Raw genomic sequence first — 56,923 nt, forward strand, 5'->3', positions numbered from 1 at the left:
GGGGGGGGGCCGGACGGGGGCGGCCCGTCCGGCACCCGGGGGTCAGACCGTGCGGACGATCTCGCTGTACTCGAGGCGCGGCAGCCGGTCGTACCACGCGCCCTCGCCGGCCTTGCCGACGTTGATGACCGCGATGGCCCGGTGGTTGCCCTCGCCGAAGAACTCCTTGGTGATCGGGTCCACGTTGAAGCCGGTCATCGGGCCGGCGGCGAGGCCGATGGCCCGGACGCCGAGGATGAAGTAGGCGACCTGGAGGCTGCCGTTGAGGACCGCCGACTCCTCGCGGACCGCCGGGTCCGAGAAGAAGACGTCCTTGGCCTGCGGGAAGAACGGGAACTGGCTGGGCAGGTTCTCGTGGAAGTCCAGGTCGATCGCGAGCACCACGGACAGCGGCGCGTTGCGGGTCTTGTCCTGGTTGGCGTCCCACATGTTCTCGACCAGCGTGTCCTTCGCGCCGGCGCTGCGCACGACGGCCACCCGGAGCGGCTGCTGGTTGAAGGAGGTCGGGGCCCACTTCACGAGGTCGTAGATGGCGGCGATCTGCGCGTCGGTCACCGGCTCGTCGGTGAAGGTGTTGGCCGTGCGGGCCTGCCGGAACAGCAGGTCCTGAGCCTGGTCGTCGAGTACGTAACTCACTGGGGCACTTTCCTTTCCTTGGTGGGAACTCTGAGGTGCGGCCGCGTCAGCGGCGGGGGCCGCGGGGGCGTGGTCGTCGCCGTGGCCGTGCCCGTGCGGAGCCGGCCGCCAGGTGGCGCGCAGCCACAACATGACCGGCACGGCGAGCAGCGCGAGACCCATCGCGACCCACAGCGCGGCCGCGTGCCCGGCCGTGAGCGCCTCACCGGGGGTGGCGCCGACCGCCTGCCGCGAGGCGACGACGCTGAGCACCGCGACGCCGAGCGCGCCGCCGATCTGGAGGGTGGTGCTGACCAGCCCGGACGCGGCACCCATCACGGGACCGTGCAGGCCGCTGGTGCACACGACGAAGGCGGACACGATCACGATGCCGCCGCCGAGGCCCCAGACGATGCCGGGCAGCACGGAGGCGGTCAGCACGTTGCCGGTCGGGCTGAGGGCGAGCGCCCACCAGGCCAGTCCGACCGCCTGGATCACCAGGCCGCCGGCCAGCGCGTTCACCGGTCCGCCGACCTTGGCGAAGAGCCGGAAGGCGAGCTGGGAGCCGAGGAAGAAGAACACGCTGATGGGTACGATGCCGAGCGCGGCCTGCACCGGCGAGTACCCCCGGACGAGCTGTAGGTACAGCGTGACGGTGAAGAACACGCCGAACAGCAGCGCGCCGGCCGCCGCGTTGGCTACGTTGCCGAGCACCACGTTGCGCAGCCGGAACAGCGCGCGCGGGATCAGCGGGGACTGCGCGGTCAGCTGCCGGGCCACGAACCCGGCGAGCAGGACGGCACCGGCGACCGCGGCACCGACGGTGGTGGTGTTCCAGCCCTGGCTGCCGACGTGCAGCACGACGTACAGCAGGAGGCACAGGCTGGAGGTGCTGGTCAGGGCGCCGATCAGGTCCATCCGGCCGTTCGGGTACCGGGTGCCCTCGGGGAGCATCCGGGCCCCGATCACCAGGAGCACGATGACGAGCGGGACGTTGACCAGGAAGGCCCACTGCCAGGAGATGGCCGTGAGCGCCCCGCCGATGATGGTGCCCGCGGCGCCGGCGACCCCGCCGATGCCGCCGAAGATGCCGAGCGCCTTGTACCGGTCCGGCCCGTCCTTGAACGTGTCGGTGACCAGCGCGAGCGCGGCCGGGGCCACGACGGCCGCGCCGAGGCCCTGGGCCGCGCGGGCCGCGATGATCTCCCACGGCGCGGTGGCCAGGCCGCAGGCCAGGGACGCGAGGCCGAAGAACACCATGGCCCCGTAGAGGACCTGGCGGCGGCCGAGGCGGTCGGCCGCCATGCCGCCGAGCAGCATGAAGCCGCCGAAGGTGAGGATGTAGGCGTCCATGACCCACGCCAGGCCGACCGGGGACATCCCCAGGTCGCGCTGGATCGAGGGCAGGGCGACGTACACGATGCCGGTGTCCAGGACGACCATGAACTGGGTTACCGCGAGCAGTGCGAACACCGCCCACGGATTGCGCTCCCGCCGGGCCTCGACGGCCGGGCTGAGTAATGTGCTCTGCATGCGATGACTCCCGAAGTCGTACGGGCGATGGCCGCTCGCGCGGGCCGCTTAATCCGACTTCCAGGGTGTCCGAATAGGGGTGTCCGAACATCACGTGCTCACGTGATCCGGTACGACTTCTCCGCTGCCACGATGGGCTGGAGTACCAGCTTCATGAGGAGGTGACAGTGAGTAGTAACAAACCGGAGGTGACCCATATCCCGGCCGGCGGGGGGATCGCACTGTGGGTTCCCGAGGAGCCGCCCGCCGTTCTGGTGGACGGTGAGGGCCCGGTCATGTCGTCGTACACTTTCGCGGCGACGGCCGACCTGACGGGCGGTTCACTATCCCTTGTCGACACTGTGGTGCCGCCCGGGAACGGGCCGCCGAGGCACGCGCACGCCGACGAGGATGAGTCCTTTTTCGTACTCGAGGGTAGTTTCGAGGTGCGGGCAGGTGGAAAAACCTTTGTCATCGACAAGGGTGATTACGCCTTTATTCCGCGCGGTACCGAACACGTCTGGAAGAACATCGGTTCGGAAACGGCGCGGATGATCCGGATCTACACGCCGGGCGGTATGGAGAAGTTCTTCTCCGCGATCGGCCGGGAGGCCGTTCCGGGTGAGCCGGCACCTCGGCTCACCAACAAGGATGTGCAGCGCGCCGTGGATGGTGCGGAGGCGCATTACGCGGCCAAGCACTGAGTACGCTGAACGTCAATGGGGGCCGGCGGGATTCCGCTGGCCCCCATTGGCGTTCAGTGCTGTTCGGCGTGGCCGGTGGCGTGGTTGTAGGAGAGCTGGAGAATGGCGCGCGCGACGTCGAGTTCCGTTTCGTCGCGGGGGCCGTAGAGCAGGAGTGCGCCGGATACCGGATGCGAAACTCCCCAGCCGGCGTCGACGGCCGCCTGGAGAATGTCCTTCGGCAGGGTCAGGTGCATGCTGCCGTCGTACGCGGGGTGGAAGTGCGCGAACTCCGTCCCGGCGAGAAAGGCCTCCAATGGACCGCGGGCCAGGGCGGGGGACAGGTGCAGCGCGCGGGTGCCAGAGATCGCCACGTAGGACGGGCCGACGACGACCCCGGGTAACAGGATGGCCCAGGCGAACAGGCGTTCCTGGATCTCCACCGGGGCGGTCTGCGTCACCTGCTCGTGCGGGTGCGGCCCTGACACCAGCGGCGGTTCACCGCGTCGTTGCGGGAACTCGTGCCGGTTCATCCGTGATCTCCTGTCCTGTTGACGGTCTCCGCCAGCCGGAAACCCATCGCGTAGATCGGACCGTCATACCACCCGTGACGCCGCCGACAACGGGCCAAGTCACCGTATCGCGCAAAGCTCCCGCCGCGCGCCACCCGATACGCCAACCATGTTCCGGCCAGATCGTCCGACACCGCCCTGCCTCCCGGATAAGGACGGTATTCGTCGGCAACGTATTCCTCAACATTGCCGCCCATGTCGTCGAGACCGAAAGGGCTGCGCCCCGCGGGAAATAGGCCCACCGGTGTGGTCATTAACGGTCCGCCCTCGACTGTGTTCGCTGCGTTGACGTAGAACTGGTCGCCCCACGGATACTCCCGTCCGTCGCCTCCGGATGCGGCGAACTCCCACTCACTCTCGGTGGGTAGTCGGAACTGGCGGCCGGTTCTCGCGGACAGCCAGGTCGCGTATTTGTCGGCGTCCTCGGGTTGCACCGTCCATACCGGGTGATTCGCCCTGGGATGCGGATATCGCCCGAAGTTCCAGGAGCTGGGCAGGGACAGCGCGCCGGTGTCCAGCAGGTAGAGCCGGTACTCGAGGTTCGTGACGGGAAACCGCGCGATCCGGTACGCCGCCAGCTCCACCGTGTGCTCCGGCACCTCCTTCTCGATCCACTCGGGCAGCACGCCCACCTGGCGCCACTCCCGGACGACCCGGTCCACCTCGTGTCCGGGCAGCCCGATCCGGACCCGGCCCCCGGGCACGTCGAGCATCCGGGGCGCGAACGGTTCGATCCGCGGGTCGCCGGTGAGCGCGAGGACGTGGCCGGCGGCGAACCTCCGCTCGAACTCGACGGTCGGGTCCTCCGCGAGCAGGACCAGCTTGTCCGGGTCCAGCCGGAACAGGTCGCTGTTGCGTTCGTAGAGGTCGCCGTGCGGGCGGTCGAGGAAGACGGCGGGCAGGCCCATGGCGACCCGGGGGTCGACCTGGTTGGGTTGGATGGGGGCCGCGGTCGGCCGGGCGCTCACCGCGGCACCTCGTAGACCTGCCCGTCGTACGCGCTGGCCAGGAAGATCCCCCGCCCCGCGTCGTAGGCGAGCGAGGAGATGCCCGAGGTGGTGGGTCGGTGGGTGTCCGCCCAGGTCTCGGTGATGGTGTCGTAGACCGCGATCCGGCCGTCGTAGGCGCCGGTGGCCACGTGCACGCCGTCCGGGCTGGCCGCGACGCACTTGATCGAGTGCTCGTGCGGGGTGTGCAGGGTCGCCACGTGGAAGTCGGCCGACCACAGCCGCAGCGTCCGGTCCCGGCTGACGCTCGCGAACCGGCCGGCGCTGAGCGCGGCGCACCCGTTCACGATCTTGTCGTGCGCGGCGGGTACCCGGCGGATCAGCTGGTACGTCTCCGCGTCGTGCCACGCGACCCCGCCGTCCGCGCACACCGAGAAGATCATGCCCCCGGAGACGGCCACGCCCTTGATCGCGTTGGCGTGCAGCTGGACGTCCACGACCCGCTCCGGTGCGCCGTCGAGCCGGAGCACGATGCCCTCGCCGGTGTACGCGCCGACCACCGCGTGCCAGCCCGCCGCGGTGTGGAACACGGCCGCGCAGTTCAGGGGGGAGCGGTGCCGGTGCAGTACCCGTCCGGTCCGGGCGTCGAAGATCTCCCCCAACTGCCCGCCGGCGAGCACCGGCCCGGACGGGGACGGGGTGAGGAAGTTGGCGAGGCTGCCGAGGACCGCCTGTTCCGTGCGCCGGCCCTCCGCGACCCGCCACACGATGCCCGCGTCCCCGGCCGCCCACACCCCGTCGGGGGTGCCGCACACCGCGTTCAGGCCCTGGGTCGGCGGCACCTCCTCGTCCAGCCACCGGTCGGCGGCGTAGTCGTAGGTCCGGTACAGGGCGCCGAACGTGCCGAAGAGCAGGGTCGAGTCCGCCGCGAACGCGCACGACCGGGGCCAGACGTCCGGCGGCAGGTCCGCGCGGCCCGCCGGGGTCAGGGTGCCGCCGGCCACGTGCCACAGCCGCAGGGTCCGGTCGTAGCTCAGGCTGACCAGCAGGCCCTGTTCCGCGCCGAGCACCAGGCGCTTGACGCCGGCGGCGTGCGCGGGGAGCACCTTGCGGTTCCCGTCGGTGATCACCAGGATCTCGCCCTCGTCGTTGCCGGCGTAGATCGTGCCGTCCGCGCCGATCGCCACCGTGTCCGTCTCCACCCCGCCGAGGTCCATGTCCTCCACCAACGCTCCGGTCTTGAGGGACCAGCGCTTGATCGTGCCGTCGTCGCTGGAGCTGATCAGTTCCGTGCCGTCGTGCGACCACACCACCGAGATGACGTCCGCTGTGTGCCCGACGAACCGGTGCGTCAAACGGCCGGTGAGGTCGTACAGCCGGATCCGGTGGTCCCGGGAGGCCGTGGCGACCAGGGCCCGGTCCGGGTGGAACGCGGCCATCTCCACGTCGTCCTCGTGGTCGGCGAGGACGGCCAGCAGCCGCAGGTCGGGTACCGACCACAGCCGGGCCGTGTAGTCGCTGGACGCGGTGACGAGTACCCGGCCGTCGGGGCTGAACGCGCACTGGTTGGCCAGGTGGTCGTGGCTGACCCGGGTGAGCGCCCGGCGGCCGCGCTGGTCGAAGAGGATGACCTGGTTGTCGTAGCCGGCGGTGGCCACGTACTCGTCGCGGTACGTGGCGATCCCGCTGATCGGCGCGCGGTGCCCGATCATGCCGCGCTCACCGGGGCCGGACTGTCCATGGTGGTGCCTCCAGGGTCGACGGCGCGCGACGGGTGCCAGGCGCGCCAGGTTCGGGCCAGCCACAGCAGGCCGGTCAGTTCGAGGACGCCGAGGACCGCGAAGGTGGCCGAGGGGCCGACGGCGGCGGAGATCGGCGGGATGAGCAGCGGGCCGGCGAGTACGGCGGCGCCCTGGATCAGGCCGAGGATGCCGCCGGCCCGGCCGAGCGCGTCGGCGGGCAGGTACCGGATGAGCATCATGTCGTCGGCCACCGACAGCGCGCTCTGGAACGCGAACGCCGCCACGAGCCCGACCACGAACACCGGCAGCGCGCCGGAGGCCATCACGAGCATGCTGAGCCCCATGCCGAGGGTGCCGACGAGGACCAGGCCCCGGTAGCCGAACCCGCGTCGTTCGGAGACCGCCAGGGTGCCGACCACCATGGCGATCCGGACCGCGACGAGGATGCCGCTGACCGCCTGGGCGGAGATCCGCCACTCGTCGGACAGCCGGAAGATCGCCAGGGTCATGGTGCCGGCGGTGCCGACGAGCAGCATCGGGAGCATGACGAGGGTGGCGTTGAGCATCAGGGGCCGCTCGCGGAGTACCCGCCAGCCGTCGGCCAGGTCCCGGGTGAAGCCGGTCCGTTCCCGGGGCGCGACCCGCGGCGGGTGCACCCCGGCCAGCCAGACCCCGATCGGCGCCAGGAACGTGGCCACGTTGACCCACAGCAGGCCGGCGTAGCTGATCCGGGTCAGGGCGAGCGCCACCAGGAGCGGGCCGACGACGTTGGTGACGACGTACAGGCTGCCGAGGGAGCCGCGGGCGCGGACCGCGTTGGCCGGGAACATGCTGGCCACGCCGGTCATCCAGCCCATCCGGTACATGGCGCCGCCGACCTGGACGAGCGCGCCGAACACGAACAGCGGCCAGAGCGGCGCGTGCTCGCCGAGCCCGAGCAGGTTGAGGGCGACGGCGGCGACCAGCTGGACGAGGAGCCCGGGGACCACGAGCGCGCGCGGCCCCCACCGGTCGACGACCGTGCCGAGGACCGGGCCGAGCAGCAGGGTGGCCGGGGTGAGCGCGACGAGCAGCGACATCACGACGAGGGAGCCGGTGAGCTGGAAGACGAGCAGGGGCAGGGCGACCGTGTAGACCGCCTCGCCGAGGTTGTTGACCGTGTTGCCCGCCGCGAAGACGCGGAACCTGCCGTCCCGCCACGGGGAGACGACGGGCGGGGCCGCCAGGACCGCCATGGCGGTTACCGGACCGTCGTGGTGACGGACGGCAGCCCCGGGCGGGGCAGGGACAGGTCGCGCAGCCGGGTGAACACCGGCTCGGCGCCGCCGGTGTAGCGGTACAGGCTCAGGTAGCCGCCGCGCCCGCCGACCGCGATCACGTGGCCGGCGCCAAAGGGCAGCACCGCGAGACCCTTGGGGAAGTCGGGCAGGTCCTCCACCAGGGCGAGGATCTCGGCGGTGGCCCGGTCGTAGGCGGCGAGCTGCACGCCGTAGGACACCGCGTAGACGACGTCGTCGAGCAGGACCCCGTTCTCGACCGTGTTGTCGAGGAGCTCGTTCCACCTGCTGACGACCTCGCGGGTGCCGAGGTCGAGTTCCTTGACCCCGTTCTCGCCGCTGATCACCAGGGTGGTCGGAGAAGACCACATCCTTTTCGGGTACTCGTCGGTGTCGACCTCCCACAGCACCTCCGCCGAGTCGGCGCGCAGGACCGTCACCACCCCGTTGCCGGCCACCACCGCCCGCTCGCCGGTCGCCAGGTAACAGCCGGCCCACAGCGAGGCGTCGCCCAGCCGCACGTGGTCGAGCCGGGCCCCGGTCCGGGCGTCGAGCTCGACGGCCCCGTCGTTCGTGCAGGCCAGCAGGCGGCTGTGGTCGGGGGAGGCCGCCACGGTGTGCGCGAGCGCGCCGAGCCGGTGCCGCCAGCGGACCTCGCCGTCCACGTCGGCCCGGAACACCCAGCGGTCCCGGGTCAGGCCGATCCAGCCGTCCGGCACGGCGAGTACCCGTCGGGTGAAGCCCAGACCGGTCACGTGGTGCTCCAGGAGCTGGAGCTGGGGCTCCCCGCGCGGGTCGGCGACGAGGGCCACCACGGCCACCCCGTCGTCGGTGGCCACGTACAGCGTGTCGGGGTCCTCGCACGACGGCTGGATGTCCCACACGCACTGCCGGCGGAAGGGCGCCCGGGCCACGACCTCGAACGTGGCGGCGTCGAGCTGGCAGACCTCCCCGTCCTGGGTGAGGACGTACAGCCGGCCGTCGGCGGCCACCCCGAAGTCGACGAGCTGGTGCGGGAAGCCGTGCACGGTGGAGACGAGGCGCGGGGTGGGCTCGGTGTTGTCGAGCACGTGCAGCACCCCGTCGAAGCCGCCGACGTACACGGTGCGGCAGTCGGGGGACAGGTCGCAGAACTCGATGTCGTCCCGGGCCAGCATCACCTGGTGCAGCACGGTGCCCTTGGCGTCGAGGACGAGTACCCCGTTGACGACGCAGTCGTTCTCGTCCACCCCGTCGTCCTGGGTGGCCCAGAACCGGCCGTGCCGGTGGTCGTACAGGATGCGGTGGATGTTGCCGCCGTCGAGCTTGACCATGTGCGGGAAGTCCAGCTCCGCAAGGGAACCGAAGAACACCCGGCCGGCCTTGTCGGACGCCGCGTCGACCTCGGGATGGTCGGTGCAGAACCACTCCAGCGCCACGTCCTCGGCGAACGACGGCGCGATCCGTTCGACGGTGAACGTCTCGACGTCGAGAACGACGAGTTGCCGGAAGCCGTTGTTGAGGTAGACCCTGCCGTCCTGGATGATCGCGCCCCGGCTGATCTGCGGCGACGGCTCCTCGCCCTCCAGCAGGTGCGCGTGGTCGGCCACCGCCGCCGCGTCGAGCACGTCGACCAGGTCGAGGGTGTCGAGCCGCCAGCGGAGCAGGGTGCCGCGCTTGTCCTTGCCGATCACCCAGGTGCCGTCGCTGACCAGCGTGTACACGGGGGCGTGCCCGGCGGGGACGGTGCCGCCCCGGGCCGGGCTCGACCGGACGGGTCGGAGGTTCTCGTCGAGGAGGTGGATGCGTCCCGTGACATCGGAAGCCAGCAGGCCGGCGCCCGGGACAGGCAGGATCCGCACGATGCGGTCGGTCAGTTCCATGGCTGGTTTCCCTTCGCGGGAGAGGTGGTGGAAAAGGGTCGTGCCGCGGAGGTCGCCCCCCGCGGCACGTACTCGGCCTGCGGCGGCGGTCCCCGGTGCCGCAGGGGCACCGGCAGTCTCGGACCGCCCGCGCCGCCTAGAGGGCGACGGCCTTGCGGGCGGCGACGCCCCGACGGATCGGCTTGCGGGTCATGGAAACACCTCCTCTCGGGGCTGGGGGACGGGTGGCCGGACCGGGGGAGCTGGGGGAAACCCGGTCCGGAGCTGGGGAGGGGCAGGCTTTCGATGCACTAAGAGTCCCGTTTGTGGATCCCTTTTCGTTCCCGCCGCGTTCCTGACCGGTCACGCAGCGGCAGCACTTGTTCCTGTCAGGCCGCGACCGCCCCGGCCAGCGCGACTCCCACGGCGCCCAGCGCCCGGGCGGCGGTGGCCTGCGCCTGCGCGGTCTTGCGGCGCAGCAGCGGATCGTCGCTCATCACGGTCGGGTTGATCGCCATCCGGGACGTCGCCCAGAACACGCCGCCGTGCCGACGGTCCGTCAGGTCCTCGAGCACCCGGACCGCCTCGTTCCGGGCAGCCCAGGCGTCGATCCCGCTGCGCCCCAGCTCGTGGCTGGCCCGCAGGATGTGCCCGGCGTCCACGGCCCGGCGGGGCGGCCGGACCGTCGCGTCGCCCAGCGCGCGGCTCGCGGCCGTGACCAGGGACTCGTCGCCGAGCAGCCGGCCGGCCTGGGCGAGCGCGAGGGCCAGCCGGGCCAGGGTGCCGCACCGGGCCAGGTCCGCCACCGGGTGCGGTTCGACCAGGAGCCGGGCGAGCCGGGCGGCGATCTCCGGCAGCCGGTCGGTGTCCACGCCGTCCTCGCCGACCGCGTGCGCCACGGCCATCGCCTCCACGGCCGCCACGGCCGTCATCGGCGACGCGACCAGCCGGTCCAACGGCCGCCAGGACTCGGTGAGCCGGGCCGGGAACTCGCCGTCGCGCACCGTGCTCAGGCAGCGGTTGAGCACGTCGGCGGCCCGGGTGCGCAGGTAGTCGTCGTCGTGCCGGTCCGCGCCGACGAGCAGGGCGGTGGCCGCGTACAGCTGGTGGCGCAGGGTGCGGATCCGCCAGTCGGGATGGTGCCGCCACCACCGGTCGGACAGCTCGGCGAACCCGGGGTGCCCGTTGCGGTCCTGGAGGTTCCGCAGCCCCTCCAGGGCCACGGCCAGCTCCTCGTCCAGGTTGTGCTCGGCGAACGCGAACACCGCCGCCGCCTGGTCGGTGAGGCCCTTGTCGGTGGACAGCGGCCGGGTGCCCGCCGCGTCGGTCGCGCCGTAGACCCCGCCGGCCTGGTGGTCGAGCAGCCGCGTTCCGAGGAAGGTGAGGGATGAGATGGGCATCGTGTCTCCTTAGGAAGCCAGCGCCAGGTCGGCGGACGCGCCGCCCCACACGTGGCTGAGCAGGTGGCCGACGATCGCGGGGCCGTTGCGGGTGAGCACGGACTCCGGGTGGAACTGCACGGAGGCGAACTCGGCGGCCCGCAGCGCGTACACGTCGCCGGTGTCCGGGTCCCGGCTGATCTCGATCTGCCCGGGCAGGCCGACCCGGCGGACCGCGTCCCAGGCGCTGCGCGCGGTGAAGGAGTTGTAGAAGCCGACGAGTTCCTTGTCCCCGAACAGGTCGATCTCCTTCTGGAGCCCCTGGTTCGGGGTGTCGCGGCGGACCACGTCGAAGCCGAGTACCGAGGAGAGGATCTGGTGTCCGAGGCACACGGACAGGAACGGGATCTTCTCGGCGAGCGCGCGTTGGGTGAGCCGGCGCAGGGTGGCGATCTTCGGGTGGGCGTGCTCGTTCGGGTCGCCCGGGCCGGGGCCGAAGACGACGAGGTCGAAGCCGTCGAAGCCGGTGACGGTGTCGTAGCGGCGGATGTCGGGGCGGACGCCGAGCGCGCCGAGCTGGTGGCCGAGCATCGCGGTGAAGCGGTCCTCGTTGTCGATCACCAGGGCGCGGATGCCGGCGAGGGCTTCGAGCGTCTCGTCGGGGGGCGGGCCCTGGCGGAGCCAGAACTGGGCGAGGTTGACGTTGCGGGACTCGAGGGCGCGGAGGACGCGGGGGTGGGCGCCCAACCGGCGGGAGCCTGGGACGTACGCCGAGCGGGACGTGCCGGCCGTCGGGCTGAACGCCGACAGCACGCCGGCCACCTTCGCCCGGGTCTCCGCCACCTCCGAGTCCGGGTCGGACAGTCGGACGAGCGTGGCCCCCACCCCGATCCGCAGCGCACCGGTCGCGTCGATGTCGGCGGTGCGGATCACGATCGCGGAGTCCATGGTCTGGCGGCCGGCGTCGTCCACGCCGATCAGGGCGAGTACCCCGCTGTAGTAGCCGCGTCCGGTGGGCTCGTGCCGGGCGATCACCCGGAACGCGCTCTCCAACGGGCTGCCGGTCACGGTCGGGGCGAACATGGTCTCGCGGAGGATGGCGCGCGCGTCGAGTCCGGTGCTGCCCTCGATGAAGTACTCCGTGTGCGCCAGCCGCGCCATCTCCCGCAGCTCCGGCCCTCGGATGGTCAGCCCGGGCGCGCAGATCCGGGCGAGCATCTTCAGTTCCTCGTCGAGGACCATGAACAGCTCCTCGGCCTCCTTGCGGTCGGCGAGGAACCCGAGGACGCCGCCCAGCTCGGGGCCCTGGTCCGGGTAGCGGTACGTGCCGCTGATCGGGTTCATGACGACCGTGCCGTCGGTCAGGCTGACGTGCCGTTCGGGGGTGGCGCCGATGAAGGTGCGGTCGCCGGTGTGCACGAGGAAGGTCCAGTACGAGCCGACCTCGGCGAGCAGCAGCCGCCGGTACAGCGCGAGCGCGGTGTGCCGGGAGAAGTTCGGAACGCTCGCGGCGAACGACCGCTTGATCACGAAGTTCGCGCCCTCGCCGTGCCCGATCTCGTCGGCGAGGATGGTGCGCACGATGGCCGCGTACTCCTCGTCGGAGACCTCGAAGTCCGCCCCTTCGAGCGTGACCGGGGCGTCGGGGATCCGGGCGACGGCCTCGGTGAGCGCGACGACCCCCCGGTCCCGGACGGTCAGCGCCAGGATCGGCTCCGCGTCGTCCCGGCAGGCGTGGCCGTGCTCGGTGATCTGCCGGTAGGGCACGATCGCCAGCACCTCGCCGCCCAGGGTCACGGGCACGTCCTCCAGCCGGTCGAGGCTGGCGAAGTCCCCGGTGAGCAGTTCCAACTCGTCCGGGCGGGTACCCGGCCGGTGCAGCACGACGAACGGATCGTCGCCGGTCAACACATCGTCGAAAATCATCGTGCGCCTCCTACAACTCGGTCGAGCACGGCGTTCCAGTCGGCGGGGGCCTCGTCGGCGCGCCAGCAGACGTGCTGGTCGGGGCGGACGAGCACCAGGGCGCGCTCCCAGACCTTGGCGACGGTGTCGTCGTCGATCCGCAGGTACCTCAGCGGGATGCCCCGTTCGGCCGCCCGCTGGACGAGCGCCTCCCCGGCCCCCGTGGTGTCGACCAGGGTCAGCTCCGGGCCGAGGTGGTCGAAGACGTTGCTGCCGTCGGCGAGCCGCAGGGACGGGGCCCGGCCGCCCGGCCAGGTGGTGGGCACGAGTTCCCGCCACCGCCAGATCGGGGCGGGGCCGTCCTCGGCGCAGATGACGGGGGAGTCGACGTAGCGGTACCCGAAGTGGATGCCGCCGTTGTCGCCCTGGTGGGTCTCCTCGGCCAGGAAGCCGGCGATGTGCTCGCTGGACGCGCCGTCCCGGGCCAGCTGGGCGAACCGCCGCCACACCTCCAGCAGGTTCGCGCACATCTCCCGGTTGAACAGGGCGACGGGGCGCCGCTCGGCCTCGTAGCTGTCGAGGAGTTTCGGGCCGGCCCAGCCGTTGACGACCGCGCCGAGCTTCCAGCCCAGGTCCACGGCGTCGCCGAGTCCGGTGTTCGCGCCGTGCCCGCCGGTCGGGTAGAACTGGTGCGCGGAGTCCCCGGCGAGAAAGACGGAGCCTCTGCGGTACGTGGCCGCGACGGCCAGCGCGCCCTCCCACTGCGCGATGCTGAGCACCTCGTCGATGGCGATCCGCACCCCGAGCCGCCGCTGGACGAGCTCGACGGGGTCCTCGGTCAGGGTCTCCCCCTCGAAGAGCCGCAGGCTGGCCGTCCAGGTGTCCTGTTCGTCGCGGGACACCAGGGTCACCCCGGACGCCTCGACCGTGACGAAGCCGCGCCCGTGGCTGCGCAGCACGGGGTCGGAGCTCTTGAAGTACACGGAGACGAACTGGGTCCTGGGTCCGTTGTTGTCCGCCCCGATGCCGAGGAACTGCCGGACCGTGGAGCTCCCGCCGTCGCACGCGACCAGGTAGCGGGCCCGGATCGTGTGCCACGTGTTGGTGGTCGAGTCGACCACGGTGGCCACCACGCCGGTGTCGTCCTGGTACAGCTCGGTGAACGTCCACCCGTCGCGCACGTCGACCAGCGGGTGCCCGGTGGCCCGCTCCCGCAGGATGCCCTCCAGCAACGAACCCTGCACCCGCTGGTACGGCTGGGTCGGCGCCGACCCGTCGTTGACCTGCGCGTACCGCTCGACCCACTCGTCGACGGACGCGTGTTCCCAGGTGGCGACGGTCGGCTGGTCGAAGCCGCGGGTCCAGACGAAGTTGGCGTTGTGCGCGGGCCCGATGCCGCCGGCCCGGACCTCGTCGGCGACGCCGAGCCGGTGCAGGAGTTCCATGCTCCGGCCGTTGATGTAGTCCATCTTCGGGTGCTTGGACGGCCCGACGGCCCGGTCGATGACCATGCTGGGGACGCCGTGGTGGGCGAGCTCCAGGGCCAGCACGGAACCGACCGGACCGGCGCCGACGATCAGCACCGGTACGGTGAATGCCAGGGATTCGTTGGTGCTCACGGTCGCTACCCCTCACGGTCGGATCTGCGTGATCAGCCTGGTAAGAATGATCGGCAGTTACCGTGAGGGGAGCATCACGCGCTCACGCGATCTGAGCGGCTCCGTGGTGGATGGGGCCAGGCGGGCGCCTGGTGCGGCTCAGGCGATCTGCGCCTCCCGGTGGTGGAAGAACTGCCTGGTCAGCTCGACCCGGCTCTTGATCCCGAGCTTGCTGAACGCGTGCCGCAGATGACTGTCCACAGTGTGTGGTGACAGGAACAGCCGGGTGGCGGTCTCCCGGTTCGTCAGCCCCTCGGTCACCAGCCGGACCACCCGCAGTTCGGCCTCGGTCAGGCTGTTCCAGCCGGCGCCGGGTTCGGGCCGGAGCTTCGCCTTGCGGCCCCGGACCCGCTCGGCGTCGCCGGTCGCCCCGCAGCCGACCCACACCGCGAGCGCCTCCTCGAACCGGGCGCCGGCCGCCGACTCGTTGCCGGCCGCGAGTTCCGCGACGCCGAGGTCCTCGACCGCCGAGGCCCGGGCCAGGGCGCGCGGGCAGTTCTGGAACAGCTTCACCGCGGTCCGCAGCGCCTCGACGTCCCCGCGCAGCAGCCCGTCGGCGTGCGCGGCGGCCCCGGCGAGCGAGCCGACCGACGGGTTGAGTTCGGCGAGCCGCCGGGCCATGGTCACCACGGAGGTGGCCCGGTCCACGGCGCCGGCCCGGAGCGCGAGCCGGACCAGCATCGCCGCCACCCCGTGGTCGAGCCCGAGGAAGAGCATGCTCTCGGGCGCGTCGGAGTACACGGCGCCGAGGGTCTCCATGGCCACCCGGTGCTGGCCGGTCGCGGACCGCACCATCGCCATCGCGTACGTCAGCTCGGCCGGCGCCACCCCGATCCCGTCGACGAACAGCTCCTGGGTCCGGTGCACGTACCCCCGGGCCAGCTCGGTGTCGCCCCGGCGCAGCGCGAGCCGGGCGAGGACGCACAGCAACCGGACCGCGAGCTGCGGCGTCGCCAACTGCTCGGCGAGCTGCATGCCGGCCTCGGCCTCCGCCTGGGCCTCGTCGAGCCGGCCCAGCGCGAGTCGGAGCTGGGCGAGGCTGAGGTGCCAGAGGGGCTGTGACCAGGCGGTACCCAGCCGGTCGGCCTCGCGCTGGCCGATCGTGTAGCAGGCCTCGGCCTCGGTGAACCGGTCCTGGGCGACGAGTACCCGGCCGAGCCACAGCCGGGGGTGCCGCAGGGTGGCCGCGCCCCGGTCCCGGTCGGCTGCGGCGACGGCGTCCCGGGCGTCGACCAACGCGCGGTCGAGGTGCCCGGTCGCGCGGGCGAGCACGCTGCGGGCGGAGAGCCCGAGCACCAGCGCGTCAGCGGCCCCGGCCGAGCTGACCCCGGCCGCACCCGCGCCGGACGAACCCGCCGCCTCGGCCAGCGCGACCGCCTCCTCCACCACCGGTCCGGCGGCCGCCAGATCTCCCGCGTCCAGCAACCCGTGCCCGCACACGGCCAGCAGCTGCGCCCGTCGCGCGTCATCCAGCCCCGACATGGCCAACGCCCGCCGGAGGTACTCCACCGCGATCGCCGGCTGCCCCGCGTGCCGACTGGCCTCCGCGAGCCCCACCAGGATCGCCGCCTCGTCACTCACCGTGCGCACACTCCGCAGCGCGGCCTCGCCCAGCTCCCGGGCCTCCGCCATCCGACCGGCCGAGGCCAGCAGGCGCACCGCCTCGGCGGCCAGACCGGGCCGGGCCGGGTCGAACTCGCCGAGCAGGTCCAGCATCCGCAGCACCAGGTCGGCCGCCGCGCCCGGCGCGCCCCGACCGGTGAGCTGCGCCGCCGCGCGCAACACCTCCAACGGGTCCGTACTCCCGCCCCGCACCAGGTGCTCGGCCACCTCGACGGGGGAGGCGCCCTGGGCCTTGCGGACGGCGGCGGCCTCGCGGTGCAGTACCCCTCGGACGGGTCCTGAAAGGTTGTTGTAGACCGCCTCGCGGATCAGATCATGGGTGAACGCGACCTGCACGCCCTGCTCGGTGAGGAAGTCGTGCGCGATGGCCTCGTCGATGGCGGGCACCAGGTCACCGGCGGTGGACCCGATCAGCGCCGCCGCGTCGTACGCGGTGAACGGCCGGCCCAGCACCGCGCACGCGCCCAGCATCCGCCGGGTCAGGGGGGACAGCCCACGCAGCCGGTGACTCACGGCCGCGAGGAAACTCTGGGGCAGCTCGCCGTCGACCACGGTGGCGGTGCCCTTGTTGATCAGGATCTGTCCCGCGTCGACCAGCCCGCGCAGCAGATGCCGCAGCAGGAACGGATTGCGCCCGGTCCCGGCCGCCAGGCTCGACACGGTCGCGTCCGGCCGCGCCCCGAGCACCTGCGCGCACAGCTCCACCACGGCCTCGTCGTCCAACGGCCCGAGCACGACCCGCCGGGCCCCCTCGGCGACCAGCCGGTCCACCGTGCCCTGCGCGGACAGCTCCACCGGCGCCAACCGCCGGGTCAGCAGCCACGCCACCCGCTCGCCCGCCAACCGCGGCACCAGCACCCGCAGGGCGAACCCGGTCAACTCGTCGGCCCACTGCGCGTCGTCCACCACGATCAGCACCGGCCGCCGCCGCGCCTCCGCCTCGATCACGGCCCCGAGCCGCGCCACCAGCGCGAACCAGTTGTCCTCGTGCCCGGCCAGCTCCGCCAGCTCGGCGGCCTCGACCGCGACCCCCCGTAACGCCGTCATCAGCACCACGGCCCCGGCCCGGTCCACCTCGGCCGCCCGCCCCAGCGCCACGGTCATCCCGAGCGCCGCCGCCCGCTCGGCCGCCGCCCGCACCAGCCGCGTCTTCCCGATCCCCGCCGGCCCCTCGACCACCACACACCCACCCGGGCCGCCCACCGTGGCCTCGAGCACCCCCCGGATCTCCGCCAGAGACTCTTCCCGTCCCACGAGCTCGTCCATCAGATGTCCCTCCCCACGCAGCCTTTTGTCGTGGGTACAGGTTCAGCCCAGCCGCTCCCCTTCCGTTCCCGAAGCGTTCCCAACCCCAAACCCGCAGGTCAAACCCATCATCTGGGTACGCCGCAGGCCCGGTTCCGCTCCCGGCGGCACTTCGCGGGGCCGATTCCCTGCGCGCCGGCCCCGCCCCCCAGGCGGGTCAGCCCTCCGCGCGCAGCGCCACGGCGGCCAGGGCCAGCGCGCCGGCCTCCTTGAACACGTGCACATGGCCGGCGAACACCTCGGCCAGCAGCTCGTCGAGCGGCCGCAACTCGACCTCCGTCGCCTCCAGGTCCCCGGACTCGGGCCGCGCGACCTGCCGCACACCCCGCGCGAGGTACAGATGGGCCGTGCCCATGCCCCGGTTCGCACTGTGCGTGAACTCGCCGAGCAGCGTCCACTCCCCACCCGCGAACCCGGTCTCCTCCAGGAACTCCCGCCGCGCCCCCACCAGCGGGTCCTCCCCGTCGTCGAGCCCCCCACCGGGCAACGAGTACGTGACCGCCCTGGGCCCGTGCCGGTACCCCCGCAGCACGACGACCTGCTCCTCGTCGGTGAGCCCGACGACCATCGTCCCGCTCGGCGCCTCGGCCGTCAGATACCCCTCGACCACGGTCCCGTCGGGCAGCCGGACATCCTCCTCGTACAGGCTCACCCACCGCCGGTGCCGGAACACGAGCCGCCGCTCCAGTACTTCCCAGTCCTCCACCATGCGCCGATCATGCCCGGCCCGGTTCCACCCCGCCGCCCCGCGCGCATCCGGCCACCGCCCGCGCCGGTGGGTTCATGGCCGTCCGGCCGAGGAAATTGATCGCTATGTGTCTATATCGTGAGGGGATGACCGACGATCCGGAAGTCGACGACTACGGGGAGCCGCGGACCATCCCGCCACCCATGACGGTGGCCGAGATCCTGGCCCGGCGGAAGTCGAGACCCTCCCCGGCGCCGAAGGGCTACCTCGACAGCTACGAGGTCGGCCTCGCCTGGCCGGTCGTCTGGACGATCTGGCCGGTGTTGAACGCCAACCACGTGGGCCGGCGGCAGGTCTCGACGGCACTGACCTCAGGAGAGACCATCAACGTGTACTACGCCGCCGAGGACGTGCAACGGGTCCAGGACGAGATCGCGGCCGGTACCGCGCGGCTCGACCCCGCCTGGCGACGCGACACCGCCGAGGGGCAGGCGGCGTTCCGGGCGTACGAGCGCCGGCAGTCCCTGAAGCGAACCATCGGCACCGTGATCGTGTGCACGCTCCTCCTCGCCGGCTTCCTACTCCTCGTCATCCTCCTCGCAGAGACCTGACGCGGCGCCGCCTCAATGACTCGGTTGGACGGTGTCCCACCTGACGCAGGTTGGCTTTTCCCCCGTGGTCACATACTCGATGACTGCTTCCCGCGCCTTGGCCACTGAAACCCGCGCGAGTTCCGCAGGAATCTCCTCTGGCTCATTGAATCCCGCGATGATCGGACCGTCCGGGGTATCCAGTTCGACGCCGTAGGACCCATCAGGTATCCACCGGACGGCAGCCCGGCCGGCTCCGAAGTCAGCGTCGATCCACAGGGCTTTCGAATCCCACTCGTCCGGGCTGTCGAGGCCTTCCGAAAGGGGGCCGAAGATCATCCCGGCATGTGGACCCCATGCGGTTCCGATTCTCGCCCAACGGTCGAACTGGTCCCCGGCGTCGTCGATCCCGGCGAGCGCCCGGTCATGATTCGGCGACCACATCATGTAATTCACGATGCGTGACTCCCTCCCTCGTAGGTCCTGCTGAACGGCTCACCGTTCGGCCCCATACCTTCGACCGTCATTCGTTGGCCCGGGTATAGAACCTGGGGTAGAAGCTTGTCACAGGCATAGCGCCAGTCGGCTCGGTCGAATCCGCACGGGCGGTTGTTGATCACCAAGGTCGCGTGTGACTGACTTTCCCTCCGCATGATGACCGCCAGCTTCATCTCCACATGCGCTGCCATCGCCTCCGCCTGCTCGGGAAATCCGAGCCCCCTGATCAGTTCCAGCGCGTCGTCGCTGAGGTTGTCCAGTTCTCCCGATGTGATCTCTCCGCGGACCCTGCCGTCGTCGTCACGCCACCGACCGTGTGTCTTTTGGCGCTTACCGGGCATGACCGGCGCAGGGAGGGTTCGTTTGAGGACCTTGACGAAGCTCTCCACCGATATCCACCCCGGCAGCTCTGGTTCGTCACTCGTGCCTCGCCGCTGTGGCAACTCGTCGTTCTCGTCAGCCGGCCACGCTTGCACGCCCGGCTTCGTCCCTCAAACCAACTCCTGGGCAATAACGACGCCGGAGTGCACCTCCTCAAGCTTCTGGATGATGTTTCCGGCCGCCGACATCGCCTCCCGGGCCAACTCGGCCGCGTGCCGGCATGCCGCTGACCGGGAGTGAAAGCCCAGTGCACCCACCGACGACGCCAACTCGTCCAGGAGCTCCGCGATGACTCCCGCGCTGTCTACGACTAGCTCAACTTCCTGCTTCGTGCTCTCGATCTTCTGGTAGACGTCGCCGAACTCGGCCATGGGGTCCTCCGTGCGATGCGGGCAACAGGGGCGCGAGGAGAGGTCTGCTCCAGAGCACGGCAGTGCAGCCGGTGCCTTGGGTGCGGAACGGGCTCACCAGGGGATGAGCCCGTTCACGGTGGCGGCGTAATACGCGGCCATGGAAGCGGGAAAGAGAAACAGAACGCCGACCGCCAGTCGTCCGATCAACCGCCCGCCTCGAACAAGACCGGCCGGGTCCGGCGGCGCGCTTCTCGCATGGCGCGTTCGCCTGACCATGTGCCAGCCGTTGTGAAGGCCGCAGCGAACGGCCCGCCACCCGCCCGTTCGACCCCCGGCGAGTTGCAGACTGGTCTTCACCTCGATCAACGCGAGAACGGAGCTGCCGTCCGCGCACGAGTCACAGGCCTTGTGCACGGGCGGCGCCGAGAAGACCCCGAACTCCCGCGTCGGACCGTCGAGCGCGGTCACGTGAGCCACGCGTTCTCGCTGACCAGCTCGGCGAACGCGTCCCGTCCGTCCGGGCGGTTGAGGTCCGGCAGCGTGTAGACGTGCATGACCATCAGTCGGTCGATCCCGGCCCGGTTCATGATGAGTCGACATCCGGCAGGGACCTCCGGGCCGGCACTGAATCCGAACGAACCTTCATCGTCTACGAACAACGCGGCGTCAATGCTGCCCGGCCCATAGCTGGAAATGAAACTGACTATCTTGTCGCCCAACTCCTTGCGCTGGGCCGGGGTTACCTTGAGCATGAATTCAGCCCCTCGGGGTCAGAGGAGGTCGGGCATAGTCCGGGAAGGCTCCCCGGCCTCCTTGCCTGTCATCGCCGACCAGCCGCGCACATGCTGGCCTGAATGCCATTCAACGCCGGCCTCATGCCCACTTGCGAGGTTGCAGGGTTGCCGCAACGGTTGCGCTGTTTTGCGGCATCCATCGGGGCGTAGCATCGCGATGACTGGGAGCGAGTTGCCGCAACCTCGGTGAGGTCGCGGAGAGCGGGGAGAGGTCGTGCGAGACTCTGGCTTGAGGCTCCGTGCCGCCCGACGCAGTGTGGGTATCGGACTGGACCGGCTCGCTCGGCAGTTGGGTGTGGACAAGAGTCACCTGTCCCGGGTCGAACGCGGTGAGAGGTCGGTGACCCCGCATCTGATCCACGGATACGAGAAGGCACTCGGGGTGAGGCTCACGGGCATTCTGCCGTCGCCCGTGGCGGGTGGGCACGACGCGGAAGGTGACTCTGTGGATCGACGCGACTTCCTCGGGCGCGCTCTGACCCTGGCGGCCGGTGGTAGCGGCGGGATCGGGGTGCCACTCGTCGACCTGGTGGGAGAGTCCACTCCACATGTCCCCGCCAGGGTTCGGGCTGACGATGTGGCCGAGGTGGAGGACGCCACCGCCCAGATCGCGTCGTGGGATCTGCAACGGGGCGGACACCTGGCAGCTGACCAGGGGGCCGCACTGCTGCGGTGGTCACTGGAGCTGCGTTCCCGCGCGATCAACGGGGATCTCGTCGGGCGGCTGGACCGGACGATCGCGTACCTGGCCGACCGGACGGCGTGGGCCACCTACGACTCCGGCCGGCACGACCAGGCACGTCGCCAGTTCCAGCTCGGCCTCGCCGTTGCCGCCGATGCCCGTGACGTCAATGTCCGTGCCCAACTCTTCTGCGACATGGCGAATCAGGCCGTCTACCTGCGTCAACCCAACGAGGCGCTACGGATGGCCGATGCGGCCGCGGCCCCGGGTCTCGTTCCTCAGCTGCGGTCGGCGGTGCACGGGGTGATGGCCGAGGCGTATGCCGCGATGGGACGGCAGAAGGCCGCGCAGGTCGAGTTGACCCGTGCGGAGGACGCGTTCGCCGGCCCGACGACCGGGACGGCCCCGGTCTGGCTCAACACGTTCCGCACGGAAGCTGGGATGCACCACGCGATCGGGTACGCGGGCTATCTCCTCGCCCGAGCCACAGGCGGCACGGGTACGACCGCCGCGCTCGAACACCTGGGGCACGCGGTGGCTGGCCTCGGAGACGACCGCAGCCGCGCGGCCATGTTCGCGACGCTGCGGATGGCGACCCTGCACCTCGGTCAGGGCGATGGCGACCCCGGCACCGGGGCTCGCATGGCCCGCACGGTGCTGCCCCGGCTGGCCGGGGTCCGCTCCACTCGGATGATCAGTGAGGTCCAGGCACTCCGGCTCGCACTCGTCCGGCACGAGTCCCGTTCCGAGATGGCCGACCTCGGCCGGGACCTGGACCAGGTCATCGCCCAGTTCGCATGGTGACCGCCCAGCCCGGGGCCGGCGGGACCGCCCCGGACGCCGGAGGCATCGCCCGGAAGGGTGCCGGCATGGCCGTCGGCGCGCTGGTGTCCAGGCTCACCGGCTTCGTCCGCACGGCGATCATCGGTGCCGCGATCGGCGCGGGCCTGGTGGGGGACGCGTACGCGACGGCGTCCATGCTGCCCGGCATCGTGTACGAGGTGCTCGTCGGCGGCACCATCGCCAGCATCGTCGTGTCGCTGCTCGTGCGGGCGCGCACGCAACCTGACGGCGGACGCGCGTACACCGACCGGTTGCTCACCCTGACCACGGGCATGTTCGCGCTGTTGGCGGCCCTGTTGACGCTGGCGGCCCCGTGGATCTCCGGGCTGCTGTCCGACGAGGCCACTCCGGAGGCCAGCCGGCACCTCGTCACGACGTGGACCTATCTGACGTTGCCGGCGATCCTGCTGTACGGCGTGTTCGCCCTGCTGACGGCCGTCCTCAACGCGCACGACGAGTTCGCGGTGCCGGTGTGGGCCCCGATCGCGAACAACCTCGCCCTGATGGGTACCGCCGCCGCGTTCCTCCTGCTCCCCGGCCCGAGGGAACTGACCCCGGAGTCGATCACGTCCGCCCAGGTCGCGGTACTCGGCGCCGGTACCCTCCTGTCGGTCGGCTGTCAGGTCGTGGCGCTGTGGCCGGCCCTGCGGCGGACCGGGTGGCGGTGGCGGGCCAGGTTCGACGTCCGGCGCGCGGAGTTGGCCTCCCTCGGGCGGCTGGCCGGTTGGACCCTGCTGTATCTCGGGGTCAGCCAGGCCGGGGTTCTCGTCATGCTCAAACTCGCGCGGGTGGCCAGCGCCCAGGGCGGCCCGGGTCCCGCGATCTACAACAACGGCTACCTGATGTTGATGATGGGCTACGGCATCGCGGCACTGCCCATCATCACCGCGCTGGTACCCCGCCTGAGCCGGGCAGCCACCGACCAGCAGCCGTCAACGGACCAGCGCCGCCCCGAGGAAGCGCGGCACCCCGCGGAGGATCAGCGCCGCCCCGCAGAGGACCGGCACCCGGCGGAAGGCCAGAGCCTGGCGGCAGCCGAGCTGTCCCTGGGCGGCCGGCTGATCGCCGTCGTCGCGAGTCCGGTGGCCCTCGCGTTCGTGGTCCTCGGCGTACCCATCGCCGTCACCGTGTTCGAGTGGGGCCGCTACACCCATGACCAGGCGGTCTCCACCGGTATCGTCATCGCGGTCGCGGGAGCGGGCCTGTTGCCGTACGCGATCAGCCAGTTGCAGACCTTCGCGTTCTTCGCGCTCGCCGACCTGCGCACCCCGGCACTGCTGAACATCCCTGTGACCCTGGTGCGCGTGGCCTCGGCGCTGCTCGTGGTCCACGTCGTCCCGGTGCGCTGGATCGCCGCAGGCCTCATGGCCAGCAACGCGCTCTCCTACCTCGTGGCCGCGATCTGCGGCGCCGTACTCCTCCGCCGCCGCCTCGGACCCCCGCCCACCGCGCACGCCCGAACCACTGTGCTGCGCCTGCTGATCCCGATCGCCGTGGCGGCCGGCCTGAGCGCTGCCGTCGTGGCCACGCTGCCGGGTGACACACTCTCGGCGGGAGCGGCCCTGCTCCTGAGCGGAACGGTGCTGGTCGCGGTCTACGTCGGCGGCTGTTTTCTGATGCGCGTGGAGGACGTCCGGCGACTCGTGGTGCATGTCCGCGCGAGGATCATCAGGGCGTGAACATCGTGCGGACCCTCGCGGAGCGCCCTGCCGAACCCGGCCGGCCGATCAACCCAGGGTCCACCGGACAGAACCTAGTCCCCGCCGCCTCCGCCACCACCGGAGTCCCCGCTCGGGCTCATGTCCGAACTGCTCACGGTGCCGTGGTCGTGGATCCACACGCCGCTCGTGCCGTTGACCCCCGGATCCCGCCCGCCGCCGGTGCGGGAACGTGCGCGGGGTGCGGACCGGTGCGGTCGTCTGGCGGCGAGCGCCCGCGCCTCGGCGAGCCTGACCGGATCGGGACGGCGCCGGCTCCGCGACCGCAGCAGGAGGAGGACAACCACCAGGAGGGCGAACCCACCTGCCGCGATGAACCATCCGATGTGTACTCCGCCCATGCCGCGATGGTAGCTCCGGACCGCAATGGGTGGATCGCTTGCGACGCACCTGTGTGACGGGCAAGATTTGACTCCTATGAGTACCTGGATGACTCGTGGTCCGATTCCGGAATCTCCGTTGGAGGTTCTTTTCCCGGGGGTCGCGCAGGATGATGTGGGCAGGCTGCGGCTCGCAGCGGATGCCCTCGACGCGGCGCGGCCCGCAGCCGACGCGCCGGACTGGCATTGGTTGGAAGATCACGCGGCTTTTCCAGGCCCCGACGGGGTCGGAGTACCAGTCATTCTCTGTACGGCCGTCACTCTTGAGAGCCGCCTCAGCGACTGGACGGAACTCGAACTCGATGTCTGCTGGACGCGCTCGGGGCAGCTGGCGGTGACCGCGCAACTCGGCGTCGGCTGTTGGTGCCCGATCGATCACAACGTTCACCACGTCGAACAGCACGTGCTGCTCGTCGATGACACCCGCTCTTTGGCCGACACGTTCGAACAAGCCGTGGCACAGGTCATCGTGTGGACCGCCGGGCCAGCCGATCCGTCGATATGGCGGGAGCGCGCAGGACTGCCCTCCCCCGCGCGGTGAGCGCTCGGTCCGAGCGTGCGAAAGACCGAACGAGCCGGAGCGCGGCCTCCACGCGGGGCAGTGGTCGCGGACGCTCCCAGGCGCAGAGTGCTCCTCGCCGGGTTCGCGCTGATCGCGCCGCTGGTTCGGCGTCCAGCGCTGGGCCGCTCGCAGATCAGACCCGTGGCGCGAGGATCCGCAGCACGAACGAGCCTGCACCCGAAACGTGAATGCCGACCCAGTCGGCCTCAGTCATCGGCCGTGCTGGTAGATCGATCTTTGGGGTGTCGCAATCCAGCGGGAACTCGATCATCGGCGAGATGCTGATTGGGGGTCGGCAGGTGCAGGTCCTCAATCCGGACCACGTAACGGTGCCAACCCGACTCCATGTGAAACCGTGCCAACCTGAGTTCGATCGGGGCCCCTGGGTGGCCACGGTCCCGCCGTGCCCGGCCCCGGAACCATACGTCTGAGATGCCCTCTGGGAGGACAAGGTCATCGACGGGCTCGGTTTTCCCTTCATCATCAGGATCTGACAGCCGGTAGAAGTAGTGTTCTTCTTTGTGGCTGCGCCCGAAGAGGAAGAGGTGCCGCTCATCGGCCGGTTGGGCCAGGAGCTTGTTGATGTTCTCCCGGGCCCAGTCTGCCGCGAGCATCTCATTGCACACCTGCGCGAGCTGGTTCAAGAGCAAAGAAATCGACCCGCTCTCGGTATGGCGCAGCCCAGCCTTTTTCGCTCGTGCCCTTTGTGTCAACAGTCTTGCGGCCGGGGGCGAGGTGACCTCGACGATGCCGCGGCCCTTCTGGCCGTCAGGGTAAACCCAAGAGCCGTCGGGCATTCTGTCGCCAGCGCCGGCATCCGCGAGCTTGATGTCGATCCGAAGCACCTGCTCCATGGCCAGAAACGCGATCTCCTCCTCGCGGGTCGCCGTCGCCCCGGCCGCGTTGCTCATGGTTCTCAGAGTAGTCGGGTCGAGAGTAGAGCGGGCACGTGAACCGGCTCCCGGCATGAGCCGATCGAACGATATCTCAGCGCCACCGCACACTTTCTCGGCTTGAATGATCGACCGCAAGACCGCTATCAGGGCGCAGGGACCTCACAAGGCTCGCCGGAGCCCGAGTCGTCTACGGTGCCGGGGCGGTGAGCATGGCGAGGAGGCCGGCGGTGGGGCGTACGTCGCCGAAGGAGCGGTAGACCGTGTGGAGCGTGGCGTTGTGGTCCTCGTCGCGCCGGGCGGCGTTGGCGTCGGCCACCATGACGACCCGGTACCCGAGCGTGCTGGCGTCGCGCGCCGAGGATTCGCAGCACACGTTCGTGACGGTGCCCGTGATCAGTACCGTGTCGATGCCGCGTGTCTCCAGCTGCGACGGGAGCGGGCAGCGGCCGGGGAAGAAGGCGCTGGCGGCCGTCTTCTCCACGAGGATGTCGCCGGCGTGGACCTCGAACTCCTCCCACAGTCGATCCGCCAGCGGGCCCTCGCCGCCGCTGCGCCGGAACAGTTCGGCGATGTCGGGGCCGAGGAACTCGTCGGTCACGTCGGAGGGTTCGCCCGCGCCGGGCAGGACCCACGCGACGGTGCCGCCCGCGTCGCGCAGGGTGTCGGCGAGCTGGCCGATGTTGGGCACGATGCCCCGGCAGTACTCGTTCTCGGCGACGAAGAAGGGGACCATGTCGATCACGATGAGTGCCGTGCGGCGGGGCTCGATGGTCGTGAACGCGTGCCGTCTGCCGCGCCGCTGCTCGTGGCGGGCGTACTCCCGGTCCTCGATCCGCCAGAGGTGGACCTTCGCGTGGGCTTCCGATGACAAGGCTTCCCCGATTCCGGACGGACTGATACTGGCAGAGGGGGCCGCCACGGCTCGGAAGCCCTTCAGGACCCGGTCACGTCCCACCGTAACCAGATGATGAAGTTGATCGTGGTTTGTGCCGGCGCCGGTGGCCGGGCCGCCCACCACAGCCGCCCACCACGGCCGGCGGCTCAGGGCCTCAGCCGACCGGCGCTCCCACGGTCCCGGCCCCTTCCCCGGCCACCTTCCGCCGGATCACCACGGTCGTCACCACGAGCGCGACCACGGCCAGCACGGCGGCGAGCTGGAACGCCGACGAGATGCCGTGCGCGAGCACGTGACTTGAGAACGGCTTCGGCAGCTCCTGGGTCTTCTGGAACGCCGCCAACTGCTCGGGGGTCGCCGAGGCCAGGAACTGTTTGACCTGGATGGCGGCCTCGTTGCGGCTGGCCGTGCCGAACACCGTGACCAGCACCGACAGCCCGAGTGAGCCACCGACCATCTGGGTCGCGTTGAGCAGGCCGGACGCCGCGCCCGAGTCCCGGTTGGACACGCGGGACAGGGCGACGATCGTGACGGGTACGAAGATGAAGCCCATGCCCAGGCCGAAGATGCACATGGGGATGAGCAGCCCGGTGACGTACCCGCTGGACTCGTTGATCCGGGACAGCCAGATCAGGCCGCCCGCCGCCAGGGTGCCGCCGATCATCATCAGGATCTTGGGTCCGGTCCTGGGCAGGATCTGGGACGCGAGCTGGGCGGTGATCCCGATGGCCAGGGTCACGGGCAGGAAGGCGAAGCCGGCGCGCAGGGGCGAGTAGCCGAGCACGTTCTGCACGAACAGGGTCAGGAAGAAGAACATCCCGAACATGGCCGCGCCGGTGAGCAGCATGACCACGTAGCTGCCCGTGCGGTCGCGGTCGGCGAACAGGTGCAGCGGGGTGATCGGCTGCTGGCTGCGGCGTTCGATCAGGATGAACGCGGCCAGCAGGACCACCGCGGCCCCGAACGAGGCCAGGGTGCCCGTGTTGCTCCAGCCCTTGTCGGCGGCGCGGATGAAGCCGTAGACGAGCAGGCTCATGCCGGCCGTGGACGTGATGGCGCCGGCGATGTCGAACCGGCCGGGGTGCCGCTCGGACTCCTTGAGGTACCTGGGCGTGAGCAGTGCCAGCACGATGCCGATCGGGACGTTCACGAACAGCGTCCAGCGCCACGAGAGCCAGGAGGTGAGCATGCCGCCGGCGATCAGGCCGATCGCGGCGCCGGCTCCGGAGACGGCGGCGAACACGCCGAAGGCCCGGTTGCGTTCGGGGCCCTCCTCGAAGTTCGTCGTGACCAGGGCCAGGGCGGTGGGGGAGGCGATGGCCCCGCCGATGCCCTGCAACGCCCGGGCCAGCAGCAGCCACTCGGCGGACTGGGCGAGCCCGCCGAGCAGGGACGCGAGCGTGAACAGCAGGATGCCGAAGATGAAGACCCGCCGCCGGCCGAGGATGTCGCCGGCCCGGCCGCCGAGCAGGAGCAGCCCGCCGAACGTCAGGGTGTACGCGTTGAGCACCCACGACAGTCCCGTTGAGGAGAAGCCCAGGGCGTTCTGGATCTGGGGCAACGCGATGTTCACGATCGTCGCGTCCAGGATGATCATCAACTGCGCGGAGGTGATCACCGCGAGCGCGAGTCCCGGGTGCCGCCCGGGCTGGGCGTTGCCGCCGCCCACCGTGGCCTGTCGTTCAGTCGCCATCGCTGACACCTGATCTCTGGATGAGGGGTGACGAATGGGTACCTCAGTGATCGTAGTCGCGCGGGTCACGACGCGGACTCGCTCCGTCACCTCGGCCCGGTTTTGCCCGTTGAGTACGTAACGCGCACTCCGAGAGGCAACATGGGTGATCTTGAGTTCGAAACGCGCGTCCAGAGCTCGGGACGGCGGACCATGATCGGTCAGTACGAGATCATCGGGAAGCTCGGCGCTGGCGGGATGGGGACCGTGCACATGGGCCGGGCCCCGGACGGGCGGATCGTCGCCGTCAAGGTGATCCACCCGAGGCTCGCCGACGACGAACAGTTCCTGGAACGCTTCCGCCGGGAGGCCTCGCTGGCCCGGCGGGTCGCGGCGTTCTGCACCGCACCCGTGATCGACTTCGGCGAGGACGACCAGGGGTTGTACCTGGTCACGGAGTACGTGGACGGCATCCCGCTGTCCCGTGCCGTCGCCGAACGCGGCCCGCTGCCCAGCTCGTCCGTCCAGGGCGTCGCCGTCGGGGTGGCCGCCGCGCTCACCGCGATCCACGCCGCCGGACTGATCCACCGCGACCTCAAACCGGGCAACGTCATCCTGTCCCTCTGCGGGCCCCGGGTGATCGACTTCGGGGTGGCCCGGGCCGTCGACGGCTCCTCCGACCTGACCCGGACCGGGATGATGGTCGGCAGCCCCGGCTGGATGGCCCCCGAGCAGGCCCGGGGCGGGCCGGTCACCCAGGCGGCCGACATCTTCGGCTGGGGCTGCCTGGTGGCGTTCGCGGCGACCGGGCGGCACCCGTTCGGCGAGGGGGACTCGGTGACCCGGGTGCTCCAGATCCTGCACGAGCCGCCGGACCTGTCCGGGCTGCCCGACAACCTGTACCCGCACGTGGCCCGCGCCGTGTCCAAGCGCCCCGAGGACCGGCCGACCGCGCGCGCCCTGTTGTCCCAGCTCAGCGGGGCGGAGGGCGATATCGCGTCGCTCGTGCAGCTCCCGGGTCTGAAACTGGCCCCCACGGAGACCCGGAAGCGGCGGAAGTGGCCGGTCATGGTCGCCCTCGCCACCGGGCTGGGTGCGGCGGCGCTCGCGGCCGGCGTGGCGTACCCGAGCCTGCTGGGCGCGCCGATCGATCCCGTTGATCCGGCCCCGGCGACGGTGGTTCCGACGGCGGAGGTCAGGCAGACCGAGGCGCGGCCGGTGCTGCCGGCAGCCGGGAAGACGGCCAGCCCGACGATCACGGTCGCACCGCCGAGCACCGAGCCCACGGCCGCGGCGTCTCCGTCGCCGAGTCCGCGCGCCACGGTCGGGCCGTCGTCCGCCGCTCCCAGCCCGCCGCAGCAGACCGTCCCGCCGACCACCGGCCCGCCGGCGACCGGGTCGGAGGCCACGCCGGCCACCGCGTCCGGCACCCGCCCCACTCCGTGAGGGCACTGGCCTGCCCGCCGGGCCCCGGGCACCACGCGCCGGGCCCCGGACCCGCCAGGTGCCTGGCGGTTCTCCGGTCGGCCCCGGGTCAGGCCGGCAGCGTGAACTGGATCCGGCAGCCCGGATCCGTCCCGACGACCGCGATCGTCCCGCCGTGCAACTGCACGACCCAGCGGGCGATCGCGAGCCCGAGCCCGGTGCCGCCGTCCGCGACCGCCCCGATGGCCCGCTCGCCCCGGATGAACCGCTCGAAGACCTGTTCCCGCTGGTCGACGGGGATGCCGGGCCCTTCGTCGGTGACTTCGAACAGCACGGCGCCCCCCGTGCGCCGTGCCGAGATCGTGACCCGCCCGTCCGCCGGGCCGTGCTGGTAGGCGTTGGCGAGCAGGTTGGCGACGACCTGGTGCAGCCGTTCCCGGTCGGCGGTGACGACCAGGTCCTCGGGGGCGTCCACCACGGCCGCGCTCAGGGCGGCGGCCTCCTCCAGGAAGGGCTTCGCTGGAAACGAGACCCGGTTGAGGGGTACGGCGCCCGCCTCCAGCCGCGACAGGTCCAACAGTTCCGTGACGAGCCGGCCGAGCCGTTCGGTCTGGGCGAGCGCCGCCTGGAGGGTGGACGGGTCGGAGACGCCGTCGACGACGTTCTCCAGTACCCCCTGAAGGGCTGTGATCGGGGTCCGCAGCTCGTGGGAGACGTTCGCGATGATCTCCCTGCGCTGCCGGTCGGCCGCCGCCAGGTCCCGGGCCATCTGGTTGAACGCCCGGGCCAGCTCGCCCACCTCGTCCCGGGACGTGGACCGGACCCGCTGCCCGTATTCGCCCCGGGCCATGGCGCGCGCGGCGGCCGTCATCTGCCGGAGCGGGGAGGTCATGCCGTGCGCGATGACCTGCGTGACGCCCAGGGCCACCACCAGGGCACTGCACAGGGTGTACCGCATCGGCCACTTGACCCCGAAGTAGAACACCATCGCCGCCGCCCCGATCGAGGCGGCCACCAGGATGCCGATCTTCATCTTGATCGAGTGCACCGGGTCCAACGGCCGGGGCACGACCAGCCGCAGCCAGTCGGCGGCCCACTGCGCCGCGGCCCTGCGCCGGGTGAGCGGATACTCCCCGGACCGGTATCCGGTGACGTCCACGGGCTGCCCCGGAAGGCCCTGACCTGCATGTCCGGCCGCGTGCAGCGCCGGCACGGTGCCGCGGCCGGTCGCCGCGCGGTGGCCGGTGCGGCCTGTCTCCGCCGCCGGAGGGCCCGGTTCGGCACCGGCCGCTCCGACGCCGGTGGTCACCGGGGGATCTCCAGGGCGTACCCGACGCCGTGCACCGTGCGGATCAGCTCCGCGCCGATCTTGCGCCGCAGGCTCTTGATGTGGCTGTCCACGGTCCGGCTCGCGAACGCGTCCGACCAGCCCCACACCGTCGACAGCAGCTGCTCCCGGCTGTGCACCGCCCTCGGCCGGGACGCCAGGCTGCTGAGCAGGTCGAACTCGGTCGGGGTCAGGTGCACCTCGGACTCCTCCAGGAACACCCGGCGCTCGGCCGCGTTGATCCGCAGCGGCCCGAGCTGCCTGGGGACGACGCTGGCGGCCCGGTCGACCCTCCTGAGGAGTACGGCGACCCGCGCGGCCAGTTCCCGCATGCTGAACGGCTTGGTCAGGTAGTCGTCCGCGCCCACCCCGAGCCCGATCAGCATGTCCGTCTCGTCCCCCCGGGCGGTCACCATGAGCACGGGCACCGGCCGCTCGGCCTGGATCCGCCGGCACACCTCCAGCCCGTCGAACCCGGGCAGCATGACGTCGAGCACGACGATGTCCGGCGGGTACGCGGCCGCCGCCGACACCGCCGACGGCCCGTCCGCCGCGATGTCGACCAGGTAGCCCTCGCCCCGCAGCCGGGCCGCGACGGACTGGGCGATGGTCGGCTCGTCCTCGACGACCAGGACACGACGTTGGTTCACGGGACTGACCGTAGTACCTCCGTGTGGAGAAGTTGTGGACCACTCCTGGAGGCTGTCGGCCAGCTCATGCTTCCGGCGGGCACCTCCGGATCCCAGTGGCCCCACCCGCCCCACGGGCACCCCGGAGTCGCGCACCGGACATGTCTCCACCTTTCCCTTCCCAAGGAGATCATTCATAGGTAATGTCCGATGGCAAATGTTCGCCATCCAAAAGGGACGATCGATGCCCCCGGAGTACGACACGGCCTGGACCGACGAGGCTGTCGCGCGCTATGAGCGCATCGAGGCCCGCCAGGCGGCGTACGAGCGCGCGGTCCGCGCCGTCGAGGTGATCGTGCGCTCCTCCGACGGGAATGTCGAGGTCACCGTCTCGGCGGACGGCGAGATCCGCGCCGTGACCGTCGAGGGCGTCAGCCGCGCCGACATCCTCGAGACCCTGCGCTCGGCGGGCGAGGCGGCGACCTGGGCCCGGGAGAAGGTCCGCGCGCAGGAGCTGGGCGAGTACCCGCCCCTGGTGCCCCGATGACCCCCGACCAGCTGGCCACCGCGCTGATCGCCACGTTCGACCTCGACGTCGGCCCGGGCCACGGCTCCCGAGCTGGCGGGGCCCCGACCGGCAACGGTCAGGCCTCCGGGACCCGCCCCGACCCCGGCTCCGGTGGGCGTCCGGCAGACCCGCCGTCCCCGGACGACTTCGGTGGCGGCGCCCCCGGCGGCCTCGGCGAGCTGGGCCGGGCCGTGCACGCCCAGTGGGCCGCCGCCCTGGCCGCCCGCGCCGCCGAGGACGTCGGCCAACGGGCCCGACTGGCCGCGACGGCCGAGAGCCTGCGCGCGGCCACCGACCGCTACTCGACCACGGACACCCTCGATGGCTGACCTCCTCCCGCCCCGGCCCGGCCGAACGGGTCAGGTGCCGCACGCCGGCCGGTCCACACCCGTGGTCGACGCGAGCGGCACGCCGGGCCGCGGCTTCTCCGGGGCCGCGCACGGCGGCCGGATCCTCGGTTCGGGCCGGCACCGGATGGACCGCCGGCAGTCGGCGGTGCTCGACCGGCTCCTCGTCTCCGGCCGCGACCTCCTGACCAGGGTCGACCGCCTGCTCGCGGACGGCGGCGCCCCCGCCGGCCACCCGGTGCTGCCCCTGATCACCCGCTGGGGGGTGCTGCCCGGCGGCGCGCTGGAGTTCGCCGCCGCGCTCCGGCCGCCCCTGACCGCGCCACCCGTCCCCGCCGCGCTGCCGGACGCCCCGGTGGACTGGGCCGGCCCGGCCTCGGTCGCGTTCGGCGCGCACTGGGCGGGGCTCCGCGCGCACCAGGAGGCGCTGGTGACCAGGGCGGAGGCGACGGCGGAGTACGCGACGCAGGTCTCCGACTGGATGTTCGCGCTCCGGTCGGACATGGCCGACGCGGTGGCCGCCGCAATCGGGTCGGCCGAGGCGGTGGCGATCCGCACGGCGCTGCCCGACGGCTTCGTGGCCCCCGAGGTGGTCCGCGCGGCCGCCGACGTGGGGCACCTGGTGCTGGCCGTGGTGACCCCGTTCGACCCGGCGGCGTGGGCGACCAGCCTGACCGAGTCGCCCTACCTCCCGGCCGATCTGCCACCGTCGGCCCCCGGCCGCGGCTTCACCATCAACACCTGACCAGCCAGACCTCGACGGGTACGCCCCGGAGCGCCCCGCCCTCCGACGTCGCCGCCCGGACGGGTGGTGCCCATCCGGGCGGAGCACGCCGCAGGGGTCGCACGGGCCGGCCGCCCGCGTGGCGTACCCGGAAAAGGGTCTAGCGGTCGTCCTGCTTCAGGGCCGTGTCCACGGTGAGCGCCGAGGCCACCACCATGCTGAGCAGCGGGTCCTGGAGCGGCCGGTGGATCTGCACGACATAGTTGTCGGCCGTGGTGAAGGCGGTGCGGAGCAGGCCCTCCCAGGTCTTGGTGATCCGGGCGATCTCCTGGCCGGTGTGGTCGACGATCGAGAAGTTCCAGGCGCGCCAGTTCTCGGCGCGGATCTCGCCGACCTGCTGCCCGTTGGACATCAGCGCGAACCGGATCTTGCCGATCATGTTCTGCTGGATGATCTCGCCGACCTGCTGGCCGTCGCCGCGCTGCACGATGACCCGGGACTTCATGATCTTCGCGGGGCGGGTGAGCAGGAGGTGCACCTGGCCGGCGTTGTCGCGGACCTCGAGCTTGTGGGTGAAGAACTGGTCGTAGTTGCCGAGGAACCGGACGACCTTCTTCAGCGTGCTCTGGCCGACCTGGACGACCATGCCGAGCTGGCGGCCCTGCTGGTCGAACACCGAGTACTCGTTGTTGACCTCGATCAGCTTCGTCTTCTGGTTGACGACGAGCACGGGCTCGGTGAACAGCGAGCCGCCGCCCTGCTGGGTGGGCACGACTCCGGCGCCCTGCTGGACCTGCTGCGCGATCCTGGCCGGGTTGTGCTGGCCGTCGACGGACAGTTCCCAGTCCAGGGGCTTCGCCGGGGCGCCGCCGCTCTGGCCCTGGGTGTGCTCGGTCCACTTCTGGCCGTCCCACCAACGCTGGGCTGTGGTGCCGGACGGATCGGGGTACCAGCCGGGAGGGGTTGGGGTAGTCATGGCGGCAAGGGTAACGGCCCGCCTCAAGTGTCGAGGCGGGCCGTTGACCAGATGCTTACGGGTGCTCGAGCGGGGTCGCGTTCGGGGCGACCGGCACCTCGTGGCCGCCGGAGTCGGCGAGCCGCTTGCGGGACGCCTCGACCTCGGCCTCGGCCTCGACCCGGCCGACCCAGCTGGCGCCCTCGACGCTCTTGCCGGGCTCGAGGTCCTTGTAGACCTCGAAGAAGTGCTGGATCTCGAGCTTGTCGAAGACCGGCAGGTGGTTGATGTCGCGGAGGTGCTCCTGGCGCGGGTCGTTGGCCGGCACGCACAGGACCTTGTCGTCCCCGCCCTTCTCATCGGTCATGCGGAACATGCCGATGGCGCGGCAGCGGATCAGGCAGCCGGGGAAGGTGGGCTCGGGGAGCAGGACCAGCGCGTCCAGCGGGTCGCCGTCCTCACCCAACGTACCCTCGATGAAGCCGTAGTCGGCCGGGTACTGGGTGGACGTGAACAGGGTACGGTCGAGGCGGATGCGACCGGTGGCGTGGTCAACTTCGTACTTGTTCCGGTGACCCTTGGGGATTTCGATCGTTACCTCGAACTCCACGCCATCTCCCTTGTCGCGCATCGCTGATTATCCAATCTAGTCTCGTGTAAGGCTGGGCGTACGCAGAAAGTGGGGGCTCATGGGGAGGCATAGCACACAAGCGACGGGCTCGGAGCCACCCGTGTCCGGGGCACGCTACGATGCGCGGCCCCCGACGGGGACAGTGTACGGCTCCTCACAGTCCGTCGCGCCCGTGCTTGCGGCAAACCCGCCCACAGTGGAACAAAAATCCGGCAAAGGAAAATGGATCGCCGCATTTGCGACAGTCCTCCTGATAAGTGCCGGAGCGGGGACAGCGGTCGCACTCCGGCCGTGGGCGCCCAGAGCCTCGGTCGCCTTCATGCCCGGCCTCGCCAACGAGCCGTCGCCCGCCCCGGTCCTCGAGGCCGCCGCGCGGGCCGGCCAGCCGCTGACCGCCGACGCCGTGTCCAAGGTCCTCGCGACCGCCCTCGCGGACCCCCGGCTCGGCCCCAAGGTCACCGCGGTCGTGCTCGACCTGGAGACCGGCGAGAAGGTCTACGACAAAGGCGCCGACACCCTCGCCGTGCCCGCCTCGACGATCAAGCTGTCCACGGCCGCCGCCGCCCTGACCGCCCGGGGCGCGGACTACCGGATCGAGACCAAGGTCGTCGCCGGAGCCCAGCCGGGCGAGATCGTGCTGGTCGGCGGCGGCGACGTCACCCTGTCCCTGGACGGCGCGGGCGCCTACCCGGGCGCGGCCAAGCTCTCCGACCTCGCCAACCAGGTGAAGTCGGCCCTGGCCGGGCAGCCACTGACCAAGGTGACCGTGGACAACTCCGCGTTCACCGGCCCGGGGACCGCCCCCGGCTGGGCACCCGCCGACGTCGGCAGCTGGGTCAACACCGTGGTTCCGGTGGCGGTCGACGGCGGCCGGTTCGAGGCGAAGGACCCGGCCGGCGAGGGCTCCAAGCGGCAGCCCGACCCCTCGATCGCGGCGGGCGGGGCCCTCGCGAAGCTGGTCGGCGGGGCCGTGCCCGTGACCCTGGGCAAGGCCGACCCCGGAGCCCGCGAGTACGGCAAGGTGCTGTCCCCGACCATCGGCCGGCTCGTGGAGATCGCGCTGCTCCGCAGTGACAACGTGCTCGCCGAGGCGCTCGCCCGGCAGGTCGCGCTGGCCAAGGGCAAGCCGGGTTCCTTCGAGGGCGCGATGGCCGGCATCCAGGAGACGGTCGCCGGGCTGGGGCTCACCCCGCCCACCGGCCAGGTCGACGGCTCCGGGATGTCCGGCAAGAACCAGGTCTCCGCCGGGTACCTGGGCAGCCTGCTCACCCGGGCCGCCAAGCCCGACCACCCCGAGCTGCGGTTCCTGTTCACCGGCCTGCCCGTGGCCGGCTTCTCCGGCGGGCTCGACCCGCGCTACCCGCCGACGGCCGACGGCACCGGGGCGGTCCGGGCCAAGACCGGCACGCTCACCGGGGTCGACGCGCTCGCCGGGCTGGTCACGACCAAGGGCGGCCGCACCGTGGTCCTCGTGGTGCTGTGCGACGCGTCGCCGGGGCTGGACGGGGCGCGGGCGGCGATCGACAAGGCCGCGGGCCAGCTGGCGAAGCTGTGACCCTGCCGGACGGTTCGGCGCCCGGCCCGGACGCCGCCAGGGCGGCCTTCCTCGCCGACATCCGACGGCTGCTGCGGGAGCGGGCCGTCTTCGTCGGGGAGGGGTTCCTGCACCTGAGGGCCTGGTGGCGCGACCCCGAGATCCTGGGCGCGCTCGGCCCGGCCCTGGCGGCGCTGCACGACGCCCGGCCGCCCGCCGCGGCACCCGGAGGGGTCCGGCCCACCGTCATCGCCGGCAACCAGTCCTCCGGCTACATGCTCGGGCCGCTCGTCGCCGCGTACCTGGGAATCGGGTTCGTCGCTCTGCGCAAGGCACCCGGCGAGCTGGTCTCGGCCCTGAACACCGCCCCGATCAGCCGCTACGAGGTGCTGGCCCTGGACGCCGAGGCGCTCGGCCCCGCCGACCGGGTGCTGCTCGTGGACGACCTGGTGGAGACCGGCACCCAGGCCCGGGCTGCCCGCGTCCTCGTCGAGCGGGCGGGCGCCACCTGGCTGGGCGTGTCGGCGGTGACCGCGTACGAGGAATATCCCGAACTCGGCGTCCGTGCCCTGATCCGCTGGGAGGAGCTACGTTAGTTCCATGACGCAGTTCGTGGACTGGGAGCTGGCCGCTTCGACCGCCGCGACACTCGGTGGTTCCGGGCCCAAGGTGACGTACGCGGTGGCGGCGGAGACGGTCTCCGAGCTGCGCAGGTTGACAGACGAGGCGGCGGCGCACGTCGCCGGGTACACCGGGCTGCACCCGATCGGGGACCTGCCGCCGGTGCGGGTCGTGGACCGGGCCGACTGGGCCGCGGTGAACATCGAGGGCCTGAAGAACCTGTTCGGCACCCTGGCGCCGCGGATCACCGACCACCAGCCCGGGTTCCTGACGAACCTGATCGGCGCGAAGGTCACGGGCGCGCAGGCCGGCACGGTCCTGGCGTACCTGTCGTCCAAGGTCCTCGGCCAGTACGAGGTCTTCTCCGGCGTCCCCGGCGAGCTGCTCCTGATCGCGCCGAACATCACCGAGGTCCAGCAGAAACTCGACGTCGACCCGCGCGACTTCCGGCTGTGGGTGTGCCTGCACGAGGTGACCCACCGGACCCAGTTCACGGCCGTCCCGTGGCTGCGCGACCACTTCCTCGCGGAGATCCACGCGTTCGCCGACGCCTCCCAGCTGGACGGGGAGGCGTTCTCCGAACGGGCCCGCCGGGCGTTCCAGGCGCTCTCCGACGAGAAGACCAGCATCCTCGACGTCATGCAGAGCCCCGCCCAGAAGGTGGTCGTCGCCCGGCTCACGGCGCTGATGACCCTGCTGGAGGGGCACGCGGAGTTCGTGATGGACGGCGTCGGGCCGGAGGTGGTGCCCAGCGTGGAGCAGATCCGCGCGAAGTTCACCCAGCGCCGGTCCGGGGGCAACCCGATGGAGCGCTTCATCCGCCGGCTGCTCGGCGTGGACGTGAAGATGCGGCAGTACGAGGAGGGCCGGCAGTTCGTGGCCGCCGTCGTCGACCAGGTCGGGATGGCCGGCTTCAACCGGATCTTCACCTCCCCGGAGACCCTGCCCCGGGTCGAGGAGCTGTCCGATCCGGCGGCGTGGGTCGCCCGGGTCTCGTGACCGGTCCGCCGCCGGCCGTCGCCGCCGTGCGGGTCGCCGTCCGGCGGGCGCTGCCGTCCGCCGGGCTGGTGCTGGTCGCGTGCTCCGGCGGCGCCGACTCCCTCGCGCTCGCCGCCGCCCTGGCCTTCGAGGGCCCGCGCGCCGGGCTCCGGATCGGCCTGGTCACGGTCGACCACCAGCTCCAGGAGGGCTCCGGCCCCCGGGCCGCGGCGCTGGCCGCCTGGGCGTCGAAATCCTTTGATCCGGTACTGGTGGAGACCGTCACCGTGCACGTGGGGGCAGGCCCCGAGGACGCCGCCCGCACGGCCCGCTACGGGGCGCTGTCCCGGGTCGCCGCCGAGACGGGGGCCGCCGCCGTGCTCCTCGGCCACACCCGCGACGACCAGGCCGAGACGGTCCTGCTCGCCCTGGCCCGCGGCTCCGGCCCGCGCGGCATCTCTGGCATGCCCGCCCGCCGCGGCGTGTACGCCCGGCCCCTGCTCGACCTGCCCCGGGCGGTGGTCCGGGCCGCCTGCGCGGGGCTGGAACCCGCGCCGTGGGAGGACCCGCACAACACCGACGCGCGGTACGCCCGGTCCCGGGTCCGCGAGCTCGTCGACACCCTGGGCGAGAAGGTCGTGGCGAACCTGGCGAACACGGCCGCCCTGGTCGCGGCCGACTGCGCCGAGTTGGACGCGCAGGCCGGGCGCTTCCCGCTCGGGGAGTCACTGGCCGTCGAGGATCTGGCCCGGCTCGGCCCGGCCCTGCGCAGCCGGGTGCTCCGGCGCTGGGCGCTGTCCCTCGGTGTCCCCGGCGGCGCGCTCACCCGACGGCATCTCGACGCGCTGGACGCCCTGGTCACGGCATGGAAGGGCCAGGGCCCGACCCAGCTGCCGGGCGGTCTGCCCGTATCGCGGCGGGCCGGGCGGATCGTGGCGACCCCGGTGGGGGAGTGACCTCGGTCATCCGGCAGGCTAACCACATGGGCTGGTACGCCGACGATATCGAACGCATCATCGTCTCCGAGGAACAGATCAAAGAGCGCACGAAGGAGCTGGCCGAAGAGGTCGCTGCTGACTACGCGGGCCGGGACGGCGTGCTTCTCGTCGGCGTGCTGAAGGGCGCGGTCATGTTCATGGCCGACTTCGCCCGCGCGTTCCCGCTCCCGACCGAACTGGAGTTCATGGCCGTCTCCTCCTACGGCCAGGCCGCGACCTCCTCCGGGGTGGTCCGGATCCTCAAGGACCTCGACCGCGACATCGCGGACAAGCACGTGATCGTGTGCGAGGACATCGTCGACTCGGGGCTGACCCTGTCGTGGCTGCTGCGGTACCTGGCGAGCCGGGGCGCGGCGTCCATCGAGGTCGTGGCGTTCCTCCGCAAGCCCGACGCCGTGAAGGTGGACGTGCCGGTGAAGTACGTCGGCTTCGACATCCCGAACGAGTTCGTCGTCGGCTACGGGCTGGACTACGCCGAGCGGTACCGGGAGCTCCCGTTTGTCGGAGTTCTCAAACCTGAGGTTTATTCCCGCTAGTTCCCCTAATGTATGACCTACCTCTAGCTTGGGGGTAGGCATGCTGAAAACGCACTATCTCGTGTTCTGTCTGCTTCTCACGTGCGGCGCCGCCCCCGCGTCGGCGGACCCGGCCAGCGCCGTCGCGCTCCGGTACTCCACCACCGTCGCGGGCGGCCTCGCCACCGCCTCCCCCGCCGAGCCGCTCGCGCTCGCCCAGGGCGCGACCGTCCGCTACGCCCGGCTGTACTGGTCCGCCGAGGTCCCGGTCGGCACCGTCTCGGTCACCGCGCCCGGCAAGCCGGGTGCCTCCGTGGCCGGCGAGCTGGCCGCGTACCCGGGCGGGCACCAGGGCGCCGCCGACGTCACCGCCCTCGTCCGCCAGGCCGGCCCCGGCATGTACAGGGTCGCCGCCCCGCGCTGGACCCTCCTCGTCGTCTACGCCGCCGCCGGCGAACCGCTGCGCGCCGTGACCCTGGCCGACGGGCTCGCCCAGACCGCCGAACTGCCGCTGCGCACCGGCCGGGCCCAGGTCGGCTGGATCGGCTACGGCACGCCCGCCGGCACCGTCGACGGCCGGGCCGTGGCCACCGGAGACGCGTTCGACCTGACCGGTGAAGCCCTGCTGCGGGTGGCCGGCGAGGGCTGGGTGGGCGCGGTGTACGCCGCCGTGGCCGTCACGCTGCCCCAGGTCACCGTCGCCGTCACCGCCGAGGCCGAACGGCTGGCGATCGCCGGCGAGCCGGTCGTACCGGGCGCGAGGATCACCTACACGTACACCGTCTCGGCAGCGCCCATCTCCCGGGTCACCAACGTCTGGCTGGTCGCCGCCGTCCCGGCGCACACCACGGTGCTCGACAATTCCGGCGAACGCCGCAACGGCCAGATCTGGGTACCGATCGGGGCGATGGCCGCCGGAACCACCAGCACCGCGACCCTGAGCGTGCGGGCCGAGGTCGCCTCGGGCGGGGAGACCCTGCGCCCCACCGCGACCGTTATGTACGCTCCGGACTATCTGCCCAGTCTGACGCGCACCGCCACGGGCCGCGCGCAGGCGTTGCGGATTACGCCAGCGGCGAACCTGAAGATCATGAGCGCGCTCGCGGTGACCGACGCCTGGCGGTACACCCTGACGGTCACCAACGACGGCCCGTCCACCGCCGAGGCCGTCGTACTCCGGGACACGGTGCCGACCTTCCTCGGTACCCCCGAACCGCTGTTTGGCTGCACTTTCTCGGGTCACCTGCTCAGTTGCGCGCTCGGCGACCTACCGACCGGCGCCAGTGTCCAGCGGGTGGTCACCCTGCGGCCGGAGGGTCAGCGGCCCCCGGGGGACAGGGCGCCCAACGCCGCGAGCGTGGGCTCGTCGACCCTGGATCCCGACCCGGGGGACAATGTCCGAGTGACCGCGATCACACACTAGCCGGCTAGCCACTCCGTGTTGATGGCTGGCACGGTGTACCGTCAAATATCCGGAGTGAGGTCCGGGATCGCACCTTCGTGTCTGGTGCGGGGATGGCTGGTCCGAGGATCGGGAGGTCCGGGCGCACTGCGCTCGTATAAGCATGGAAAGAACTCGAATCTTCAAAAGAACCTGGTTCTGGGTCATCCTCGTGGTTCTGGGCGCGATCCTGCTGACGGGCATCTTCTCGAGTAGTGGTGACTACAAGAAGATCAAGTCGTCGGAGGCTTCCGCCCTGCTGGCCGACGGGTCCAACATCAAGAGGGTCCTGATCAAGGACAAGGAACAGACCCTCCAGTTCGAGCTGAAGACGCCGACGTCCTTCGACAAGGTCGAGAAGACCACGAAGGTCGAGTCGCAGTACCCGGCCGGCGGCAACGTCTCGAAGGATCTCTACGACCGGCTCAACGCGCTGGCCGCCGAGAAGAAGATCGAGCAGTACAACACGGATGTCGCCCAGGACAGCACGCTCGGCAGCATCCTGCTCAGCCTGCTCCCGCTCGCGCTCGTGGTGCTGCTGCTCCTGTTCTTCATGAGCCAGATGCAGGGCGGCGGTTCGCGGGTCCTGAACTTCGGCAAGTCCAAGGCCAAGTTGATCTCCAAGGACACCCCGAAGACCACTTTCGCGGACGTGGCCGGAGCCGACGAGGCCGTGGAGGAGCTCCACGAGATCAAGGACTTCCTGCAGAACCCCGCGAAGTACCAGGCCCTGGGCGCCAAGATCCCGAAGGGCGTCCTGCTGTACGGGCCGCCCGGAACCGGTAAGACCCTGCTGGCCCGTGCGGTGGCCGGCGAGGCGTCCGTGCCGTTCTACACGATCTCCGGTTCCGACTTCGTCGAGATGTTCGTCGGCGTCGGCGCGTCCCGGGTCCGCGACCTGTTCGAGCAGGCCAAGCAGAACGCCCCGGCCATCGTCTTCGTCGACGAGATCGACGCCGTGGGCCGGCACCGTGGCGCCGGCCTCGGCGGCGGGCACGACGAGCGGGAGCAGACGCTCAACCAGCTCCTGGTCGAGATGGACGGCTTCGACGCCAAGGGCGGCGTGATCCTGATCGCGGCCACCAACCGGCCCGACATCCTCGACCCGGCCCTGCTCCGTCCGGGCCGCTTCGACCGGCAGATCGCCGTGGACCGCCCCGACATGGAGGGCCGCCGCGCCATCCTGCGGGTGCACGCCAAGGGCAAGCCGTTCACGCCGGACGTCGACCTCGACACCATCGCGCGCCGGACCCCGGGCTTCACCGGTGCCGACCTCGCGAACGTGATCAACGAGGCCGCCCTGCTCACCGCCCGGGTGAACAAGAAGGCCATCAGCGACGCCGAGCTCGAGGAGTCGATCGACCGCGTCGTCGCCGGCCCCGAGCGCCGCGGCCGGGTGATGAGCGACAAGGAGAAGCTGGTCACGGCGTACCACGAGGGTGGACACGCCCTGGTCGCCTGGGCCCTGCCGAACACCGCCCCGGTGCACAAGCTGACGATCCTGCCGCGTGGCCGCTCCCTGGGCCACACGCTGATCCTGCCGGTCGAGGACAAGTACACCCAGACCCGGTCCGAGATGATCGACACCCTGGCGTACGCGCTGGGTGGCCGCGCCGCCGAGGAGCTCGTCTACCACGAGCCCACCACCGGCGCGGGCAACGACATCGAGAAGGCGACCGCCCTGGCGCGGTCGATGGTCACCGAGTTCGGGATGAGCTCGAAGCTGGGCGCCGTCAAGTACGGCACCTCCGGCGACGAGCCGTTCCTCGGCCGCACCATGGGCCACACCCGGGACTACTCCGACTCCGTCGCCGCCGACATCGACGCCGAGGTCCGGGGCCTGATCGAGCTCGCGCACGACGAGGCGTGGGAGATCCTCGCCGAGTACCGCGACGTGCTCGACAACATGGTCCTGGAGCTGATGGAGAAGGAAACCCTCACCACCCAGGACATGGCCCGGATCTGCTCCCGGGTCGTCAAGCGCCCGCCGATGGCCCCGTTCAACGGCTTCGGCAAGCGCACCCCGTCGGACAAGCCCCCGGTCTCCGTCCCGCCCAAGGACGAGGTGCCGGTGGCCGTGCCCGGGATCGACATCGCTCCGGTCGAGGAGCAGTCCCACTGAGCGGGGACCAGGCGTCCAGCTCGACTGCCGGCTCGCAGCCCTCGGCATCCGCCGAGGGCACGGGGCCGGCAGTCGGCGTCCCGGCCGCCGACAGCTCCGCCACCCAGGGCTCCGCTGAGGTGTCCGGCACCGGTGCCGGCTCCGCTCCGGGCGATGCGCCTGCCTCCGCCGTCGCCGGCTCCGCTTCCGGGAACGCCGGCGCTCCGGGAGCCGCCACGGCTGCCGGAGCCGGTTCGGGTGCGGTGTCGGGGACCGGCACGTCCTCGGCCGCCCGGGTCGCTCCGATTCCCGGAGCCGCGGTGATCGGGGTGCCGAGTGCCGCCATCACCGGTAGCTCGACGGAGCCCGAGTTCGTCGACATCGACCAGCTGGACTACCTCGCCGCCCGGCTCGTGGACGGCGGGATCGCCGGCCGCCCCGTCGGCGACGTGGTCGACGTCGCGCGGATCGCCGCCGCCGTGCGCGAGATCCTGATCGCCATCGGCGAGGACCCGGACCGCGACGGCCTGCGCAAGACCCCGTCCCGGGTCGCGCACGCCTACGCGGAGATGTTCGCCGGGCTCCGGGTCGACCCGGCCCAGACGCTCAGCACGGCCTTCGACGCCGACCACGACGAGATGGTTCTGGTCCGCGACATCGAGGTGGCGAGCATGTGCGAACACCACCTGCTGCCGTTCCACGGGGTCGCGCACGTCGGGTACATCCCGGGGACGCACGGCCGGATCACCGGGCTGTCCAAGCTGGCCCGGCTCGTGGAGGCGTACGCGCGCCGCCCGCAGGTGCAGGAACGGCTGACCGCGCAGATCGCCGACACCCTCGAACGCCAGCTCGAACCGCGCGGCGTGATCGTCGTCGTGGAGTGCGAGCACCTGTGCATGGCGATGCGGGGCATCCGCAAGCCGGGTTCGCGGACGGTCACGTCGGCGGTGCGCGGGCGGTTCAAGACGGACGCCCGGTCCCGCAGCGAGGCGATGAGCCTCCTCAACCTGCACCGGTAGCGCCGACCCCGCAGAGGAGATCGGCGGGGTCCGGCCTGGCTCGGGACGAGGTGGGCGCGCCAGGCTCCGTACCCCGATGAAGGGTCTAGATCAGGGCTCTGTAGACGCCGGCCGCGTCGACCGCGCCCCGCGCGAGGGTGCCCGCCTCGTCCAACCGGTCCCGGGACTGCTGGAGGAAGCGGATCGCCTCGTCGGCCTTCGGGTGCGAGCTGCCCGACGACGCCGTCCGCAGCCGGACCATCGCCTCGTCGAGCCGGTCGCACAGGCCCTGCATCTCGGAGACGATGTCCTCGGTGTCGCGGGTCGCCGCCGTGATGATCACTTTGATCTGTTCGATGTTGGCCATGGCGCGGTCAGCCTCCTACGGTCCACGAGATGCCCCACAGGGCACACAGCGGCAGGATCGGGGCCAGGCAGATCGCCAGCCCGAGTGGACGGGTCTTCGGCGGCTTGGACCCCAGGGCCGGCTTGAAGAGCAGGCCGATCAGGGAACTGCCGACGCCGTACGCGAGGAACGGCAGGGCGAGGAACAGCAGCGTCACCAGCAGCCGGCCGACGCCCGAGGTGCCCAGGAACGCGAACACGTTGAGGAAGAACGCGACGGCCGACGTGCAGCCGTAGACCAGCGAGTTGCGCAGGTTGGTCGACCAGTGCGGCAGGTACGGCGACCGCTTCGCCGCCGACTCCACCGCCGTGAGCTGGCTCCCCGACCGCTCGGCGGCGTCCCGGGCCCGGCGGAGCGCCTCGGCCAGGTCGGTGACCTGGGGCTGCTGCTGCGCGGTGAGGACCGGCTCGGACAGGTCGAACTTGTCGTACAGCTCCGTGAGGCGTTCGCGCTGCCCGGCGAGCAGCTCCTCCAGGGCGGTCAGTTCGGCGCCGACCGCGGAGCGCGCGTTGACGTGCCCGGCGGCGCGGGCGGCCTGCACCCCCCGGTGCGCCTCCAGCTGGCCGGCGAGGGTCGCGTACTCGCGCCAGGTCATGCGTACCTCCCCGGGCGGACGTAGGGCACGATCGTGGCGACCCGGTCGGTGTGCCGGTCGATCAGCAGGGCGCGGTTCGGCCGGTACTGCCAGTCCAGTTGCGCCTGACCCAGCAGCATCGCCACCTCGGAGCCGGGCACGTTCAGCGTCACCAGGCAGGCCACGTCCTCCCGGCCCGACGAGCCGCCGACGTCCTCGCCGAACCGGCGCATGCCCCGCCACCAGCCCAGGACGTGCACGCCGCGCGCCGGGCCGGTCCGGAGCACCGCGCGCAGGTCGTCGAGGCCGGAGCGGCGGCGTTCGGGATCGCGCTGTTCGAGGGTGCCGCTGGCGGCGTCGGCGCCGAACAGGACCAGGTATGTGGGTTTGTGGGCGCCGTCGGTGGCCGGGTCGGCCAGGTCGGCGAGCACGGCGCGCAGCCGGTACGCGTCCAGGATCTCGTAGCTGTGCCCGAGCTGGTCGAGGTCCACCACCACGTCGTCGCACACCGGGTCGGCCGCCGCGACCAGCGGAGCCAGCAGGAACCGCACGTCGCCCGGGCCGTGCTGCCGGGCCAGGCCCAGGACGGCCGCGTGCAGGATGTCCGCGCCGATCTCGCTGGGGCCGAGGACCGCGATGTGCCGGCCGGGGCTGGCGTCCAGCGGGAAGGAGGCGGTCGAGCCGGTCACGTCCACGTTGCGGCCCACGATCACCTCGGCGCGGCGCCTGCGGACCGGGTCGCCGAAGACGGGATCGTTCGCGACGTGCTGCTCCGCGTACCCCTCGAAGACGCTCGGGGGTTCCGAACCGGCCGGGCGCGCCTGCCAGAGCGTGTGCCGCAGCTCCGCCAGGGTCTCCACCTCGGCGTGCGGATTCGGGAACCGCACCACCGTGTCGTGGCCCGGCGCGCCCGCCGACGTGTTCACCACCGCCTCGCCCAGCCGGAGCGCCGTCGCCGCGTTGTTCAGCGGATCGAGCACCCCCGCTCCGCCCGGCAACGCCACCCGGGCCGCGAACTGCCCGAAGATCGACTCCCTTTTCGTGTACAGCGCCTCGACGCCGCTCACCGTCTGGCTGGCCAGCACCAGATGGATCCCGTAGGACCGGCCCTTGCGCGCCAACGACTCCAGCAGGTCCACGGCATCCCGGGCCAGCTTGTCGTTCCCGGCGAACAACACCTGGAACTCGTCGATCACGCACACCACCCGCGGGATGGTCTCCGTCAGCTCACCGATCTTCGTGACCCCGGCCCGCTTCAGGAGCGTCGCGCGCTGCGACATCGCCGCGTCGAGCTCCTTGAGCACGGCGACCCCGTACTCCCGGTCCGACTCGATGCCCACCGCCCGCGCGTGCGGGATCCACGACGGATCGCGCTCGGTCGGCGTGAACTCGGTGAAACTCACGCCCTCCTTGAAGTCCAGCAGATAGAGGACCAGCTCCTCCGGCGCGTACCGGGTCGCCAGACCATAGAGGACGTTCACCAGGAACGCCGTCTTGCCCGCGCCCGACCGGCCACCCACCAGCCAGTGCGGGGTCGCGTCATCGAAACTCAGGGTCTGCTCGGCCAGCCCGGAGCGGCCGACCGTCGCGTTCAGCCCCGTCCGGCTCGACTCCACCCAGCGCTGGCTCGGCAGCAGGTTCGCCAGCTCCGTCCGGCCGGCGCGGGCCGCCTCCGCCGCGAGCCTGCCGGCCACCTCGGTGATCAGGGCGTCCGGGGGCGCGGCGTCCAGATACACCGGAATGGTCGAGGTCTCGCCGCCCGGGCTGACCAGGTTGGCGTGTTCCGCTTTCAGGGCCAGCGCGGTGCTGTTCGGCAGCGGTCGGCCGGTGTGCGCGGTGACCAGCAGGTGCAGCCGCGCGGCCGGGCCGGCATGGGCCAGCGCCGCGATCCGGGCCGCGTCGGCCGGCTCCAGCAGTTCGGGGGCCACGGCGACCACCACCAGCAGGTACGGCAGCTCCCGGTGCCCCGCCTTCACCTGCCGCTCCGCCTCGTCCAGGACATGCTTCAGCCCGTCCCGGTCGGTCACCGGCGCGGGCAGCGCCCCGGCCTCGAACAGCGGCCGGAACGGGGCCGTCGCCGTACCGACCGTGGCGCTGTCGGCGATCAGCACCCGCAGCTCGCGGGGCGGCATGGCGGCCAGGAGCCTGAGCAGGACCGTGCGGATCAGGGCCGTCACCCGGGGATCGCGCGCGTCCGCGTCGATGACCAGGTGGCCCTTGCCCAGGGTCGGGACGAGCAGCGGGAAGCTGGCGTCGGGCAGCGGGCGGGCCTCGCCGATCCGGACCAGGGCGGGCAGGGCGATCTGCTCGTGGGGGAGGTCCCCGACGGTCGCCGTGAGGGGGGCGCCCAGCCAGCCGGGGGCCAGGTTCGCTGCGGCGCGGGTCAGGTGCGCGACGATGGCGTGCTGCTCGGCGGTGGACTCCGCGGAGTAGCCGCTGGCGGTGGGCAGCTCCAAGGCGCGGCGCACGGCGGCTACCAGGCCGGATGCCTGCCGGTGCAGAGTGACAGCCTGCTCGACCCCGAACCTCAGCCTGCCGATTCCCACCCGCAGACGCTACCGCAGTCCTGGCTGTGGCGACAGCACCGCCGCCGTTGGGCCTCCGCCCCGCTGACAGCCAACGGGGGTCAACGGCGGGTGCGGGGGCTGTGGGGTGCGGACCGTTAATCTGGTGGCATGACCTCAGGGGACGGGCAGAACGACGAGCCGATGTGGCCGATGGCCGCGCCTCAGGCCCCGGGTACGGTGCCGGCGCAGGCGGGTGGCGGGGAGCGGGTCGGGGAGCCGTCGTGGCCGTTGGGGCAGGGTGCCGCTGGGCAGTCGGCGCCGGGGGCGGTCGCGGGGGGCTCGCCGTCGGGTGAGGTGGCTGCGGAGGCCGGGGGTGAGGCCGGTGCGCGGCTCCGGGCGGATGGTTCGCCTTCAGGGGTCGCGCCGGGGGCTGGCTCGGAGGTGGGTGCCGGCGGTGTGGTGGCTGGCGGTGGTGCGGTTCGGCGTCGGGGGAGGCCGCCGGGGAAGGTGATCGCCTTGGTGGCGGGGCTCGCGGTGATCGTGGCGGTGGTGGTGGCCGGTGGGATCGCGCTGAATGTGTACGACCAGCAGACGAAGATCGACCGGAGTACGCCGACGCTGGTGGTGTCGCAGTTGGTGGATGCGATGTTCACGGAGCGGGATGAGTCGGCCGTGGCGCGGTTCAGTTGCAAGAAGTCGGATCTTGGGGCGTTGCGGGCGCTGTTGGCGGATCTGAAGGAGCGCGAGCAGCGGTTCGACACCAAGTTTCGGGTAGCGGCCACCAATCTGAAGCAGGCCGGATCGTCGACCGTCGAGGCGGATCTAGCTCTTTCGGTGATGGGCACGGAGGATGCTCAGCACTGGACGTTCGACACTGCGAATCAGGACGGCTGGCGCGTCTGCTCCGCCCGCAAGGTCACCTGACGTCCTTCAACGGCGAGCCCTTGGCCGCCATGTAGGACACCGGATCCACCGCGCCGCCATTCGACATGTCGCCACGCAGGTGCACCTCGAAGTGCAGGTGCGGCCCCGACGAGTTGCCGGAACTGCCGGACAGCCCGATCACCTCGCCCGCGCTGACCAGCTGGCCGATCCGGACCGGCGGACGCTGGATCATGTGGCAGTACCGGGTGGCGACGTTGTCGGCGTGCTTGATCTCGACGTACCACCCGCAGCCGGACACGTGGGTCCCGCCGTCCACGTCGCAGCTCATCTGGGCGTTGCCGATGTGCGCGTTGCACTCCGCGGTCATCACGATGCCGGCGGCGGCCGCCCGGATCGGGGTCCGGTGCGGCGAGCCCAGGTCCACGCCGTAGTGGAAGCCGCCGTCGCGGGGGCCGAACCGGCTGTTCACCTGGTCGGAGACGGGGGCGGTCCAGCCGCCGGCCGTGATGACACCGCCCGGGGCGCAGCCGAGCGCGGCGGGGTCGGCGTTGCCCGGCGCGCGGGCGGCGCCACCGGTCAGGGCGTCGACGACGGCCGCGGCCAGGGGCTCCCATTTCTGGTACGCCTCCGGGAACGCGCTGACCTGGACGCGCTGGGCGGCCTCGGTGAGCCGCATCCGCTCCCAACCGGGGATGCCGCGCAGCTTGTCGTAGAACTTCCGCGCGCTGATCGAGGGGGTCATCAGTTCGGCGACCGTGCCCCAGCCGCCGGCCCCGTCGGGCGGGAGCGGACGCTGCTGGAACAGCCCGACGCTGTCGTGGTCGCGGCCGACCCCCTCGTGCGGGATGTTCAGGGAGCGGGGCACGTTGCTGTTCGCCAGGTTGTGCAGGTTGGACTCCTGCAACGCGGTCCCGATCGCGATCACCCAGGCCCGGGGCGGGATGCCCAGCCGCTGGCCCTCCTGCACGATCATCGCGGCGTTGCGCATCTCGGCGGGGGACAGGTCCGACAGGGTGGGCAGTTTGTCCAGGCTGATCGTGGTGCCGGCGCCGCAGGCCGCCAGGTTCAACCTGGGGTCGTTCGGGTCGCCGTTCAGGCCGCCGAGCAGGGCGGCGGCCGTGCCGCCGGCGCAACAGAGCAGGATGAGCACTCCGGCCAGGAGGCCCGAGATGATCAGCCTGCGCTTCACCGTTTCCGCTCCCAGTCGATCGTGTCGACCCGCCACTGGCCGCGATCGGCGACCAGCCTCAGACTCAGAGTGCCAGAGTCCACGGCCAAGCGGTACTCCACGAACGAGGCTCCTGTGTAGACTCCCGGACTCGGCTCGCCGGCGAGGCTGCTCGCCGGCACCTGGACGGGGTCGACGTCCTTCAGCTTCTCCATCAGGTCCGGGGTCGCGTAGGGCCGGAGCCCGGCGCGCCACTGGTCGCCGGTGACACCGGTGTGCTTCAGCCAGGCCAGGGCGAAGGTCTTCGCCACCACCTCGGGCGGGGCCGCACCCGGGCTGGTCGAGGGCGGGGCCGGCGACCGGCTGGGCTCGAGGTCGGTGCCCTCCTGGTGCGGTTCGGTGTTCACCGGGGCGGGCTGGGCACTACCGGTGTCCGGGCCGACCGCCGAGGGCGCGGCTTCCGGCGCGACGACCTTGATGGTGAGGATCAACCCGGCGATGAGCAGCACCATCACCAGGGCGATCGCGTACCGGGCGCCGAGGTAGGACAGCCACCGCATCCGCTACACCCGCTCCTCGGCCCTTGACTCGGACGGCCGGTAGACCTCGCCCCACGAGGAGTCACCCGACGCGGTGTCGACCGGGGTGGGCATCCGCCGCTCGCCGGTCGAGCGCACCGGGCTGGCCGGGGCGGAACTCGACTCGGGCCGGGACGACGCGGGCTGGGCGACCGGGGCCGAGGGCGCGGCCGAGACCTCCTCCGCACGGGTCTCCACCCGCGAGGAGGCGCCCGACGACGTGGCACTCGGGGCCTTGTCGTCCTCCGCGACGGCCTTCGCCGTGCCGGCGGCCACTGCGGCGGACCGCAGGTCGGAGAAGAAGCGTTCGCGCCAGGTCGCGCCCGGTGCCGCCGCCCCGCCCTCCTTGCCCGCCATCTGGGTGATCCGCCGGTACGGCCGCAGGAGCATCCAGCCCACGATCCCGCACAGCCAGATCAGCACGACCTGCAGCCAGCCGGGCAGCGCGGCGGTGCTCATGATCTGGTCGACGGCGAACAGGTAGATCGCGGCGCCGGTACCGAAGATGAGGATGTTGAAGACGGCGGCGAGCACGGCGTTCATCAGGCGGCGGAACCCGGCGGAGGCCGGCTTGAGCAGCGCGATCGTGCCGATCACCGGGGCGGCGATCACGGCCCAGCGGAAGAGCACGAAGCCGAGGAGTACGAGGATCGAGGCGGTGATGTCGAAGAACGAGTACGCCAGGGAGGCCAGGATCGCCACGAACCCCGCGCCGATCCGGTCGGTGCCCCGCATCCCCTGGAGGTACTCGTAGGCCTCCGGGTCCTCGGTCTTGATCTGCTCGGCGACCTTCTGCCACTCGGTGGCCTTCAGGGTGATGATGGCGGCCCGCTGACCGGGCTCCGTGCGCATCTTCTCCGTCTCGGCCCAGCTGAACGACTTGGCGTCGTAGAGCGCCATGCCGTACTTCTGCGCCGTGATGCTGTCCGCGCTGCCCAGGGTGCCCCGGAGCCAGTTCTTGTAGAGCAGGTTCTCGGCGGCCGTGTCGCCGGCCCGGACGGCCGGGGGCCGGTTGTCCTTGCACGCGTCAGGATTGGGCTGCGGGCACTTGTCCGGTGGGATATCGCGAGTCGCCGGCCCGATCGCCGTATGCACCGCCGCGAGCCCCGTCGTCAGCGTCGAGTCGGCCAGCCCCGCCGCCTTGGTCGGCCAGGTGGCCAACGCCGTCACCACGACCAGGACGAACATCGCCCAGCCGGCCGTCGTCATGGTCGAGGACATGTCCGACTGCCGGGAGCGCCAGAGCAGGTAGAGCCCGACGACGGCGAGCGTGATCGAGCCGAAGACGGTGAACACCTTCGTGTACACGGCCTTCGTGGCCTTCTCCACCAGCGGATCCGCCCAGCCCCAGAGTTCCTTGGGCTCCCAGGCGCGCTCGCGCAGCGCGTTGGCCGCGCCGACGATGCCCGTGGCGATCATGAACTCGCCGTTGGCCACGGTGTTCTCGAACTTGTAGTCCGGGTGCATCGTGGTCTGCACGCAGTTGATGTCGTAGGTGGTGAAGTCGTAGCCCGCGTAGCCGTACTTGCTGTACATGCCGGTCACGCCGGCCTTGCGCGAGGACTCGGGCCGGGACGCGAACCAGCCCGCCATACCCGAGTCCGGCGCGCTCGGCGTCGGCGACTTCAGACACGTCGCCCGGCTCGAAGCCACGTCGTCGAGTTCCCCGACACACTTGGACAGGTTCCCGGGGACCCGCCACTCCTCCAGGCTGCACGGCTTCTTCGCCATCGCCGGCGACACGGGCACGACGATCACGAGTCCGGTGATGATCAGTGTGAGGAGAACGGCTGCCCAGCGATGGCCGGACATCACTCCCGCCCCCGGGTCGGCGGAGCCTCCGGCGCGGCCGTAGGCGTCGTGTCCAGGTAGTCCAGCAGCTGTGGAACGTAGGAGATGTCCACCCGCACCTTCTGCACCCGCCCATCCACGTCGCGCATCACGAACTCCCGGAATCCGAGCCGATCCTGTGATGATGCCTCAACTTGGGAGAGTGTCGCTAAGGTCTGCTCATATCCGACGCCACGGGGCACCCTGAGCAGTCGGAGCGCCTCCTCGGCGATCTCGGAGTCCTCGGCGATTCGTCCCACGAACACTGTGGACACGAGGTTTTGGACGTCGAGTCCGAGAATGTCTTTCGGGTTCTGGGAGGCGACCAAAGCGGCCAGGTTCCATTTTCGGGAGTCGCGGGCCAGGCGGACCAGGAAGGACCGTCCGGAGCGCCAGCCGTCCATGAAGTGCGCCTCGTCGAGGCCGACGAGCTTGCGGCGGTGCATGTCGCCGGAGTAGCAGCGGCGCACGGCGAGCCGGTGCGCGGTGTGCAGCATGGGCAGGGCCAGCTGCTCCTCCGCGGACCAGTACTCGCGTTCGATCTTGAGGTCGGGCAGCCGGAGCCCGGCCATGGTGATCACGGTCAGGGTCTTGTCGTCGCCGAGCGCGCCCTCCGGGGGGCGGCCGAAGAACAACAGGGCCAGGGGCATCTCGGCGGTGTCCAGGAGCAGGTTGCCCAGCTCGCGGGAGTGGTCGTCGCCGTCCTGGAGGGCCTTGACGATGTCGTCGAGGGTCGCGGTCTCCTCGGCGGGTACCTTGCGGACCGCGTGCCGGAGCATCGTGGCCGTGCGCGCCTCGCGGGCCACCTGCGGCGGTACGAGCATCGAGCAGATGTCCTGGACGAGCATCCGGCGCTCGGCGCGCGCGTTGCCGAGCGCGATCTGGAACTCGCGGTCGCCCTCGGTGCCCGGCGGGAAGTGCGGGCGCTGCGGGGTGGGGATCAGCGCGTACGGGTTCAGGGTGCCCTGGCCGGAGCCGGTCAGGTTCAGTACCCGGGAATAGGGTTTGAGCTCCGGCATCTCGCACAGCCGGCCGAGCGGCCCGGACGGGTCGAGCATGGTGACCTGCACGCCCCGGCGCGCGGCCAGGTAGCCGAGGCCGCCCATCAGGGTCGACTTGCCACCGCCGGGCTCGGCGACGAACACGGCCAGGCCGGAGCGCTCCCGGACCTCGGTGGGGAAGTGCACGTCGAGGAAGACGGGGCGGCGGCAGGTGCCCGCCGTGCGGCCGATCAGGTCGCCGCGCCGGTCGCCGACCGTGGACGCGGCCTGGGGCAGCGCGGCGGCGAACAGCTTGACGGGCATCCGGCGGACGTAGCCGCTGTTGGCGATGGGCTCGCCGGGGATGAACTCGCGGGCCAGCCAGTCCTGGTTCTTCGGGTGCTGGAGGGAGATCCGCAGCTCGCGGGAGTACATCTGGATCAGCTTGCGGGTCCGCTCCAGGGCCTCGTCGCGGGTCCGGCCGCCGATCGCGATCCGGTGCCAGCCGTGCACCCGGGCGGCGTCGATCGGCAGGCCCGTGGTCATCTCGTCGCCGATGCCGAGGGCACGCTTGGCCAGGCGCTCCAGCTCGGGCGGGGAGTCCATGCCGTGCTCGGCGTAGTCGCGCTGCTGGGAGCGGATCATGCGCAGCCGGTGCTCGAGGTTCTTGAACGTGTCGTTCTGGCCGAGCGCGTCGACCCGGCTGGACAGCTCCATCGGCCACGGCAGCCGCTCGTGGAAGTGCAGCCACGGCTCGTGCCGTTCGGGGATGTCCAGGGGCTCCATCCGGCCGACCGTGAGCACGCAGACGTGCCGCTCCTCGCCGGTGAGCCGGTTGACGAGCTTGACGGTCGCGCCGTAGGGGGTGCGGTACCGCTCGATGTGCTCGGTGAGCGCGAGCAGGTCGCCGCGCTCCCACTCACCGTTGCCGACCGGGGACATGTCGCGCGGCGGGGCCATGCACAGCGCCACCGAGCGGTAGAGCAGCCACTCGAGTTCCTTGACGGTCACCCGGCGGCCGCGCATGCCGAACGCGCCGAGCACCTCGTCGAACTGTTCGACCAGCCGGGAGGTGCGCCGACGCTCCGACTCGGTCACGCCCTTGCCGAACATCCGGTTGATCTTCTCGGAAAAGGAATCTCCGAGGGTACGCCGGGCGAAGGTGATCCCCAGGTACGTCTGCCCCTCGGCATGGTTCACCTGCAACAGGTGCTTCTGCGCGTTGACCAGGTGGTCGCCCCAGCTCGGGGCCCCGGGGACGGTCGGCAGCGGCCGGGGCGTGTGGGTGTCCACGGTGCGCGCCCACTCGTCGGCGGGGAAGGGCATGGTGGTGCGCCGCAGGTGCAGCCGGAAGCCGGCGAGCCCCGCGTACTGCTCCGAGATGGCCACGATCAGCGCCTCGCGCTCCGCGTCCGGGCGGAACGCCCAGCGGACCTCGGGCAGCCAGTACCACGCGGTGATGGTGTTCGGGGTGAACGTCAGGTGGCCGGCGACCTCGGTGATCGCCAGGTCGGACGACGGGTCCCGGTCGGTGAACCGGGGCAGCTGGCGGCGCGGCACCCCGTCCCGGATCGGCTGGACCTGGCGCTTGGGCACCCGGCGCGGGCTCGGGTCCGGCTTGGTGGACGGCGCGGTGCCCAGGTTGCGGTGCTCGCGGCCGAGCCGGATGTCCTCGGTCGGCCGGTTGTCCCGGGGACCCTGCTGCGCGCGGGAACGCTCGGCGGGCACGGCCCGGCCGGTGGCCCGCTCGGTGACCGGCAGCTGGTGCACGGGCGGCGGCGGGACGGCCTCGACGGCGGCGTTGAACAGCTCGTCGACGTGCTGGGACAGCTCGTCGTCGTGGGCGCGGCGGGCGGCGGCGGACGCGGGGCGGCCCGACGGGAGGGCGCCGGGGCGCTGCTGGTCGGGCGCGGCGGACCGGGCGGCCACGTCGGCACGCGGGCCGTGCTGGGGAGCCGGCGGCTGGGCGGGACCTGGCTGACCGGAGCCGTCCTGGCCGGACCGACCGGGCTGGCCCGGGTGGCCGTGCTGGGATTGGGGCTGCGGCTGCGGCTGCGCCGGACGTCGGGTATTCGACGGCGCGCCGTCCGCGACACGCCGGACATCCGGGCCAGGTCCCCCCGCGCCCGGCTGCACGCCGGTCGGCACCACGGGCCTGTCGTGTTGGCCGGCGGCAGGCGCACCGAGTCCGGCCTGGACGCGGTGGTCGGGCTGGACCCCGGAAGGCGCGACCGGCCCGGCGTGCTGGCTCGGGGAAGGCGAGACCGACCCGGTGGGCTGACCCCCGGCAGGCGCGGCGGCCTGCATGCCGTACGCCTCGCGTCGCCCGCCCAGCTCCTGCTGGATCCCGGGCGCCGTCGGCCGGCCGCTCCGCTGCTCGGGCCTCGGGTGCTCACCGGACGCGGCCCGGTCGGCGGCCGTCGGCACCCGGGTCGTCCCGGTCGGCGGCCGCACCTGGGTGCGCTCGATCGGCCGGTGCACGGGCCCCTGCTCGACGACGGGCGCGGCCACGGGCTCCGGTGGGCGCTGTTCCGCGGCGGGCTCCGGCGGGGCGGCCTCCTCCTTCGTGGGCGTCACCAGGCCGAGGAACGGCGACAGGGTCGCGTCGTCGGCGTCCAGGATCGACGCGGAACCGTTCGGGTCGGCGCCCGGCGCGCGGAACACCGCTACCGGGCCGGGCTGTCCGGGCACAGTGGCCTTCTCACTCGTCGTCGGTGGCGAGGTCTCGCCCGGCCCTCGTGGGGTCGTGGTCATATCAGCTCCTCGCGGATGAGCACTTTCCTGGCGACGAGACGGGGCTCCCGCTGTTCGGTGCGGGGCTCCCTCGTGCGGCGCCAGTCGGTGAGCGCGGTGCGGATGACCATGCGTGCCGGTCGGTCCGGGTCGACGTGCCGGAAGATGTACGACGTGGTCACCATCGCCAGCGCGATCTCCCACGCCGGAAACAGTTCCACTGTACGGGTGACCAGGAAGTGAATGAACATGAAAACGGGTACTAAGAGGATAAAAAGTCCATATTGCGCATAAGGCAGGTGGACTGGCAGGGTATATCCAGGCGGCCCGAGGTAGACCAGGCGCGCCCGGTAGATGTCGTCATCTGTCCTCAGCCGCATGGTCCGCTCACGTCCCCGCTACTTCGTGAAGAGCAGATTGATCAGGTACTCGCCCAGGAAGAACAACGTGGCGGCGCCGGCCACGAACACCATGCCCACGATCGCGATGGCCGAGCTGGTGAGGACTTTGGACACCTCGCCCTTGCTGGCGCGACCGATGAAGATGATGCCGAGCACCGCGAGCAGGATCGGAGCGATCTTGGTCGCGAAGAAGCCCAGCACGCCGTTGGTGTTGATTCCTGGTTCGGCGAGGACGATCTCTGCCGCATGCGCGAGGCTGACGGACGGCGCCGCCTGCGCGAGTTCCAACAAGATCATCTCGACCTCCCCGGTCGCGGTCGGGGGAGCCCGGCCGCCAGTGCTCTAGCCTTCCGGAAAACTGCTCCGAGTGGTAGTAAGCAGTGACCCTGTGTCGCGCCGCTGCTCAGGGTGAGCTTGACCGTACATTGCGCCCTGACGGCGGACAAGCTAAGAAGACTGTTGCACGAGTCCTTCCGGCGCACAAAGCTGACCGTGGAGGTAATCCATGCTGCGCATGGCGATCGCGGGCACGATGATCATGCTCGCCGGCCTGCTCATGGCAGGCCTGAGCGGGTACGACCTCGGGGTCGCCCGCGCCGCCCGTGCCCTGCGGATCGGTGTCGCCGCCGCCCGCGCGGCCCGGCCGACGGCCCCCGACCAGGGTGCCCCCGTGGTCTCCTTCGGCTCACCCGGCCGGCCGCACCTCGGCACGGGTCCCCTGGCCGTGGCCGCGATCGGCCTCGGGCTCGTCCTGGCCATCGCCGGGGCCGGGGCGATCGTCTGGTCGGTCCCGTTGGGCGCCGCCCAGCACTGGGCGCTGGTGGCCGGCTCGGGGGCGGTCGTCCTCGCCGTGGGGCTGATCGGGGTGACAAAGCTCGTCCGAAGGGTCGAGATCTCGGCGTACGCCAAGGGTGCCGCGCTGCTGCCGGTGCTGGTGCCGACCATTCCGCTGCCGACCGAGGGGGCCCCCGTGGCCGACCAGCCCGTGCCGCCCGCCGCGTCCACCGCCCCCGTCGACGACCGCGGGGTGCCCGACGACGCGCAGCTGGGCTGGGTGT

At 71.6% G+C, this 56,923-nt stretch carries 52 protein-coding genes and 1 pseudogene (1 of these 53 cut by a window edge); 20 read left to right on the top strand and 33 right to left on the bottom strand.

What is annotated here, in order from left to right:
• Positions 1-42 precede the first annotated feature (42 nt).
• Entirely contained in the window at positions 43-2,148 is a 2,106-nt protein-coding gene (locus tag PT931_RS12570) for a malonic semialdehyde reductase (RefSeq protein ID WP_456245906.1), read from the bottom strand.
• 167 nt (positions 2,149-2,315) lie between these two features.
• On the opposite strand from PT931_RS12570, the gene PT931_RS12575 reads away from it, so the two are divergent.
• Positions 2,316-2,831: a cupin domain-containing protein gene (locus PT931_RS12575; RefSeq protein ID WP_456245907.1), complete on the top strand. Its 516-nt coding sequence runs from the start codon at positions 2,316-2,318 to the stop codon at positions 2,829-2,831.
• Between the two features lie 53 nt (positions 2,832-2,884).
• Here the strand turns inward: PT931_RS12575 and PT931_RS12580 are convergent, their stop codons facing one another.
• The 10 genes from PT931_RS12580 to PT931_RS12625 form a co-directional block, all read right to left on the bottom strand.
• Complete coding sequence (locus tag PT931_RS12580; protein WP_456245908.1) at positions 2,885-3,343, bottom strand: luciferase domain-containing protein; 459 nt, start codon at positions 3,341-3,343, stop codon at positions 2,885-2,887.
• A complete protein-coding gene (locus PT931_RS12585; RefSeq protein ID WP_456245909.1) occupies positions 3,340-4,290 on the bottom strand; it encodes a formylglycine-generating enzyme family protein in 951 nt (316 codons plus the stop codon). Before PT931_RS12585 ends, PT931_RS12580 begins: the two co-directional genes overlap by 4 nt.
• 56 nt (positions 4,291-4,346) lie before the next feature.
• Positions 4,347-6,041, bottom strand: a complete 1,695-nt coding sequence (locus PT931_RS12590; RefSeq protein ID WP_456245910.1) for a WD40 repeat domain-containing protein — start codon at positions 6,039-6,041, stop codon at positions 4,347-4,349.
• Positions 6,038-7,306: an MFS transporter gene (locus PT931_RS12595; RefSeq protein ID WP_456245911.1), complete on the bottom strand. Its 1,269-nt coding sequence runs from the start codon at positions 7,304-7,306 to the stop codon at positions 6,038-6,040. The genes PT931_RS12590 and PT931_RS12595 overlap by 4 nt, the downstream gene beginning before the upstream one ends.
• A gap of 5 nt (positions 7,307-7,311) precedes the next feature.
• A complete protein-coding gene (locus tag PT931_RS12600) occupies positions 7,312-9,210 on the bottom strand; it encodes a WD40 repeat domain-containing protein (protein ID WP_456245912.1) in 1,899 nt (632 codons plus the stop codon).
• Between the two features lie 368 nt (positions 9,211-9,578).
• Complete coding sequence (locus tag PT931_RS12605) at positions 9,579-10,589, bottom strand: hypothetical protein (RefSeq protein ID WP_456245913.1); 1,011 nt, start codon at positions 10,587-10,589, stop codon at positions 9,579-9,581.
• A 9-nt stretch (positions 10,590-10,598) separates the two neighbouring features.
• A complete protein-coding gene (locus PT931_RS12610; protein WP_456245914.1) occupies positions 10,599-12,494 on the bottom strand; it encodes an anthranilate synthase family protein in 1,896 nt (631 codons plus the stop codon).
• Positions 12,491-14,092, bottom strand: a complete 1,602-nt coding sequence (locus tag PT931_RS12615; RefSeq protein ID WP_456245915.1) for an FAD-dependent monooxygenase — start codon at positions 14,090-14,092, stop codon at positions 12,491-12,493. The genes PT931_RS12610 and PT931_RS12615 overlap by 4 nt, the downstream gene beginning before the upstream one ends.
• A 138-nt stretch (positions 14,093-14,230) precedes the next feature.
• On the bottom strand, positions 14,231-17,020 hold the full coding sequence (locus PT931_RS12620; protein ID WP_456245916.1) for an ATP-binding protein: 2,790 nt from the start codon (positions 17,018-17,020) through the stop codon (positions 14,231-14,233).
• Positions 17,021-17,216: 196 nt separating this feature from the next.
• On the bottom strand, positions 17,217-17,768 hold the full coding sequence (locus PT931_RS12625; protein WP_456245917.1) for an NUDIX hydrolase: 552 nt from the start codon (positions 17,766-17,768) through the stop codon (positions 17,217-17,219).
• A 125-nt stretch (positions 17,769-17,893) separates the two neighbouring features.
• On the opposite strand from PT931_RS12625, the gene PT931_RS12630 reads away from it, so the two are divergent.
• Positions 17,894-18,358 carry a hypothetical protein gene (locus PT931_RS12630; RefSeq protein ID WP_456245918.1) on the top strand — a complete coding sequence of 155 codons (465 nt, stop codon included), beginning with the start codon at positions 17,894-17,896 and terminating at the stop codon, positions 18,356-18,358.
• Between the two features lie 12 nt (positions 18,359-18,370).
• Here PT931_RS12630 and PT931_RS12635 read toward each other — a convergent pair whose 3' ends face one another.
• The 5 genes from PT931_RS12635 to PT931_RS12655 form a co-directional block, all read right to left on the bottom strand.
• Positions 18,371-18,784 (bottom strand): Imm1 family immunity protein, encoded by a 414-nt coding sequence (locus PT931_RS12635; protein ID WP_456246165.1) that lies wholly within the window; start codon positions 18,782-18,784, stop codon positions 18,371-18,373.
• A gap of 5 nt (positions 18,785-18,789) precedes the next feature.
• On the bottom strand, positions 18,790-19,224 hold the full coding sequence (locus PT931_RS12640) for a DddA-like double-stranded DNA deaminase toxin (protein WP_456245919.1): 435 nt from the start codon (positions 19,222-19,224) through the stop codon (positions 18,790-18,792).
• A gap of 102 nt (positions 19,225-19,326) precedes the next feature.
• The gene (locus tag PT931_RS12645; protein ID WP_456245920.1) at positions 19,327-19,587 is read right to left on the bottom strand and encodes a hypothetical protein; all 261 of its coding nucleotides are present in this window, start codon (positions 19,585-19,587) and stop codon (positions 19,327-19,329) included.
• 93 nt (positions 19,588-19,680) lie between these two features.
• Positions 19,681-20,037: a hypothetical protein gene (locus tag PT931_RS12650; protein WP_456245921.1), complete on the bottom strand. Its 357-nt coding sequence runs from the start codon at positions 20,035-20,037 to the stop codon at positions 19,681-19,683.
• On the bottom strand, positions 20,034-20,321 hold the full coding sequence (locus tag PT931_RS12655) for a hypothetical protein (RefSeq protein ID WP_456245922.1): 288 nt from the start codon (positions 20,319-20,321) through the stop codon (positions 20,034-20,036). The genes PT931_RS12650 and PT931_RS12655 overlap by 4 nt, the downstream gene beginning before the upstream one ends.
• Positions 20,322-20,577: 256 nt before the next feature.
• Between PT931_RS12655 and PT931_RS12660 the strand changes: the two are divergent.
• From PT931_RS12660 to murJ, 3 genes and pseudogenes are all read left to right on the top strand, one after another.
• Positions 20,578-20,745 (top strand): annotated as a pseudogene (locus PT931_RS12660) (helix-turn-helix domain-containing protein); the annotation flags it as partial.
• 63 nt (positions 20,746-20,808) lie between these two features.
• On the top strand, positions 20,809-21,849 hold the full coding sequence (locus PT931_RS12665) for a twin-arginine translocation signal domain-containing protein (protein ID WP_456246173.1): 1,041 nt from the start codon (positions 20,809-20,811) through the stop codon (positions 21,847-21,849).
• Between the two features lie 65 nt (positions 21,850-21,914).
• Positions 21,915-23,567: a murein biosynthesis integral membrane protein MurJ gene (gene murJ / locus PT931_RS12670; RefSeq protein ID WP_456245923.1), complete on the top strand. Its 1,653-nt coding sequence runs from the start codon at positions 21,915-21,917 to the stop codon at positions 23,565-23,567.
• A 74-nt stretch (positions 23,568-23,641) separates the two neighbouring features.
• Here murJ and PT931_RS12675 read toward each other — a convergent pair whose 3' ends face one another.
• Positions 23,642-23,947 carry a hypothetical protein gene (locus tag PT931_RS12675; protein ID WP_456245924.1) on the bottom strand — a complete coding sequence of 102 codons (306 nt, stop codon included), beginning with the start codon at positions 23,945-23,947 and terminating at the stop codon, positions 23,642-23,644.
• 76 nt (positions 23,948-24,023) lie between these two features.
• Here PT931_RS12675 and PT931_RS12680 point away from each other — a divergent pair, with 76 nt between their 5' ends.
• Entirely contained in the window at positions 24,024-24,527 is a 504-nt protein-coding gene (locus tag PT931_RS12680; RefSeq protein ID WP_456245925.1) for a hypothetical protein, read from the top strand.
• Positions 24,528-24,754: 227 nt separating this feature from the next.
• Here the strand turns inward: PT931_RS12680 and PT931_RS12685 are convergent, their stop codons facing one another.
• The 3 genes from PT931_RS12685 to PT931_RS12695 form a co-directional block, all read right to left on the bottom strand.
• Entirely contained in the window at positions 24,755-25,459 is a 705-nt protein-coding gene (locus PT931_RS12685) for a hypothetical protein (protein ID WP_456245926.1), read from the bottom strand.
• 172 nt (positions 25,460-25,631) lie between these two features.
• On the bottom strand, positions 25,632-26,315 hold the full coding sequence (locus PT931_RS12690; RefSeq protein WP_456245927.1) for an isochorismatase family protein: 684 nt from the start codon (positions 26,313-26,315) through the stop codon (positions 25,632-25,634).
• 178 nt (positions 26,316-26,493) lie between these two features.
• Complete coding sequence (locus PT931_RS12695) at positions 26,494-28,032, bottom strand: MFS transporter (RefSeq protein ID WP_456245928.1); 1,539 nt, start codon at positions 28,030-28,032, stop codon at positions 26,494-26,496.
• 192 nt (positions 28,033-28,224) lie between these two features.
• Between PT931_RS12695 and PT931_RS12700 the strand changes: the two genes are divergently transcribed.
• Positions 28,225-29,457 carry a protein kinase domain-containing protein gene (locus PT931_RS12700; RefSeq protein WP_456245929.1) on the top strand — a complete coding sequence of 411 codons (1,233 nt, stop codon included), beginning with the start codon at positions 28,225-28,227 and terminating at the stop codon, positions 29,455-29,457.
• Between the two features lie 88 nt (positions 29,458-29,545).
• On the opposite strand, the gene PT931_RS12705 is transcribed toward PT931_RS12700, so the two are convergent.
• Both PT931_RS12705 and PT931_RS12710 read right to left on the bottom strand, forming a co-directional pair.
• A complete protein-coding gene (locus tag PT931_RS12705) occupies positions 29,546-30,745 on the bottom strand; it encodes a HAMP domain-containing sensor histidine kinase (RefSeq protein ID WP_456245930.1) in 1,200 nt (399 codons plus the stop codon).
• Positions 30,742-31,413 carry a response regulator transcription factor gene (locus tag PT931_RS12710; RefSeq protein WP_456245931.1) on the bottom strand — a complete coding sequence of 224 codons (672 nt, stop codon included), beginning with the start codon at positions 31,411-31,413 and terminating at the stop codon, positions 30,742-30,744. The genes PT931_RS12705 and PT931_RS12710 overlap by 4 nt, the downstream gene beginning before the upstream one ends.
• A 223-nt stretch (positions 31,414-31,636) precedes the next feature.
• On the opposite strand from PT931_RS12710, the gene PT931_RS12715 reads away from it, so the two are divergent.
• Genes PT931_RS12715 through PT931_RS12725 form a run of 3 tightly spaced genes read left to right on the top strand, consistent with a single transcriptional unit; the run spans position 31,637 to position 33,052 of the window.
• Positions 31,637-31,939 (top strand): YbaB/EbfC family DNA-binding protein, encoded by a 303-nt coding sequence (locus PT931_RS12715; protein ID WP_456245932.1) that lies wholly within the window; start codon positions 31,637-31,639, stop codon positions 31,937-31,939.
• Positions 31,936-32,289, top strand: a complete 354-nt coding sequence (locus tag PT931_RS12720) for a hypothetical protein (RefSeq protein WP_456245933.1) — start codon at positions 31,936-31,938, stop codon at positions 32,287-32,289. Before PT931_RS12715 ends, PT931_RS12720 begins: the two co-directional genes overlap by 4 nt.
• Complete coding sequence (locus PT931_RS12725; RefSeq protein ID WP_456245934.1) at positions 32,282-33,052, top strand: hypothetical protein; 771 nt, start codon at positions 32,282-32,284, stop codon at positions 33,050-33,052. The genes PT931_RS12720 and PT931_RS12725 overlap by 8 nt, the downstream gene beginning before the upstream one ends.
• 139 nt (positions 33,053-33,191) lie before the next feature.
• Here the strand turns inward: PT931_RS12725 and PT931_RS12730 are convergent, their stop codons facing one another.
• Both PT931_RS12730 and PT931_RS12735 read right to left on the bottom strand, forming a co-directional pair.
• On the bottom strand, positions 33,192-34,007 hold the full coding sequence (locus PT931_RS12730; RefSeq protein WP_456245935.1) for a phospholipid scramblase-related protein: 816 nt from the start codon (positions 34,005-34,007) through the stop codon (positions 33,192-33,194).
• 55 nt (positions 34,008-34,062) lie between these two features.
• Complete coding sequence (locus PT931_RS12735) at positions 34,063-34,596, bottom strand: inorganic diphosphatase (RefSeq protein ID WP_363725176.1); 534 nt, start codon at positions 34,594-34,596, stop codon at positions 34,063-34,065.
• 340 nt (positions 34,597-34,936) lie between these two features.
• On the opposite strand from PT931_RS12735, the gene PT931_RS12740 reads away from it, so the two are divergent.
• The 8 genes from PT931_RS12740 to folE all read left to right on the top strand — a co-directional run bounded on the left by PT931_RS12740 (position 34,937) and on the right by folE (position 43,824).
• Positions 34,937-36,172, top strand: a complete 1,236-nt coding sequence (locus tag PT931_RS12740; protein WP_456245936.1) for a D-alanyl-D-alanine carboxypeptidase/D-alanyl-D-alanine-endopeptidase — start codon at positions 34,937-34,939, stop codon at positions 36,170-36,172.
• Positions 36,169-36,747: a phosphoribosyltransferase gene (locus tag PT931_RS12745; protein ID WP_456245937.1), complete on the top strand. Its 579-nt coding sequence runs from the start codon at positions 36,169-36,171 to the stop codon at positions 36,745-36,747. Before PT931_RS12740 ends, PT931_RS12745 begins: the two co-directional genes overlap by 4 nt.
• Positions 36,748-36,751: 4 nt before the next feature.
• Positions 36,752-37,771, top strand: a complete 1,020-nt coding sequence (locus PT931_RS12750; RefSeq protein ID WP_456245938.1) for a zinc-dependent metalloprotease — start codon at positions 36,752-36,754, stop codon at positions 37,769-37,771.
• A complete protein-coding gene (tilS, locus tag PT931_RS12755) occupies positions 37,768-38,706 on the top strand; it encodes a tRNA lysidine(34) synthetase TilS (RefSeq protein WP_456245939.1) in 939 nt (312 codons plus the stop codon). The genes PT931_RS12750 and tilS overlap by 4 nt, the downstream gene beginning before the upstream one ends.
• 26 nt (positions 38,707-38,732) lie before the next feature.
• Positions 38,733-39,284 carry a hypoxanthine phosphoribosyltransferase gene (hpt, locus tag PT931_RS12760; RefSeq protein WP_363725186.1) on the top strand — a complete coding sequence of 184 codons (552 nt, stop codon included), beginning with the start codon at positions 38,733-38,735 and terminating at the stop codon, positions 39,282-39,284.
• A gap of 40 nt (positions 39,285-39,324) precedes the next feature.
• Positions 39,325-40,686, top strand: coding sequence for a DUF11 domain-containing protein (locus PT931_RS12765; protein ID WP_456245940.1), 1,362 nt, complete (start codon positions 39,325-39,327; stop codon positions 40,684-40,686).
• 142 nt (positions 40,687-40,828) lie between these two features.
• Positions 40,829-42,826 carry an ATP-dependent zinc metalloprotease FtsH gene (gene ftsH / locus PT931_RS12770; RefSeq protein ID WP_456245941.1) on the top strand — a complete coding sequence of 666 codons (1,998 nt, stop codon included), beginning with the start codon at positions 40,829-40,831 and terminating at the stop codon, positions 42,824-42,826.
• A gap of 323 nt (positions 42,827-43,149) precedes the next feature.
• Entirely contained in the window at positions 43,150-43,824 is a 675-nt protein-coding gene (gene folE, locus PT931_RS12775) for a GTP cyclohydrolase I FolE (RefSeq protein ID WP_456246166.1), read from the top strand.
• An 85-nt stretch (positions 43,825-43,909) separates the two neighbouring features.
• On the opposite strand, the gene PT931_RS12780 is transcribed toward folE, so the two are convergent.
• The 3 genes from PT931_RS12780 to PT931_RS12790 are packed head-to-tail and all read right to left on the bottom strand — an operon-like array spanning position 43,910 to position 47,329.
• Entirely contained in the window at positions 43,910-44,170 is a 261-nt protein-coding gene (locus PT931_RS12780; protein WP_363725192.1) for a hypothetical protein, read from the bottom strand.
• Between the two features lie 7 nt (positions 44,171-44,177).
• Positions 44,178-44,804 (bottom strand): hypothetical protein, encoded by a 627-nt coding sequence (locus tag PT931_RS12785; protein WP_456245942.1) that lies wholly within the window; start codon positions 44,802-44,804, stop codon positions 44,178-44,180.
• Positions 44,801-47,329: an FtsK/SpoIIIE domain-containing protein gene (locus tag PT931_RS12790; RefSeq protein ID WP_456245943.1), complete on the bottom strand. Its 2,529-nt coding sequence runs from the start codon at positions 47,327-47,329 to the stop codon at positions 44,801-44,803. The genes PT931_RS12785 and PT931_RS12790 overlap by 4 nt, the downstream gene beginning before the upstream one ends.
• 468 nt (positions 47,330-47,797) lie before the next feature.
• On the opposite strand from PT931_RS12790, the gene PT931_RS12795 reads away from it, so the two are divergent.
• Positions 47,798-48,214 carry a hypothetical protein gene (locus PT931_RS12795; protein WP_456245944.1) on the top strand — a complete coding sequence of 139 codons (417 nt, stop codon included), beginning with the start codon at positions 47,798-47,800 and terminating at the stop codon, positions 48,212-48,214.
• Here PT931_RS12795 and PT931_RS12800 read toward each other — a convergent pair.
• The 6 genes from PT931_RS12800 to PT931_RS12825 are packed head-to-tail and all read right to left on the bottom strand — an operon-like array spanning position 48,207 to position 56,162.
• A complete protein-coding gene (locus PT931_RS12800) occupies positions 48,207-49,364 on the bottom strand; it encodes a M23 family metallopeptidase (protein ID WP_456245945.1) in 1,158 nt (385 codons plus the stop codon). The two genes, PT931_RS12795 and PT931_RS12800, sit on opposite strands and share 8 nt — an antisense overlap.
• Complete coding sequence (locus tag PT931_RS12805; protein ID WP_456245946.1) at positions 49,361-49,903, bottom strand: hypothetical protein; 543 nt, start codon at positions 49,901-49,903, stop codon at positions 49,361-49,363. The genes PT931_RS12800 and PT931_RS12805 overlap by 4 nt, the downstream gene beginning before the upstream one ends.
• Before the next feature lie 3 nt (positions 49,904-49,906).
• Positions 49,907-51,733 carry an MFS transporter gene (locus PT931_RS12810; RefSeq protein WP_456245947.1) on the bottom strand — a complete coding sequence of 609 codons (1,827 nt, stop codon included), beginning with the start codon at positions 51,731-51,733 and terminating at the stop codon, positions 49,907-49,909.
• Entirely contained in the window at positions 51,733-55,485 is a 3,753-nt protein-coding gene (locus PT931_RS12815) for an ATP-binding protein (RefSeq protein ID WP_456245948.1), read from the bottom strand. Before PT931_RS12815 ends, PT931_RS12810 begins: the two co-directional genes overlap by 1 nt.
• A complete protein-coding gene (locus tag PT931_RS12820) occupies positions 55,482-55,844 on the bottom strand; it encodes a hypothetical protein (protein WP_363725208.1) in 363 nt (120 codons plus the stop codon). Before PT931_RS12820 ends, PT931_RS12815 begins: the two co-directional genes overlap by 4 nt.
• Positions 55,845-55,862: 18 nt before the next feature.
• Entirely contained in the window at positions 55,863-56,162 is a 300-nt protein-coding gene (locus tag PT931_RS12825; protein ID WP_197005908.1) for a hypothetical protein, read from the bottom strand.
• A gap of 208 nt (positions 56,163-56,370) precedes the next feature.
• Here PT931_RS12825 and PT931_RS12830 point away from each other — a divergent pair, with 208 nt between their 5' ends.
• On the top strand, positions 56,371-56,923 hold the 5' portion of the coding sequence (locus tag PT931_RS12830; RefSeq protein WP_456245949.1) for a hypothetical protein. 182 nt of this gene lie beyond the right edge of the window; 553 of the gene's 735 nt are visible here — the first part of the coding sequence; it begins with the start codon at positions 56,371-56,373; the stop codon falls past the right edge of the window.

The organism is Longispora urticae (assembly GCF_053902585.1).

Coding starts and splice junctions, on each gene's coding strand:
- PT931_RS12820 (WP_363725208.1), bottom strand. CDS start 55,844: ATGCGGCTGAGGACAGATGACGACATCTACCGGGCGCGCCTGGTCTAC.
- PT931_RS12765 (WP_456245940.1), top strand. CDS start 39,325: ATGCTGAAAACGCACTATCTCGTGTTCTGTCTGCTTCTCACGTGCGGC.
- PT931_RS12625 (WP_456245917.1), bottom strand. CDS start 17,768: ATGGTGGAGGACTGGGAAGTACTGGAGCGGCGGCTCGTGTTCCGGCAC.
- PT931_RS12585 (WP_456245909.1), bottom strand. CDS start 4,290: ATGGGCCTGCCCGCCGTCTTCCTCGACCGCCCGCACGGCGACCTCTAC.
- PT931_RS12620 (WP_456245916.1), bottom strand. CDS start 17,020: ATGGACGAGCTCGTGGGACGGGAAGAGTCTCTGGCGGAGATCCGGGGG.
- ftsH (WP_456245941.1), top strand. CDS start 40,829: ATGGAAAGAACTCGAATCTTCAAAAGAACCTGGTTCTGGGTCATCCTC.
- PT931_RS12715 (WP_456245932.1), top strand. CDS start 31,637: ATGCCCCCGGAGTACGACACGGCCTGGACCGACGAGGCTGTCGCGCGC.
- PT931_RS12645 (WP_456245920.1), bottom strand. CDS start 19,587: ATGGCCGAGTTCGGCGACGTCTACCAGAAGATCGAGAGCACGAAGCAG.
- PT931_RS12570 (WP_456245906.1), bottom strand. CDS start 2,148: ATGCAGAGCACATTACTCAGCCCGGCCGTCGAGGCCCGGCGGGAGCGC.
- PT931_RS12725 (WP_456245934.1), top strand. CDS start 32,282: ATGGCTGACCTCCTCCCGCCCCGGCCCGGCCGAACGGGTCAGGTGCCG.
- PT931_RS12595 (WP_456245911.1), bottom strand. CDS start 7,306: ATGGCGGTCCTGGCGGCCCCGCCCGTCGTCTCCCCGTGGCGGGACGGC.
- PT931_RS12730 (WP_456245935.1), bottom strand. CDS start 34,007: ATGACTACCCCAACCCCTCCCGGCTGGTACCCCGATCCGTCCGGCACC.
- PT931_RS12685 (WP_456245926.1), bottom strand. CDS start 25,459: ATGAGCAACGCGGCCGGGGCGACGGCGACCCGCGAGGAGGAGATCGCG.
- PT931_RS12600 (WP_456245912.1), bottom strand. CDS start 9,210: ATGGAACTGACCGACCGCATCGTGCGGATCCTGCCTGTCCCGGGCGCC.
- PT931_RS12815 (WP_456245948.1), bottom strand. CDS start 55,485: ATGACCACGACCCCACGAGGGCCGGGCGAGACCTCGCCACCGACGACG.
- PT931_RS12785 (WP_456245942.1), bottom strand. CDS start 44,804: ATGACCTGGCGCGAGTACGCGACCCTCGCCGGCCAGCTGGAGGCGCAC.
- PT931_RS12635 (WP_456246165.1), bottom strand. CDS start 18,784: ATGATGTGGTCGCCGAATCATGACCGGGCGCTCGCCGGGATCGACGAC.
- PT931_RS12740 (WP_456245936.1), top strand. CDS start 34,937: ATGCCCGGCCTCGCCAACGAGCCGTCGCCCGCCCCGGTCCTCGAGGCC.
- murJ (WP_456245923.1), top strand. CDS start 21,915: ATGGCCGTCGGCGCGCTGGTGTCCAGGCTCACCGGCTTCGTCCGCACG.
- PT931_RS12605 (WP_456245913.1), bottom strand. CDS start 10,589: ATGCCCATCTCATCCCTCACCTTCCTCGGAACGCGGCTGCTCGACCAC.
- PT931_RS12675 (WP_456245924.1), bottom strand. CDS start 23,947: ATGGGCGGAGTACACATCGGATGGTTCATCGCGGCAGGTGGGTTCGCC.
- hpt (WP_363725186.1), top strand. CDS start 38,733: ATGGGCTGGTACGCCGACGATATCGAACGCATCATCGTCTCCGAGGAA.
- PT931_RS12810 (WP_456245947.1), bottom strand. CDS start 51,733: ATGTCCGGCCATCGCTGGGCAGCCGTTCTCCTCACACTGATCATCACC.
- PT931_RS12700 (WP_456245929.1), top strand. CDS start 28,225: ATGATCGGTCAGTACGAGATCATCGGGAAGCTCGGCGCTGGCGGGATG.
- PT931_RS12805 (WP_456245946.1), bottom strand. CDS start 49,903: ATGCGGTGGCTGTCCTACCTCGGCGCCCGGTACGCGATCGCCCTGGTG.
- PT931_RS12630 (WP_456245918.1), top strand. CDS start 17,894: ATGACCGACGATCCGGAAGTCGACGACTACGGGGAGCCGCGGACCATC.
- PT931_RS12825 (WP_197005908.1), bottom strand. CDS start 56,162: ATGATCTTGTTGGAACTCGCGCAGGCGGCGCCGTCCGTCAGCCTCGCG.
- PT931_RS12720 (WP_456245933.1), top strand. CDS start 31,936: ATGACCCCCGACCAGCTGGCCACCGCGCTGATCGCCACGTTCGACCTC.
- PT931_RS12590 (WP_456245910.1), bottom strand. CDS start 6,041: ATGATCGGGCACCGCGCGCCGATCAGCGGGATCGCCACGTACCGCGAC.
- PT931_RS12695 (WP_456245928.1), bottom strand. CDS start 28,032: ATGGCGACTGAACGACAGGCCACGGTGGGCGGCGGCAACGCCCAGCCC.
- PT931_RS12750 (WP_456245938.1), top strand. CDS start 36,752: ATGACGCAGTTCGTGGACTGGGAGCTGGCCGCTTCGACCGCCGCGACA.
- PT931_RS12610 (WP_456245914.1), bottom strand. CDS start 12,494: ATGATTTTCGACGATGTGTTGACCGGCGACGATCCGTTCGTCGTGCTG.
- PT931_RS12580 (WP_456245908.1), bottom strand. CDS start 3,343: ATGAACCGGCACGAGTTCCCGCAACGACGCGGTGAACCGCCGCTGGTG.
- PT931_RS12680 (WP_456245925.1), top strand. CDS start 24,024: ATGAGTACCTGGATGACTCGTGGTCCGATTCCGGAATCTCCGTTGGAG.
- PT931_RS12655 (WP_456245922.1), bottom strand. CDS start 20,321: ATGCTCAAGGTAACCCCGGCCCAGCGCAAGGAGTTGGGCGACAAGATA.
- PT931_RS12780 (WP_363725192.1), bottom strand. CDS start 44,170: ATGGCCAACATCGAACAGATCAAAGTGATCATCACGGCGGCGACCCGC.